Source organism: Streptomyces sp. TRM64462, from assembly GCF_013362995.1.
In the GTDB taxonomy this organism is placed as follows: domain Bacteria; phylum Actinomycetota; class Actinomycetes; order Streptomycetales; family Streptomycetaceae; genus Streptomyces.
Window position 1 is genome coordinate 1 of the sequence record NZ_JABWDV010000459.1, and the last position, 57,671, is coordinate 57,671.

At 68.8% G+C, this 57,671-nt stretch carries 47 protein-coding genes and 1 pseudogene (1 of these 48 running past the window's edge); 30 read left to right on the forward strand and 18 right to left on the reverse strand.

Annotated elements, in window-relative coordinates:
• From HTZ82_RS30100 to HTZ82_RS30120, 5 genes are all read right to left on the reverse strand, one after another.
• On the reverse strand, positions 1–776 hold a 776-nt coding region (locus tag HTZ82_RS30100; protein WP_175412565.1), incomplete at its 3' end, for an aromatic ring-hydroxylating dioxygenase subunit alpha.
• A 130-nt stretch (positions 777–906) separates the two neighbouring features.
• Positions 907–2,070, reverse strand: a complete 1,164-nt coding sequence (locus HTZ82_RS30105; RefSeq protein ID WP_175412566.1) for an NAD(P)/FAD-dependent oxidoreductase — start codon at positions 2,068–2,070, stop codon at positions 907–909.
• A complete protein-coding gene (locus tag HTZ82_RS30110) occupies positions 2,067–2,429 on the reverse strand; it encodes a bifunctional 3-phenylpropionate/cinnamic acid dioxygenase ferredoxin subunit (protein ID WP_175412628.1) in 363 nt (120 codons plus the stop codon). Before HTZ82_RS30110 ends, HTZ82_RS30105 begins: the two co-directional genes overlap by 4 nt.
• 224 nt (positions 2,430–2,653) lie before the next feature.
• Positions 2,654–3,283 carry an MBL fold metallo-hydrolase gene (locus tag HTZ82_RS30115; protein WP_175412567.1) on the reverse strand — a complete coding sequence of 210 codons (630 nt, stop codon included), beginning with the start codon at positions 3,281–3,283 and terminating at the stop codon, positions 2,654–2,656.
• Entirely contained in the window at positions 3,283–4,368 is a 1,086-nt protein-coding gene (locus HTZ82_RS30120) for an S-(hydroxymethyl)mycothiol dehydrogenase (RefSeq protein ID WP_175412568.1), read from the reverse strand. Before HTZ82_RS30120 ends, HTZ82_RS30115 begins: the two co-directional genes overlap by 1 nt.
• Before the next feature lie 354 nt (positions 4,369–4,722).
• On the opposite strand from HTZ82_RS30120, the gene HTZ82_RS30125 reads away from it, so the two are divergent.
• A complete protein-coding gene (locus tag HTZ82_RS30125; protein ID WP_175412629.1) occupies positions 4,723–6,426 on the forward strand; it encodes a BCCT family transporter in 1,704 nt (567 codons plus the stop codon).
• 190 nt (positions 6,427–6,616) lie between these two features.
• Positions 6,617–7,681, forward strand: coding sequence for a chorismate-binding protein (locus HTZ82_RS30130; RefSeq protein ID WP_175412630.1), 1,065 nt, complete (start codon positions 6,617–6,619; stop codon positions 7,679–7,681).
• Between the two features lie 150 nt (positions 7,682–7,831).
• Here the strand turns inward: HTZ82_RS30130 and HTZ82_RS30135 are convergent, their stop codons facing one another.
• Complete coding sequence (locus tag HTZ82_RS30135) at positions 7,832–10,132, reverse strand: FdhF/YdeP family oxidoreductase (protein ID WP_175412569.1); 2,301 nt, start codon at positions 10,130–10,132, stop codon at positions 7,832–7,834.
• 312 nt (positions 10,133–10,444) lie between these two features.
• On the opposite strand from HTZ82_RS30135, the gene HTZ82_RS30140 reads away from it, so the two are divergent.
• The 12 genes from HTZ82_RS30140 (at position 10,445) to HTZ82_RS30185 (ending at position 20,591) form a co-directional block, all read left to right on the forward strand.
• Positions 10,445–12,007 (forward strand): ABC transporter substrate-binding protein, encoded by a 1,563-nt coding sequence (locus HTZ82_RS30140; protein WP_175412570.1) that lies wholly within the window; start codon positions 10,445–10,447, stop codon positions 12,005–12,007.
• Positions 12,008–12,009: 2 nt separating this feature from the next.
• Entirely contained in the window at positions 12,010–12,957 is a 948-nt protein-coding gene (locus HTZ82_RS30145; RefSeq protein ID WP_175412571.1) for an ABC transporter permease, read from the forward strand.
• Positions 12,958–12,968: 11 nt separating this feature from the next.
• Entirely contained in the window at positions 12,969–13,772 is an 804-nt protein-coding gene (locus tag HTZ82_RS30150) for an ABC transporter permease (RefSeq protein ID WP_175412572.1), read from the forward strand.
• Positions 13,769–14,530 carry an ATP-binding cassette domain-containing protein gene (locus HTZ82_RS32640; RefSeq protein WP_254712217.1) on the forward strand — a complete coding sequence of 254 codons (762 nt, stop codon included), beginning with the start codon at positions 13,769–13,771 and terminating at the stop codon, positions 14,528–14,530. Before HTZ82_RS30150 ends, HTZ82_RS32640 begins: the two co-directional genes overlap by 4 nt.
• A gap of 64 nt (positions 14,531–14,594) precedes the next feature.
• Positions 14,595–15,338: an ATP-binding cassette domain-containing protein gene (locus HTZ82_RS32645; protein WP_309235782.1), complete on the forward strand. Its 744-nt coding sequence runs from the start codon at positions 14,595–14,597 to the stop codon at positions 15,336–15,338.
• A 40-nt stretch (positions 15,339–15,378) separates the two neighbouring features.
• Positions 15,379–16,146 (forward strand): methyltransferase, encoded by a 768-nt coding sequence (locus HTZ82_RS30160; protein WP_175412573.1) that lies wholly within the window; start codon positions 15,379–15,381, stop codon positions 16,144–16,146.
• Between the two features lie 16 nt (positions 16,147–16,162).
• Positions 16,163–17,197, forward strand: coding sequence for a pyridoxal-phosphate dependent enzyme (locus HTZ82_RS30165; RefSeq protein WP_175412574.1), 1,035 nt, complete (start codon positions 16,163–16,165; stop codon positions 17,195–17,197).
• A 54-nt stretch (positions 17,198–17,251) separates the two neighbouring features.
• Positions 17,252–17,611, forward strand: coding sequence for a hypothetical protein (locus HTZ82_RS31870; RefSeq protein WP_217624772.1), 360 nt, complete (start codon positions 17,252–17,254; stop codon positions 17,609–17,611).
• Positions 17,502–17,921, forward strand: a complete 420-nt coding sequence (locus HTZ82_RS31875) for a phytanoyl-CoA dioxygenase family protein (RefSeq protein ID WP_217624754.1) — start codon at positions 17,502–17,504, stop codon at positions 17,919–17,921. Before HTZ82_RS31870 ends, HTZ82_RS31875 begins: the two co-directional genes overlap by 110 nt.
• A gap of 48 nt (positions 17,922–17,969) precedes the next feature.
• Positions 17,970–18,791: a Rossmann-like domain-containing protein gene (locus HTZ82_RS30175; protein WP_175412575.1), complete on the forward strand. Its 822-nt coding sequence runs from the start codon at positions 17,970–17,972 to the stop codon at positions 18,789–18,791.
• Positions 18,788–20,101: an MFS transporter gene (locus HTZ82_RS30180; RefSeq protein ID WP_309235783.1), complete on the forward strand. Its 1,314-nt coding sequence runs from the start codon at positions 18,788–18,790 to the stop codon at positions 20,099–20,101. Before HTZ82_RS30175 ends, HTZ82_RS30180 begins: the two co-directional genes overlap by 4 nt.
• A 118-nt stretch (positions 20,102–20,219) precedes the next feature.
• Positions 20,220–20,591, forward strand: a complete 372-nt coding sequence (locus HTZ82_RS30185) for a Fur family transcriptional regulator (RefSeq protein ID WP_175412576.1) — start codon at positions 20,220–20,222, stop codon at positions 20,589–20,591.
• A gap of 14 nt (positions 20,592–20,605) precedes the next feature.
• On the opposite strand, the gene HTZ82_RS30190 is transcribed toward HTZ82_RS30185, so the two are convergent.
• Both HTZ82_RS30190 and HTZ82_RS30195 read right to left on the reverse strand, forming a co-directional pair.
• Positions 20,606–21,295, reverse strand: coding sequence for a response regulator transcription factor (locus HTZ82_RS30190; RefSeq protein WP_175412577.1), 690 nt, complete (start codon positions 21,293–21,295; stop codon positions 20,606–20,608).
• Positions 21,292–22,590: a sensor histidine kinase gene (locus HTZ82_RS30195; protein ID WP_175412578.1), complete on the reverse strand. Its 1,299-nt coding sequence runs from the start codon at positions 22,588–22,590 to the stop codon at positions 21,292–21,294. Before HTZ82_RS30195 ends, HTZ82_RS30190 begins: the two co-directional genes overlap by 4 nt.
• Before the next feature lie 220 nt (positions 22,591–22,810).
• Between HTZ82_RS30195 and HTZ82_RS30200 the strand changes: the two genes are divergently transcribed.
• The 5 genes and pseudogenes from HTZ82_RS30200 to HTZ82_RS33150 form a co-directional block, all read left to right on the forward strand.
• Positions 22,811–23,503: an ABC transporter ATP-binding protein gene (locus tag HTZ82_RS30200; protein ID WP_175412579.1), complete on the forward strand. Its 693-nt coding sequence runs from the start codon at positions 22,811–22,813 to the stop codon at positions 23,501–23,503.
• Between the two features lie 69 nt (positions 23,504–23,572).
• Positions 23,573–25,261 (forward strand): FtsX-like permease family protein, encoded by a 1,689-nt coding sequence (locus HTZ82_RS32990; RefSeq protein WP_309235784.1) that lies wholly within the window; start codon positions 23,573–23,575, stop codon positions 25,259–25,261.
• A complete protein-coding gene (locus HTZ82_RS32995; RefSeq protein WP_309235785.1) occupies positions 25,201–25,920 on the forward strand; it encodes an FtsX-like permease family protein in 720 nt (239 codons plus the stop codon). The genes HTZ82_RS32990 and HTZ82_RS32995 overlap by 61 nt, the downstream gene beginning before the upstream one ends.
• Before the next feature lie 375 nt (positions 25,921–26,295).
• Entirely contained in the window at positions 26,296–26,688 is a 393-nt protein-coding gene (locus tag HTZ82_RS30210) for a hypothetical protein (RefSeq protein ID WP_175412580.1), read from the forward strand.
• A 5-nt stretch (positions 26,689–26,693) separates the two neighbouring features.
• Positions 26,694–26,878 (forward strand): annotated as a pseudogene (locus tag HTZ82_RS33150) (hypothetical protein); the annotation flags it as partial.
• Between the two features lie 336 nt (positions 26,879–27,214).
• On the opposite strand, the gene HTZ82_RS30215 reads toward HTZ82_RS33150, so the two are convergent.
• On the reverse strand, positions 27,215–27,853 hold the full coding sequence (locus HTZ82_RS30215) for a hypothetical protein (RefSeq protein WP_175412581.1): 639 nt from the start codon (positions 27,851–27,853) through the stop codon (positions 27,215–27,217).
• Positions 27,850–29,265 carry an AAA family ATPase gene (locus tag HTZ82_RS30220; RefSeq protein ID WP_175412582.1) on the reverse strand — a complete coding sequence of 472 codons (1,416 nt, stop codon included), beginning with the start codon at positions 29,263–29,265 and terminating at the stop codon, positions 27,850–27,852. Before HTZ82_RS30220 ends, HTZ82_RS30215 begins: the two co-directional genes overlap by 4 nt.
• A gap of 655 nt (positions 29,266–29,920) precedes the next feature.
• On the opposite strand from HTZ82_RS30220, the gene HTZ82_RS30225 reads away from it, so the two are divergent.
• Both HTZ82_RS30225 and pglX read left to right on the forward strand, forming a co-directional pair.
• Positions 29,921–30,700: an ISAs1 family transposase gene (locus tag HTZ82_RS30225; RefSeq protein WP_254712218.1), complete on the forward strand. Its 780-nt coding sequence runs from the start codon at positions 29,921–29,923 to the stop codon at positions 30,698–30,700.
• Between the two features lie 184 nt (positions 30,701–30,884).
• Complete coding sequence (pglX, locus tag HTZ82_RS30230) at positions 30,885–34,475, forward strand: BREX-2 system adenine-specific DNA-methyltransferase PglX (protein ID WP_175412583.1); 3,591 nt, start codon at positions 30,885–30,887, stop codon at positions 34,473–34,475.
• 231 nt (positions 34,476–34,706) lie between these two features.
• Here the strand turns inward: pglX and HTZ82_RS30235 are convergent, their stop codons facing one another.
• Complete coding sequence (locus HTZ82_RS30235) at positions 34,707–35,072, reverse strand: hypothetical protein (RefSeq protein ID WP_175412584.1); 366 nt, start codon at positions 35,070–35,072, stop codon at positions 34,707–34,709.
• 615 nt (positions 35,073–35,687) lie between these two features.
• On the opposite strand from HTZ82_RS30235, the gene HTZ82_RS30240 reads away from it, so the two are divergent.
• Positions 35,688–37,136, forward strand: coding sequence for a hypothetical protein (locus HTZ82_RS30240; protein WP_309235786.1), 1,449 nt, complete (start codon positions 35,688–35,690; stop codon positions 37,134–37,136).
• A gap of 49 nt (positions 37,137–37,185) precedes the next feature.
• Here HTZ82_RS30240 and HTZ82_RS30245 read toward each other — a convergent pair whose 3' ends face one another.
• From HTZ82_RS30245 to HTZ82_RS30255, 3 genes are all read right to left on the reverse strand, one after another.
• On the reverse strand, positions 37,186–38,274 hold the full coding sequence (locus HTZ82_RS30245; protein ID WP_175412586.1) for a site-specific integrase: 1,089 nt from the start codon (positions 38,272–38,274) through the stop codon (positions 37,186–37,188).
• A gap of 54 nt (positions 38,275–38,328) precedes the next feature.
• Positions 38,329–38,535, reverse strand: a complete 207-nt coding sequence (locus tag HTZ82_RS30250; protein WP_175412587.1) for a helix-turn-helix domain-containing protein — start codon at positions 38,533–38,535, stop codon at positions 38,329–38,331.
• Positions 38,536–38,753: 218 nt separating this feature from the next.
• Positions 38,754–39,383, reverse strand: a complete 630-nt coding sequence (locus tag HTZ82_RS30255) for a site-specific integrase (RefSeq protein WP_175412588.1) — start codon at positions 39,381–39,383, stop codon at positions 38,754–38,756.
• 815 nt (positions 39,384–40,198) lie between these two features.
• On the opposite strand from HTZ82_RS30255, the gene HTZ82_RS30260 reads away from it, so the two are divergent.
• From HTZ82_RS30260 to HTZ82_RS30280, 5 genes are all read left to right on the forward strand, one after another.
• Positions 40,199–40,657, forward strand: coding sequence for a helix-turn-helix domain-containing protein (locus HTZ82_RS30260; protein ID WP_175412589.1), 459 nt, complete (start codon positions 40,199–40,201; stop codon positions 40,655–40,657).
• Positions 40,654–41,448 (forward strand): hypothetical protein, encoded by a 795-nt coding sequence (locus tag HTZ82_RS30265; RefSeq protein WP_175412590.1) that lies wholly within the window; start codon positions 40,654–40,656, stop codon positions 41,446–41,448. The genes HTZ82_RS30260 and HTZ82_RS30265 overlap by 4 nt, the downstream gene beginning before the upstream one ends.
• Positions 41,449–41,594: 146 nt before the next feature.
• Complete coding sequence (locus HTZ82_RS30270) at positions 41,595–42,800, forward strand: hypothetical protein (protein ID WP_175412591.1); 1,206 nt, start codon at positions 41,595–41,597, stop codon at positions 42,798–42,800.
• Positions 42,791–46,084 carry a hypothetical protein gene (locus HTZ82_RS30275; RefSeq protein WP_175412592.1) on the forward strand — a complete coding sequence of 1,098 codons (3,294 nt, stop codon included), beginning with the start codon at positions 42,791–42,793 and terminating at the stop codon, positions 46,082–46,084. Before HTZ82_RS30270 ends, HTZ82_RS30275 begins: the two co-directional genes overlap by 10 nt.
• 201 nt (positions 46,085–46,285) lie before the next feature.
• On the forward strand, positions 46,286–49,468 hold the full coding sequence (locus HTZ82_RS30280) for an RNaseH domain-containing protein (RefSeq protein WP_175412593.1): 3,183 nt from the start codon (positions 46,286–46,288) through the stop codon (positions 49,466–49,468).
• Between the two features lie 289 nt (positions 49,469–49,757).
• Here HTZ82_RS30280 and HTZ82_RS30285 read toward each other — a convergent pair whose 3' ends face one another.
• Both HTZ82_RS30285 and HTZ82_RS30290 read right to left on the reverse strand, forming a co-directional pair.
• The gene (locus HTZ82_RS30285; RefSeq protein WP_175412594.1) at positions 49,758–50,648 is read right to left on the reverse strand and encodes a DUF5655 domain-containing protein; all 891 of its coding nucleotides are present in this window, start codon (positions 50,646–50,648) and stop codon (positions 49,758–49,760) included.
• A 237-nt stretch (positions 50,649–50,885) separates the two neighbouring features.
• A complete protein-coding gene (locus HTZ82_RS30290; RefSeq protein WP_175412595.1) occupies positions 50,886–51,059 on the reverse strand; it encodes a hypothetical protein in 174 nt (57 codons plus the stop codon).
• A gap of 158 nt (positions 51,060–51,217) precedes the next feature.
• Between HTZ82_RS30290 and HTZ82_RS30295 the strand changes: the two genes are divergently transcribed.
• Positions 51,218–52,771 carry a helix-turn-helix domain-containing protein gene (locus HTZ82_RS30295; protein ID WP_175412596.1) on the forward strand — a complete coding sequence of 518 codons (1,554 nt, stop codon included), beginning with the start codon at positions 51,218–51,220 and terminating at the stop codon, positions 52,769–52,771.
• 371 nt (positions 52,772–53,142) lie between these two features.
• Complete coding sequence (locus tag HTZ82_RS30300; protein ID WP_175412597.1) at positions 53,143–53,403, forward strand: hypothetical protein; 261 nt, start codon at positions 53,143–53,145, stop codon at positions 53,401–53,403.
• Between the two features lie 325 nt (positions 53,404–53,728).
• On the opposite strand, the gene HTZ82_RS30305 is transcribed toward HTZ82_RS30300, so the two are convergent.
• On the reverse strand, positions 53,729–55,060 hold the full coding sequence (locus HTZ82_RS30305) for a class I SAM-dependent RNA methyltransferase (protein ID WP_175412598.1): 1,332 nt from the start codon (positions 55,058–55,060) through the stop codon (positions 53,729–53,731).
• A gap of 77 nt (positions 55,061–55,137) precedes the next feature.
• Positions 55,138–57,192, reverse strand: a complete 2,055-nt coding sequence (locus HTZ82_RS30310; RefSeq protein ID WP_175412599.1) for an APC family permease — start codon at positions 57,190–57,192, stop codon at positions 55,138–55,140.
• Between the two features lie 204 nt (positions 57,193–57,396).
• Between HTZ82_RS30310 and HTZ82_RS30315 the strand changes: the two genes are divergently transcribed.
• On the forward strand, positions 57,397–57,671 hold the 5' end (the start) of the coding sequence (locus HTZ82_RS30315; RefSeq protein WP_175412600.1) for a TrkA family potassium uptake protein. The gene runs 394 nt beyond the window's last position; the window shows 275 of its 669 coding nt (coding positions 1–275); it begins with the start codon at positions 57,397–57,399; its stop codon lies beyond the right edge, outside the window.

Below are 57,671 nucleotides of genomic sequence, written 5' to 3' on the forward strand. Positions count from 1 at the left end.
ACGCCCGGGATGCGGTCCAGGCCCTCGGAGCCGTCGACGGTGAAGCCCTGGACGTCCTCACCGAACTCCGCGCCGTGACCCACGTAGTACTGGGCGGCGTATCCGTCCGCGAACTCAGGGAGCACCTCGGTGAGTTCGGGGTGAATCGTGGCGCAGTGGTAGCACTCCATGAAGTTCTCGATGATGAGCTTCCAGTTCGCCTTCACGTCGTAGGTGATCCGCTTGCCGACGGAGAGGTTCTCGATGCCGTAGCGCTCGATCGACTCGACGTCACCGAGGCGGGCGACGATCTCGCCGATGACGTCCTCCTCGAAGGAGGACGGGTTCTCCGCGAGACAGACCCAGACATAGCCGAGCCACTCGCGCACGGCCACGCTCACCAGGCCGTACTCGCTGCGGCCCACGTCGGGCATCTTGGTGAGGTTGGGCGCCGCGACGAGCTTGCCGTTCAGGTCGTACGTCCAGGCGTGGTACGGGCACTGGAAGGCCCGTTTCACCTCGCCGGTCTCCTCGGTGCGGAGCTTGGCACCGCGGTGCCGGCACACATTGAAGTACGCACGGATGCCGTTGTCCCTCGTCCGGGTGACGAGGATGTTCTCACGGCCCACGTCGACGGTGCGGAAGGCACCGGGTTTCGCCAGCTCGGAGGCGCGCGCCACGCAGAACCACATGGTCTCGAATATGCGCTCCTGCTCCTGGGCGAAGATCCCCGGGTCCGTGTAGGAAGAGCCGGGGAGAGTGGCGATCAGGCTGTCCGGCAGGCTGGTCGAGGTCACGGTGCACTCCTCGGAGAACGTCGTGGAGGGGTCATTCACGCGCCGGGAGGAGCGACTCCGGACGGCGTCGTACAGGGAGCAACGTTGCGTGCGATGTGCGGCCGCGGCATGGGACGCCACGGGGACGGCATCAAGACGCGGTGCCGGCGAGTTGCTTGCGCCGGCGCATGAACAACCGCGGCTGGTTCATCCCGAGCACGGCGACCGGATTCCCGGCCCGCCGGTAGACGGCGAGGATGTCGCGGTCGTCCGCGGCGCCCGCCTCGATGGTGACGCTGTCCGCGCCGGCCGCGTGACCGGCGAACTGGATCTTCACTCCGTACTGGTCGGACCAGAAGTACGGCGGCCGGGGCACACCCGGCTCGATCGCGCCGCCCGCCAGCAGCGTGGCGATCGCGGCGTCGGGCCGCTCGCGCGCGCCGGTCCAGTGCTCGACGCGGAGATGACGGCCCGCGCGCGGGTCGTACCAGTTGGCGCAGTCGCCGACCGCGACCACGCCGGCCAGGCTGGTGCGGCCGTCGGCGCCGCACTTGACGCCGTTGTCGAGGGCGATGCGGGAGCCCTCCAGCCACTCGACGCACGGGCGTGCGCCCACACCGACGACGACGATGTCGGCGGGGAGGGTGCGCCCGTCCTCCAGCAGGACGGCGTCGACGCGGGTCTCCCCGCTCAGGCCCTTGACACCCACGCCGCACTCGAGCCGTACGCCGTGGTCGGCGTGGAGGCCGGAGACGACGGCGCCCATGGTCTCGCCGAGCGGCCCGGCGAGCGGCGTGCGGGCGGCCTCCACGACGGTGACGTCGAGTCCGAGGGCGTACGCGGTGGAGGCGACCTCGGCTCCGATGAAGCCTCCGCCGATCACCACCAGCCGTCCTCCACGGGCCAGTCCGTCGCGCAGCGCGCGGGCGTCGTCCAGGGTGCGCAGGGTGTGCACTCCGGCCAGGCCTTCGGCGCCGGGGAGAGTGCGCGCCGCGGCGCCGGTCGCGATGACGACGCCGTCCGCCGGTACCTCCCGTCCGTCGGCGAGCCGGATGACACGCCGTGCGTGGTCGAGTCCGGCGGCCCGGACGCCGAGCAGCCACTGGGCCCCGAGGTCCTCGTCGTCCGTCTCCAGGGCCAGGTCGGCCTCGCCGAGCGTGCCGGCCAGGAACTCCTTGGACAACGGGGGCCTGTCGTAAGGGCGGTGGGGCTCGTCCCCGATGACGACCAGCCGGCCGTCGTAGCCCTGCTTGCGCAGTGAGCGCGCCGCCGACAGTCCGGCCAGCGAGGCGCCGACCACGGCGACGGTCCTCACGCGGGACCTCCGGCGAGCCGGGCTGCGACGCAGGGCGGCAGGTTGGGCGCGTCCGTGGACAGCCGGACGTGGATCACGCCGTCCTCGACGACGACCTCGTGCGTCCGGACCGGGAGCTTGGCCGGCGGGGCGTCGACCGCGCCGGTCCTCAGGTCGAACTTGGAAGCATGCAGCGGGCATTCCACCTCGCAGCCCTCCAGCCAGCCGTCGGCGAGCGACGCGTCCTGGTGGGTGCACGTGTCGTCGATGGCGAAGAGCTCGCCGTCGTCGGTGTGGAACACCGAGACCGGCGGATCGATGTCGAGCCGGTAGGCCTCGCCTCGGGGGAGATCCTCGAGACGGCACGCGGGAATCATCATCACACCTCGGTGCGTATAACGAAACGGATTGCAGTGAGCGCAACATCAGTCTGAGGTCGCCCCGGAACCCCTGTCAAGGCGTTCAGGGGCCGCGCCGAGCCCGGTTTTCCCGTCGCGCGCCGTTGCGCAGTAGAGAACGCAATTCACATGGAACAACAACGGCCCGCCGCTCGGCTCACCGTGGAAGCGAGCCGAGGGCGGGCGTGCGAGGGGCGCCGGGGGCGTCAGAAGCCGCGGTCGAGCCACTCCTGAAGGTGCGGGGCCTCGGCGGCGACGGTGGTCGTGTCCCCGTGTCCGGTGTGCACGACGGTTTCTCCCGGCAGCGTCAGCAGCCGGTCCCGGATGGACTCGATGATGGTGGGGAAGTGGCTGTACGACCGCCCTGTCGCCCCAGGTCCGCCGGCGAACAGCGTGTCACCGCTGAAGAGCGCCGCCAGGGCCGGGGCGTACAGGCAGACCGCGCCGGGGGCGTGGCCGGGGGTGTGCAGTACGGTCAGCTCGATGCCGGCCACCGCGACGACCTGACCGTCGGTCAGTTCGGCGTCCGGCGCCCTGCCGGGGTGGGTCTGCTTCCACAACGGCAGGTCGTCCGGGTGGAGGAGGACCGGGGCACCCGTGCGCTCGGCGAGTTCGGGCGCGGCGTCGATGTGGTCGTTGTGCGCGTGCGTGCACACGATGGCGCGCAGGGTGCGCCCGCCGACGGCCGCGGCGATGGCGCCGGCGTCGTGCGCCGCGTCGATGACGATCGCCTCGGTGTCGTCGCCGACGATCCACACGTTGTTGTCGACGTCCCAGGTGCCGCCGTCCAGCGAGAACTGCCCCGAGGTGACGAGGTGGTCGATGCGGGCGGCCATCACAGGACCACCACCGAGCGCAGCACGTCGCCGTGATGCATCCGCTCGAAGGCCTTCTCGACCTCATCGAGCGCGATGGTCTCCGTGACGAAGGCGTCCAGGTCCAGCCGGCCCTGGAGATAGAGGTCGACGAGCATCGGGAAGTCCCTGCTCGGCAGGCAGTCGCCGTACCAGGAGGACTTGAGCGCGCCGCCGCGCCCGAAGACGTCCAGCAGGGGCAGTTCGAGCTTCATCTCCGGGGTGGGCACGCCGACCAGGACGACCGTGCCGGCGAGGTCGCGGGCATAGAAGGCCTGCTTGTACGTCTCCGGGCGACCGACCGCCTCGATGACGACGTCGGCGCCGAAGCCGCCGGTCAGCTCGCGGATCGCCTCGACGGCGTCGGCGTCCTTGGAGTTGACGGTGTGGGTCGCGCCCAGCTTCCTGGCGGTCGCCAGCTTACGGTCGTCGATGTCCACGGCGATGATCTTCGCCGCGCCCGCGAGGTGCGACCCGGCGATCGCCGCGGCCCCGACACCACCACAGCCGATGACGGCGACCGAGTCGCCCCGGCCGACGTTCCCGGTGTTGATGGCCGCGCCGATGCCCGCCATCACGCCGCAGCCGAGCAGCCCGGCGGCGGCGGCCGACGCGGTCTGGTCGACCTTCGTGCACTGCCCGGCCGCGACCAGCGTCTTCTCCGCGAACGCGCCGATGCCCAGCGCCGGCGAGAGCTCGGTGCCGTCCAGCAAGGTCATCTTCTGCTTGGCGTTGTGGGTGTCGAAGCAGTACCACGGCCGCCCGCGCAGACAGGCCCTGCACTGACCGCACACCGCACGCCAGTTGAGGACGACGAAGTCGCCAGGGGCGACATCGGTGACCCCCTCCCCCACCGACTCCACCACGCCCGCGGCCTCGTGGCCCAACAGGAACGGGAAGTCGTCGTTGATCCCGCCCTCGCGATAGTGCAGATCGGTGTGGCAGACCCCGCAGGCCTCGATCTTCACCAGCGCCTCACCCGGACCCGGGTCGGGCACGATGATCGTCTCCAGGCTGACGGGGGCGCCCTTGCCCCGCGCGACGACAGCACGGACCTGGTGCGTCATGGCCACTCCTCGGCTGATACGAGTCTGATCAGATGTTGCTCATTACGGCACGCATCTCATGCTCCGCAACGCACTACAGCATCCTGGAGTGCCGACCAGGGGTCAAGGACTCAACCGCGACAGCAGCCGCCACCCCATATGTCACAGATCGATTCCGATGCCGATCGAGAGCCCGACGGCCGGTACGGGAGGGCTTGACGGCGGGACACAAGGGGTGTTCGCTGTTGCGCCAACAGCGAACAATTGCCTATTACGCAACACGCCTCCGATCCTGCACCGCCACAGCACCAGGCGGTCCGACCGACCATGCCCCAGCCCGACGAACGAAGGAAAGAGAGCATGGCAGCTCCCCAGATGGCGAAATCGCCAGGTGACACCTCGGATCAAGAGAAATCGGGGACCCGCTTCCCCTCGACGTCGATCGCACCGCGTGTCTTCTGGCCGTCCGCGATCATCATCGTTGCCTTCGTGCTCTACGCCACGCTCTTCAAGAACTCCGCACAGGACGTCATCAGTACGGTGCAGGAGGAGATCATCAGTGGCCTCGGGTGGTACTACACCGCCCTTGTCTCGCTCTTTGTGATCTTCGCCCTCTGGGCCGGGATCGGCCGCTTCGGTGACATCAGGCTCGGCAAGGACGACGAGCGGCCCGAGTTCAGCATGGCCTCGTGGCTGGCGATGCTGTTCGCCGCGGGTATGGGTATCGGGCTCGTCTTCTGGGGTGTCGCCGAGCCGTTGAACCACTTCGTCTCCCCGAGGCCGGGCGTCGGCGAGGGCGAGGCCGCGCGGAGCGAGTTCGCCATGGTGCAGACGTTCCTGCACTGGGGAATCCACCCCTGGGCCATCTACGTCGTGGTCGGCCTCGCCGTCGCCTATGCCGTGCACCGCAAGAACCGTCCCATCTCGATCCGCTGGGCTCTGGAGCCACTCTTCGGCGACAGGGTCAAGGGCGCCTGGGGCGACGCCATCGACACCGTCGCCATCGTCGGCACGGTCTTCGGCGTGGCCACCTCGCTCGGCTTCGGCGTCCTGCAGATCTCGTCGGGGCTCGGCTTCCAGGGGTGGGTGACCGCCACCGGCACACCCCTGCGCATCGTCCTCATCATCGGCATCACCCTGCTCGCCACCATCTCCGTGGTCACGGGCGTCGGCAAGGGCATCAAGTGGCTGTCGAACATCAACATGGGCCTGGCCGGCGCGCTGATGGTGTTCGTCCTCGTCGCGGGCCCGACGCTGTTCATCCTCAACGGCTTCGTCGAGGACATCGGCGCGTATCTGCAGAACCTCCTCGCGCTGAGCTTCGAGACCGGCGCCAGTCAGGGTGCGGAAGGCACCGCGTGGGTCAACGGCTGGACGGTCTTCTACTGGGGCTGGTGGATCTCCTGGGCTCCGTTCGTCGGCGTCTTCATCGCCCGTATCTCCCGCGGCCGGACCGTTCGTGAGTTCGTGACGGGCGTGCTGCTGGTACCGACTCTGCTGACCTTCTTCTGGTTCGCCGTCTTCGGCGGCTCGGCGATCCACCGCGAGACAGTCGGTGGCGGCGGCCTGGTGGGCGCGGACGGCGCGGTCGGTACGGACAGCGCGCTCTTCCAACTGCTCGACACCCTGCCGGGCGGCGCGTTCGTCGCCGGGGCGGCGATCCTGCTCATCGTGCTGTTCTTCGTCACCTCCTCCGACTCCGGCAGCTATGTGGTCGACGTGCTGGCCTCCGGTGGCAACCCGGACCCGCCGAAATGGAGCCGCGTGTTCTGGTGCGCCGCCGAGGGAGCCGTGGCCATCGCACTCCTCGTCGCCAGCGGCACGGGAACGTCGTCGCTGTCCACGCTGCAGACGGCGGCGATCATCACGGCGCTGCCCTTCAGCCTGGTGATGATCGGGATGTGTCTCGCCACGGCCAAGTCCTTCCGCCGCGAACACCACGCCTATCTGGCCGCTCAGCGGAAGAAGCAGGAGGAACGGCTCGTCGACCGGGCCGTCACGGCGATCGAGGAGGGCCTGGAGAACGGGGCTCCGTCGAACGGCGCCAAGAGCGGCCCGGTGGACGCGCCCATCCCGTAGCGGCAGACGCCGCATACGCGCAGTCGTCAGCCCCGGTAGGCCTCCTGGAGCGGTGCTCCAGGAGGCCTACGCTCCTCAGCTCCTCAGCTCCTCAGCTCCTGCGTTCCCTCCGATCCCTCCGATCCCTCCGATCCGAAGGAGGAAGTGCGTGCTCGGTTCCCGCTCCGCACGACACGCGGACCACGCCGGTGTGCGCGGCGGCGCACAGCAGCTGTCTCCCCTCGCCCGCTTCGGCGACCTCGTCGCCACTGATCTGCGGGATGTCACCAGCGACCCCGCGGCCCTGGATTCGACCGGCTTCTGGGCGGTGGTCGCGGGCTTCGAGGGCCGACTGGTCTGCGCCCGCTTCGGGGATGTACGGCGCGAGCCCGTCCCCGCCCCACGGACCGGCGCCTGGCGCGGGCCCGCCGCCGGTGACTGGACCTCCTCGCTCGACCGCGCCGCGTACACCGCGGGCGTACGGCGCATCCGCGAGCGCATCGCGGCCGGCGAGGTCTACCAGGCCAACCTCTGCCGGGTGTTGACCGCGCCGCTGCCCGAGCCTGAGGGACTGCCCGCCGACGTGGACGCGCTGACCGCGTTGCTGGCCCGGGGCAACCCGGCCCCGTACGCGGGTACGGTGCGGCTGCCCGCCCACGGCGTGGAGGTGGCCACCGCCTCGCCCGAGCTGTTCCTGCGCCGCGCCGGGCGGCTCGTGGAGTCCGGGCCGATCAAGGGCACCGGACGGACGGCGGCCGACCTGTCGGAGAAGGACCGCGCCGAGAACGTGATGATCGTGGACCTGGTCCGCAACGACCTGGGCCGTGTCTGTGCCGCGGGCTCGGTGACGGTCCCCGCGCTGTGCGCGGTCGAACAGCATCCCGGCCTGGTGCACCTGGTCTCCGCTGTGCGCGGCGAGCTCGCCGAGGGCGCGGGCTGGCCAGAGCTGTTGGCGGCCACCTTCCCGCCCGGCTCCGTCAGCGGTGCCCCCAAGCCGAGCGCGCTCCGCGTCATCGCGGCCCTCGAAACCGCACCCCGCGGCCCGTACTGCGGCGGCATCGGCTGGGTCGACGCCGACCGTGGCACCGGCGAGCTGGCCGTCGGCATCCGCACCTTCTGGATCGACCGGCCGGCGATCGCCGGCCCCGTGCTGCGCTTCGGCACCGGCGCGGGCATCACCTGGGGCTCGGACCCCGAGCGCGAGTGGGACGAGACCGAACTCAAGGCGTCCCGGCTGCTCACGGTGGCGTGCGGGGCCGACGTCAGCGGCAGCTGAATCCCTCGTCGACGCGTCCACCAATGGGGCCGGGTGCCTCGTCGTGACGACAGGGCCCACGGTGGCCCTTGTGGAAGACGGCGATCTCGGCGCCGCCGTCGGGGCCGTCGCGACCACCCGGGCTTGGTGGGCACGGCCCCGGGTGGCGGGTCACACTCCGGCAGCCGGTTCCAGCCGGACCACGATCGACTTGGACGTGGGGGTGTTGCTGATCGCCGCCGTCGAGTCCAGCGGCACCAGGACGTTGGTCTCCGGGAAGTACGCCGCGCAGCAGCCACGGGGCGTCGGGTATGCGACGGTGCGGAAGCCGGGTGCCCTCCGCTCCACCCCGTCCTCGTACTCACTGACGATGTCGACGAGGTCTCCGTCGGCCAGACCACGCGCGGCGAGGTCGCCCTGGTGCACGAACAGCACCCGGCGCCCCTGATGGATCCCGCGATAGCGGTCGTCCAGTCCGTAGATGGTGGTGTTGTACTGGTCGTGCGAGCGCAGCGTCTGCAGCAGCAGGCGGCCCTCCGGGACGCGCGGGAACTCCAGTGGGTTCACGGTGAAGTTGGCCAGGCCCGTCGCGGTCGTGAACCGGCGCTCGTCGCGGGGCGGGTGGGGCAGGGCGAAACCGCCCGGCAGCCGTACCCGGGCGTTGAAGTCCTCGAAGCCGGGGATCACGCGCTCGATGCGGTCACGGATGCGGTCGTAGTCCGCCTCGAAGTCCTCCCACGGCACCTGTGGGCCTGCCTCCCCGAGGGCGGCCCGCGCCATACGGCAGATGATCGCGACCTCGCTCAGCAGATGCTCGGACGCGGGGGCGAGCCGCCCCTGCGAAAGGTGCACCATGCCCATGGAGTCCTCCACCGTCACCTGCTGAGGCCCGCTCGGCCGCAGGTCGGCCTCAGTCCGGCCGAGGCACGGGAGGATGAGGGCCTGCTCCCCGGCGATGACGTGCGAGCGGTTGAGCTTGGTCGAGATCTGGACGGTGAGGCGGCAGTTGCGGAGCGCCTGCTCGGTCAGCTCGGTGTCGGGGGCCGCGGCGACGAAGTTGCCGCCGAGCGCGACGAAGATCCGTACGTCTCCGTCGCGCATGGCGCGGATGGTCTCCACCGCGTCGTGACCGTGGTGCCGCGGCGGCGTGAACGCGAACTGGGCGCCGAGCGCGTCCAGGAACGCGTCGTCGGGCTTCTCGTAGATGCCCATCGTGCGGTCGCCCTGCACGTTGGAATGGCCGCGCACCGGGCACAGGCCGGCGCCCGGGCGGCCGATGTTGCCGCGGAGCAGAAGGAAGTTGACGACGTCCCGGATGGTGGGCACGGAGTGCTTGTGCTGGGTGAGTCCCATCGCCCAGCAGACGACGATCTTCTCGGCGGCCAGCACCTGGCGGAAGGCGGCCCGGATCTCCTCCTCGGGCAGACCGGTGGCCTCCAGGATCTCCTCCCAGGAGGCCTTGCGGGCCTGCTCGGCGAAGTCCTCGAAGCCGTGGGTGTACCGCTCGATGAAGGAGGCGTCCAGGCAGGTGCCGGGTGCCGCGTCCTCCGCCTCCAGCAGCATGCGGTTGAAGGCCTGGAACAGCGCCTGGTCCCCACCCAGCCTGATCTGCAGGAACTGATCCGCGAGCCGGGTACCGCCTCCGATGATGCCGGAAGCCCGCTGGGGGTTCTTGAACCGCAGCAGGCCGGCCTCGGGCAGCGGGTTGACCGCGATGACGCGGGCGCCCCTCCGCTTGGCCTTCTCCAGCGCGGAGAGCATGCGGGGGTGGTTGGTGCCGGGGTTCTGGCCGACCACGAGGATGAGATCGGCCTCGTACAGGTCCTCCAGACGCACACTCCCCTTACCGATGCCGATGGTCTCCGTCAGCGCCGAACCGCTCGACTCGTGGCACATGTTGGAGCAGTCCGGCAGGTTGTTGGTGCCGAAGCCCCGGACGAAGAGCTGATAGAGGAACGCGGCCTCGTTGCTCGCCCGTCCGGAGGTGTAGAAGGCGGCCTGGCCGGGGTGGTCGAGCGCGGCGAGTTCGCGGGCGATCACGGCGAACGCGTCGTCCCAGGAGATGGGCTCGTAGCGGTCGGCGCCGGCCGGGCGGTACATGGGGCGGGTGAGGCGGCCTTGCTGCCCGAGCCAGTAGTCGGTACGGGGCAGCAGATCCTCCAGGGAGTTCTCGGCGAAGAAGTCCGGGGTGACCCGGCGAACGGTGGCCTCCTCGGCCACGGCCTTGGCGCCGTTCTCACAGAACTCCGCCTTGTGCCGGTGCTCCGGCTCGGGCCAGGCGCAGCCGGGGCAGTCGAAGCCCTCCTTCTGATTGACCCGGAGCAGAGTGAGCAGGCTGCGGCGGGCCCCCATCTGCTCGCCAGCGTGCTTCAGCGAGGACGTCACGGCGGGGATGCCCGCGGCGTACTCCTTCGGGGGCTCGACCCTCAGACGGCTGTCGCCGGGGTCCTCGACAGGTGGCTTGCGAGTCATCTGTAGCACTACTCCGCGGTGTAGGGACATCAGAGCCATACCGTGACCAATAGTTGCGCATCACACAACGGTAGCGTGATACGCAACATGAAAAGGGAAGCTCCAGAGCAGCCCCCTGTCAAGACCGAGCCTGCACCAGGCTCCGACGAAGGACCGGCCTGCGCGGTGAGCCCCCATCGGGACCCCGGACGGCGCGCGTCAAACAATATTGACAATCATTTTCATTTACAGGATGCTGACGAAGCCCCGCACCCGCCGCCCCGTCCTGCGGCCTGGGTGCGGGGACCACGCCACGTGATTCCTGGGAGCAGCATGTCGACATTCCGTAACCGCCGAGAATTTCTCGCCCTGGCCGGCACGGCCGGCACAGCCGGGGCCCTGGTCCTCACCGGCTGCGGGGCCGGCTCCGGCACCAGCAGCGGCTCGGCGGACGGCAAGGCGGAACCCAAGCGCGGCGGGCAGCTTCGGGCGCTGTTCACCGGGGGCGGCGAGGCGGAGACGATCGACCCGCACGCCGAGGCCCTGGCCATCGACATGGCGCGTACGAAGGCGCTGTTCGACCGGCTCGTGGAGCTGGACGGGAACATGGCGCCGGTGCCGAGGCTGGCCGACAGGTGGGAGGCCAACGCCGACGCGACGGTGTGGCGCTTCACCCTGCGGGACGCCACGTTCCACGACGGGAAGAACCTCACTCCCGAGGACGTCCTGTTCAGCTTCGGCCGCATCCTCGACCCGAAGGCGACCAACCACTTCGCGCAGGGCCTGCTGTCGGTCATCGACCTGAAGAAGAGCCGGGGTGTCGGCAAGAACACCGTCGAGCTCCAGCTGAGCCGACCGAGCGCCGAACTTCCGGCCCTGCTCGGCACCTTGGGCACGGCGATCGTCAGCGCCCGCTACTCCGACCCCGCCAAGCCGATCGGCACCGGAGCCTTCCGGCTGAAGTCCTTCCAGGCCGGCCGCTCCTTCGTCGCCGAGCGCTTCGACGACCACTGGGACGGCGGCGCGTACGTGGACGAGCTGCGGATCCTGTCCGCCGACGCCGACGCGCGCGGCAACGCGCTGCGCGCCGGTGAGGCGGAGTACGGCTACGAGATGACGCCGACCTTCGCCCGTACCGCACAGGCCGACAAGTCGGTCCGGATCATCGCCGCCAAGGGCAGCACCGCCCACGCCATCGTCATGAAGTGCGACCAGGAGCCCTTCAGCAACCCCGACGTGACGCTGGCCTTCAAGCTGCTCGCCGACCGGGAGAAGCTGGTCGAGGTCGTCCTGGCGGGCCAGGGCGTGGTCGGCAACGACATGTTCGGCAAGGGCTACCAGTACTACCCGCAGGACATCCCGCAGCGGAAGCGCGATGTCGAGGAAGCCCGCGCCCTGTTGAAGAAGGCCGGCGTGCTCAACAAGCCGCTGTCCATCTACACCTCCTCCGTCGCCAACGGCTTCGTGGAGGCGGCCACCCTCTTCGCCGAGCAGGCCGCCGACGCCGGGCTGCGCGTGAAGGTCACCACCGGCTCATCGGAGACCTACTTCAAGGACCAGCTGACCAAGGGCGTCATGGGCAGCCACCGCTCGGGCGCCATGACCGTCCCCACCTACATCAACGACCGTCTGCTGACGAAGTCCGCCTTCAACGCCTCCGGCTGGCGCCGCGAGGACTTCGACGCGACCTTCGCCAAGGCCCAGTCCACGACGGACGAGGCCGAGCGCACCAAGCTGTACGGGCAGCTCCAGCGGACCATCCACGAGGAGGGCGGTCTGCTGATCTGGGGTCACCCGGACTGGCTGAACGCCGTCTCCTCCCGCGTGCGCGGCGTCAAGGAGGCCCCGCCCAACACCCTGGACTCCGCCCGCTTCGACAAGGTGTGGCTGGCCTGATCATGCGCGGGTACGCCCTGCAACGGCTCGCTGTCGGAAGCCTGCAACTGGCCCTGCTCGCGGTGCTGGTGTTCGCTTTGACGTCGCTGCTGCCCGGTGACGCGGCCGATGTCCGCAACAACGAGGACGCCACGCCCGAGCAGGTCGCGGCGCTGCGCGAGCAGCTCCAGCTGGACCGGCCGGCCCTGGAACGCTTCACGGACTGGGCGCAGGGCGTGCTCACCGGCGACCTGGGCACCTCGCTCGTCAGCGGCGGCCCGGTGCTGGACATCCTGACCGATTCGGCCGGCCCCACCCTGGTGCTGGCCGCGGTGACCCTCGTGGTCGTCGTGCCGCTCGCGGTGCTGCTCGGCATCGCCTCCGGGCTGCGCGAGGGCGGGCGCCTGGACCGGGCGGTCACGTCCGTGACGCTCGCGCTCAACGCCGTACCGGACTTCCTGCTGGCGCTGCTGCTCGTGGCCGGCCTGTCGCTGAAGCTCGGCTGGCTGCCCGCGACCTGGGTCGGCGTCGGCGCGGCGGACCTCCTCGTCACGCCCGCGCTGCTGGTCCTGCCGGTCACGGTGGTCGCGGCCCGCATGATCTGCCTGCTGTCGCGGCAGGTGCGGGCCGGCATGGTGACGGTCCTCAGGGCGGACTACGTCGTCCAGGCGCGGCGCCTCGGCGTGCCGCGCCGGACGCTGCTGCTGCGCCACGTCCTGCCCAACGCCGCCGTGCCCGGGGTCCAGGAACTGGCCCGGGTGGGCGACAACCTGGTCGGCGGGGTGCTGATCGTCGAGGCGGTCTTCGCGATCCCCGGTGTGGCGACCGCCCTCGTCCGTGCCGTGGAGGCCCGCGACGTGCCCACCGTGCAGGGCCTGGCCCTGGTGGTGGCGGTGGCGGCCCTGCTCTTCAGCCTGGTGGCGGATCTGGTCTGCCATCGACTCGTCCCACGAACGGAGGTCCTTCGGTGAAGGCCGCGGCCATGCCCAGAGTGTCGGTCGGCGCGCTGCTGCTGGCGCTGCCGCTGGGTGCCGCCCTCTTCGGGCCGCTCGTCGCCGGTCCCGCCGCGCCGGGCGCGTACGCCCCGTACGCCCCCGGCGGGGGCGAGAACCCGCTGGGGACGGACGGGTTGGGGCGTGACGTGCTCGCCCTGCTCCTGCACGGCGGGCGCACCGCGCTCGGCATGGCGCTCGGCGCGGTCGCCGTCGCGTACCTGGCCGGCGGACTCATCGGTCTGCTGGCCGCCACGGCCCGCCGCCGCTGGGTCGACGAACTGCTGATCCGCCCCCTCGATGTGCTGCTGCCGCTGCCCACGCTGCTCGTGATCAGCGTGATCGCGGTGGGCTGGCGCGGCTCACCCGTCGCCATCACCCTCGCGATCGCGGCCGTCAACGTCCCGCCGGTGGCACGGGTGGTGCGGGCCGCGGCCCTGGACGCGGCGAGCAGTCCCGTGGCCGAGGCACTGCGGGTGCAGGGCGAGTCCCGGCTCCGTATCCAACTGGACTACGTGGCACGCTCGGTGCTCTCCCCGGTCGCCGCCGACATCGGCACCCGCGTCACCCTCGCCGTCTTCCTCGTCGGCTCGGCCAACTTCCTGGGCCTGGGCCTGAATCCGACGGCTCCCGACTGGGCGGTGAGCATCTCGCGCAGCCGCGAGGGCCTCCTCCTCCAGCCGTGGGCCGTACTGGCGCCCGCCCTGATGCTCGTCATGTTCACCGTGGGGCTCAATCTGCTCGCCGACCGCCGGCTCGCCCGCTCCCGCCGTACGCAGGAGGCCGTCCGATGACCCCGATCGTCTCCGTGCGCGGACTGACCGCGCGGGCCGGGGACACCGTGCTCCTCGACGCGGTCGACCTCGACCTGCACGAGGGCCGGGTCACCGCGCTCGTCGGCCCGTCCGGCAGCGGCAAGACCACGGCCGCCCTCGCCCTGCTCGGTGAGGCCGGTCCCGGGGTGCGCCTGACCGGCCGTGTGTCGGCCGACGGCGTCACCGTCGTGGACGAGGACGGCATCACGCGGGCCGCCGCCGGGCTGCGCGGGCGGGTGGTCGCGTACATGCCCCAGCACCCGGGCAGCGCCCTCAACCCGGCCCGCCGCACGGGAGCCGTCCTCACCGAGCTCGCCCGCCTGCACCACTCCGCCTCCGCCGGTACGGCAGCCGTCGCGGAGGCGCTGAACGGCGCCCAGTTGCCGCCGGGCCGGGACACCGAGCGGCGCTTCCCGCACCAGTTCTCGGGCGGGCAGCGCCAGCGCGTGGCACTCGCCCAGACGCTGGTGTGCCGCCCCCGGGTGCTCGTACTCGACGAGCCGAGCACCGGCCTGGACACGGTGACCCGGATGCGGCTGGCCGGAGAGCTGGCGGAGCTCGCCCGCACGGGACTGGCGATCCTGCTCCTCAGCCACGACCACGACCTGGTCCGGGCCCTGGCCGACCACGTGGTCGTCCTGCACCACGGACGCGTGACCGCGTCGGGCAGCCCCGTAGACGCCCTGCCCGCCCGGCGCGAGGTGGCCACCGCGCGACACACACCCCCGCGCCGGTGACGGGCCGCCGGTCCTCGACGTACGGAACCTCTCCGCGCACCTGCACAGCCGCCGGCGGGGCCCCGTGCTGCACGGGGTCGACGTCCAACTGCCGGCCGGGGCCTGCGTGGGCGTGGCCGGGCTGTCCGGCAGCGGCAAGACCACCCTGGCCCGCTGCGTCGCCGGACTCCACGAACGCCACCGCGGCGACGTGCTGCTGGACGGCGCCCGGCTGCCGGTGCTGCGCCGCCGCACGGCCGAGCAGAAGCGGCGGGTGCAGTACGTCTGGCAGGAGGTGCGCTCCTCCTTCGACGAGCGGCGCCCGGTCGCCGAACAGGTCGCCCGGACCGCCGTACGGCTGCGGGGACTCGCACCCGACGAGGCGAGGCACGCGGCCCTCCGGATGCTGGACCGTCTCGGGCTCGCCGCCGACACCGTCGCACGCCGACCGGGCGGCCTGTCGGGAGGCGAACTGCAACGTGCGGCGCTCGCCCGCGCCGTACTCGCCGAACCCGACGTCCTGATCAGCGACGAGATCACCACCGCCCTGGACGCCGACGCGACCGACGCGGTCCTCGCCGAGCTCGCCGCCCTGCGCGAACGGCACGGCACCGCGCTGCTCTGGGTCAGCCACGACCTGGAACTCCTCGCCGCCGTCGCCCATCACATCGTCGTCATCGACAGCGGACACGTCGTCGAGACCGGCACGCCGCAGCAGGTGCTGCGTGCCCCCCGGGCCACCCTCACCCGGCAGCTCGTACGCGCCATGGATCTCGGTACGGCACTCAAGGCCACCGATCTGGCCGCCCCGTCCGTCTCCGGCGCCTGAACGACTCACGACCCACCACATCCCCGACTACGGAGGACACATGACCGACCGGACCGCAGCAGGCGACACGGCCGCGCAGGCCGACGCCCGGGCGCTGCTCGACGCGCTGCCCGAGACACTGCCCCGGGACGAGATCCTCGCCATCAACAGCTCCAAGTCCGACATCCATACCCACCGCGGCTACGCGTACAACGGCTGGACGTTCGACCTGCCGCCCGGCGTCTTCACGCCCGGCGACACGAGCCGTATCGTCCACGACCGGCTGCTGGACGGCACCATCCCGCTCAAAGGCCGGTCGTACGCGGCCATGGGCGTCGGCCTCGGCGTCGAGGCCGTGATCGCGGGCACGGCCGGCGCCCGCGAGATCTACGCCGCCGACGTCCACCCGGACAGCGTCGCCACGGCCACCGCCCACTACGAGCGCATCGTCGGACACCGCCCGGACACCGCCTTCCACCCGCTGGTCTCCAACCTGTTCGAGGAGTTCCCCTCCTCCGCCCGCCTCGACGTGATCACCTTCAACCCGCCCGCGGTGAGCGTGCAGACCAGCGAGGACCCGACGGTGGTCCGCAACGTCTGCGTGGGCGCCGAGATCGTCGTCCGCTTCTTCGACCAGATCGTCGACCGGGACCTGCTCGCACCCGACGGCGAGATCTACCTGATCGTGTCCAACACCTCGGAGCTCAGGCGCATCGTCGCGTACGCCGTCGACGCCGGGTTCCAGCCGGAGATCCTGCACCGCCAGACCTGGGAGGGCGACAACTGCCAGGCGTACTTCTTCAAGCTGTACCGCCGTCCTGCCGCCTGACCAGGAGGAGAGAGACATGCACGAGCACATAGCGGAGGCCGTCAAGGAACCCGATGTGGTGACCGTCCCGCCGGGAGCGATCTGTCTGCGCTTCGAGACCATGAAGCTCTACTCGGCGCTCGGCGCCGTACGCCACCTGCTGGAGACCGGGCAGGTGAAGCCCGGGGACACGCTCGTCGACAGCTCCAGCGGCATCTACGCCCACGCGCTGGCCCTCGCCTGCCACCGCTACGGACTGAACTGCCACATCGTCGGCTCCACGACGGTGGACCGCACGCTCCGCGTCCAGCTGGAGATCCTCGGCGCCACACTCGAACAGGTCCGGCCGTCCAAGAACCTGCGCCTGGACCAGAACCTGCGCGTGGAGCGCATCGGCGAACTGCTGCGCGAGAACCCCGGCTACCACTGGATGCGGCAGTACCACGACTCGATCCACTACCTCGGCTACCGCGACGTCGCCGACCTGATCGGCAAGGAGGTCCCCGAGGGCCCCCTGTCCATCGTCGGAGGGGTCGGGACCGGAGCCTCCACCGGCGCCATCGCCACGTACCTGCGCGAGGCGGGCCGGGACGTCACGCTCGTCGGCGTGCAGCCCTTCGGCAGCGTCACCTTCGGCGCCGAACACGTCTCCGACCCCGACATGATCATCGCGGGGATCGGCAGCTCGATCCCCTTCCAGAACGTCCGCCACGACCTGTACGACCGCATCCACTGGGTCAACTTCGACTACGCCATGTCCGGCGCCGTCGAACTCCTGCGGGCCAGCGGCATCTTCGCCGGCCTCTCCGCCGGCGCCGCCTACCTGGCCACGCTCTGGGAGCGCGAGCGCGACGACTCCCGGACCTACGTCTTCCTCGCCGCCGACACCGGGCACCGCTACGTCGACAGCGCCTACGCCAACCACCCCAAGGCCATCGGACTCGGCTCCATGCGGCCCCACGAGGTCACGACGCAGGACGAGCTGCGGCACCCCTGGTCGGCGATGGACTGGCCACCGAACGACAGCGCGCTGCTGCGCGGCGAACCGCTGCTGGTACCGGGCGCGGTCTAGCCTGCCCCTCCTTCGCTTCGTACCACCGTCTCCGTCCTGAAAGGTGCCCGTGCCGTGACCCTCGGCGACCTGCGCACGCGTGGCTTCGTCCTGCTTCCCCGGCTCTTCAGCCCCGCCGAGACCGCGGTGCTGGGTGAGGTCGCGGAGTCCGGATTCGCGCAGGTGACGGAGCAGGCACGCGCGGGGAGATCGCAGGTGACCACGTGGCCGGACGGGCACCGGCTGGAGACGGTGGACGGCGCGACCGTCCACTGGGAGCCGGACGCCCGGCCGCCCGTGGTGCGCAGCCTGTCGCCGGTCACGCATGCGGGCCGGGGGCGGCTCCGGGTTCCGCCGGCACCAGGACTACCCGTACTGGTACTGCTGCGCGGGTCCCGCCGCGAAGGACATCGCCACCGCGATGATCTTCCTTGACGAGGTGACGGTGGAGAACGGCGCCCTGACGATCGTCCCGGGCAGCCACCTGGCCGGGCCCGTGCCGCGTGACCGGGCCGAGCCCACGGGGCTGCTGGTCGACGCCGCGCGGACCGACGTCGGCGGCGCGGTGCGCGTCGAGGCCCCGGCCGGCTCCGTACTGCTGTTCCCCGGCCTCATCGTGCACCGCTCCGGCCCCAACACGACGTCGCGGGACCGCCGTTCCCTGCTGCTGTGCTTCCAGCCCGACGGGCGTCCGCCCCTCGCGGAGCTGCCGTACCGCTCGGAGCGGCTGGCCGACCTCCCCTGATCCCCCCCTCACTCCTCATCCATCAACCCCCGGACGAAAGAACTCGACATGTCCACCTCGCAGCCGCACTCCGTGGCAGACCTCCAGCAAGCGGTTCTCGACGGCATCTACGGGCCGCCACCCCAGGAACTCGCCGTCACCAGCGCCTTCTGGCTCCACCACACCACCCGGCTCGCCGGCAGCCAGGTCACCTACCGCAACCACTACCTGCTCCTGAGGTCCGGGGACGCCTTCGGAGCCTCTTCCTTCGAGGCCGGAGCCCTCGCCCCCGACTTCTGCGCGGACGCCTCCGGCCACACCCTCGACACCCTCATCCGGCGCGAGTCGGCGCCCGTGCGCATCGCCGCCCTCGACGCCTACCTCGGTCGCGTCCAGCCGCATCGCAGCGCGCCCGCCGCCGAAGCCGTCATCCTGCCGACCGGCACGCCCGAGACCCGGGCCGAGGCCAGGGACGCGGCCGTCGCAGGTCTGCTGGACACCGCCCCCGGCGCCAAGGTCGCGCTCATCGGCGTCGTCAACCCGCTCGTCGCCGCGATACGCGAGCGGGGCGGCACCCCGCTGCCCTGCGACTTCAACCTGCGCACCACCAACTGGGGCGACCCCGTCACCGACGACATGAACCAGGTCCTCGCCGAGGCGGACGCCGTGGTCGCCACCGGCATGACGCTCAGCAACGGCAGCTTCGACGTCATCCTGGAGCACTGCCGCAAGCAGGAGATCCCACTGGTGGTGTACGCGCAGACCGGCAGCGCCGTCGCGCGTGCCTTCCTCGGCGCGGGCGTCACCGCGCTCTCCGCCGAGCCCTTCCCGTTCTCGCAGTTCAGCGCTGACGAGACCGCGCTGTACCGGTACCGGGCGGCAGGCGCGTGAGCAGCGAGACCAAGGGCCCCGGCCCGGTGGACATGGACAAGGCGGCCGACGAGGCCACGCCGGAGCCGGCCGCGGGCACGGAGGCCGTACCGAGCGACTGGAAGATGACCCGCCTGCTGTGGCCGCTCATGCTCGCCTCAGCCGTCGGACTGGTGCCCTTCACGATCTACGGCACCTTCCTCGTCCCCATCGCCGACGCGGCGGACGGCGGTGTCGCCGCGCTCGGCCAGCTGCGCGGTCTGGGCGGCCTGGCCGCGCTCGCGGTGGGAACCGCCCTCGCGCCCCTGATCGACCGCGTACGCAAGGAATGGGCGGCTGCCGGCGGGCTCGCCGTGCTCGCCCTCTCGGCGGCACTCGGCGCCACCGGCGAGTTCCTGTTGCTGGCGGCGTTCTGCCTGCTCGTCGGCGCCGGTACGGCCGTGCTCAACCCGGCGCTCACGGCGGCGGCGGCCGACCGCTTCGACAGCGACGCGGCCTCGGGCCGGGCGGCGACCCTCATCACCGCCACCCAGTCCCTCACAGCACTGCTCGCCGCTCCCCTGGTCGCGCTGCCCGCCGTGCTCTGGGGCTGGCAGGGCGACCTGTGGGCGATCGCCGCCATCGCGGCCGTACTCGCCGCGTACTTCTTCCTCCGAGGCCGCCGTTCCCACGAGGCCGGACGGGAGAGCTCGAACGCCGCCGGCAAGGCGGACCGGCCGGGCTACCTGGCGTCGTTCAGACTGCTGGGCACGCTTCCGGGCGTGGTGCCGCTGCTCTTCGTCGCCATGCTGCGGACGGCGGCGTTCATGGGGTACCTCGCCTACCTGGCGGCCTTCTACGACGAGCGCTTCGCGCTGTCACCCGGGCCGTTCGCCATCGTCTGGACGCTGAGCGGTACCGCGTTCTTCCTCGGGAACCTCTTCGCCGGGCGTCTGTTGAGCGCCGACCGGCCGAAGGTCCCCACCGAGCGGCTGATGACGCTCGCCCTGCTGGTGGCACTGGCAGCACTCGCGGGCGTGTTCCTCTCCCACTCCCTGTTCCTCGCCCTCCCGCTGACCGCCCTCGTCGGCGCCGGCCACGCCACGGTGGCCGCCTGCGTCACCACGCTCCTCGTACGCCGCTGCGGCTCCCTGCGCGGCACCGCGCTGAGCATCAATTCCGCCGGCATGAGCCTCGGCGTGTTCGTCGGAGCCGGTCTCGGCGGCGTGGGACTGGCGCTGGGCGGCTTTCCGGGCACGGCCGCCGCGCTGGGCGCCCTGACGCTGGCGGCTGTCGTCTTCGCACGTGGCGCCGCCCGCCAGGGATACAAGAGCAAAGCCCAGGCCGCGTAACCGTAACCGGAGCGGAAGCGCGNGTCGACGCGCGCAGCCACACCGCCCACCTCGAAGAAGCAACGCATTGACCAGCAGGGGGTCCGTTGTGACCGCACAGGCGGCATCGGGCAGCCGCATGACGCGACAGCGCGCCGCGGTCGTGCAGGCGCTTGCCGACTCCGTCGACTTCGTGTCCGCCCAAGAACTCCACGCCTTGATGGCCGAATCGGGTATACGCGTCGGCCTCACCACCGTCTACCGCGCCCTGCAGGACCTGGAACGCACCGGAGGGGCCGACGTCGTACGCGACGAGGTGGGCGAACGGCTCTACCGGCGCCGGCTCGACCCCGAGCACCGCCACTACCTCATCTGCCGCTGCTGCCGCCGCAACGAGCCCCTCGACACCGAGGCCGTCGAGCGCTGGGTCGCTCTTGTCGCACAGACGACCGGCTTCGCCGCGGTCGAGCACACCCTGGAACTGACGGGTGTATGCGGCAGGTGCCAATGAACGCGGTCGGTCCATCACCGGGGCGCGCCGCCCGGGGCGATCAACCCCGTCTCGTAGGCGAAGACGACGGCCTGGACGCGGTCGCGCAGGTCCAGCTTCGAGAGGATGCGGCCGACATGGCTCTTGACCGTGGTCGGGCTGAGGAACAGCCGGGAGGCGAGTTCCGCATTACTGAGGGCCGTCGCGAGCAGGCGGAGCACCTCGAGCTCGCGCGGTGTCAGGCCGGACAGATCGCGGTGCGGGGCGATGGTCTGCGGTTCGTCGTGCTGGGCGAAGCGCTCGATCAGCCGACGAGTGATCGTGGGCGCGAGGAGAGCGTCGCCGGTCTGCACCAGGCGTAGGGCGGCGACCAGATGTTCGGGGGTGACGTCCTTGAGCAGGAAGCCGCTGGCGCCGGCTGTGAGCGCGGCGTAGACGTTGTGGTCGAGGTCGTAGGTGGTGAGGATGATGACCCGCGTTCCGTCCGGGCCGGCGTCGCCGATGATGCGCCTGGTGGCCTCGATGCCGTCCATCTCCGGCATCCGGATGTCCATGAGGACGACGTCGGGCCGCGTACGGCGGACCGCTGCGACAGCCTCGGCCCCGTCGGCCGCCTCGGCCGTCACTTCGATGCCGTCCGCGGCCAGGATCATCTTGAAACCGGTGCGTACAAGAGCTTGGTCGTCGGCGATGACGGCACGCAGCGGTGGCTGGTCCTTGTTCATGCGGTGCTCCGCGGGATGCGGGCCGTGACCCGGTAGCCGCCGGCGTTTGTCGGCCCGGCCGTCAGCTCGCCCTTGTAGACGGCCAGCCGCTCGCGCAGCCCCATGTGGCCACGGCCGTTGCTCTGCACCGGCGGGGACTCCTCGGCGCCGCCGGTGTCCGTGATCTCGATCTCCAGACAGGCGTCGGTGTAACCGATGGCGACGGACGCCTGCGCGCCGCGCGCATGTTTGATCGTGTTGGTCAGCGCCTCCTGTACGACGCGGTAGGCCGCGAGGTCCAGCCCCGGTGGCAGCGGATCCGGCGGCAGCGACACCCCGACGCTCACGGGCGTACCGGCGGCGCGTACGCGTGCGACGAGCGCGTCGAGCTGTGCGAGCCCGGGCTGGGGCTCCAGGCTGTCGGGCCTCTCGTGGTCCGGAGCGGCCAGCAGGCCCATCACGTGGCGGAGTTCGGCCATGGCGGCCCGACCGCCCGCCTCGACGGCCAGCAGTGCCTCCTTCGACTGCTCGGGCGCCATGTCCATCACTTTGCGCGCCGCGCCGGCCTGGATCACCATCACGCTCACATTGTGGGTCACCACGTCGTGCAGTTCGGCGGCAATGCGGGCACGCTCCTCCTCGACGGCGCGGCGCGTGGCCTCCGCCTGAGCGGCCTGCAGTTCTGTCACCTGGTCCCGGCTGGACGCCAGCCGCAGTTGCAGGAAACGGACGAGGCTGGCCAGCATCCCGGCCACCAGGAGCACGAATCCTGGGCTGGACCATCCGGGGAGCACGGGGTCCGCGTGACGGAAAGCGAAACCGGACAGCGCGGCGGCGATCACCAGAACGGCCATCGCCGCTGTCCGGTAACGGCTGTATACGACGGCGCTGTAGGCGCCGATGACACAGGCCAGGACGGTGATCCAGGAGGCGGAGCTGCCGATGGCCAGTGCCGCGCCCAGCACCACCGCGAACAAGGTCAGCGGATACCGGCGCCGGGCTGCCAGCGGCAGCGTCGACAGGACGACCAGGCCCCAGGGCACGGAGGAGGGTTCTTCCTCCTCGGGCACCTGACCAGGGTCGGGCGGCGAGGGCGGGGCCGGGACCCCGGTCCCGACGTCCACCGCAGGGGGGCTGCTGTTCACCGGCCCGTCGCCGGGATAGCGCACCGCCACGAACAGGGCGATGACGGTCAGTACGACCGCCAGCACCACATCGGCGCGCACCGCTCGCCGGGACAGCGGAGCGGCCTTCGCCTCCGGGCGTAGCGCGTCGATGAGCTGCTGATGCCGACTGCGCCGGTCTTCCGTCTCCATCCGTGCGTTGTGCTGCGCTCTCCGCCCGGCCCGCGTCCGCCTGTCCGGCCGGGGCGTTGTCCCGGAGGCCTCCTTCTCAGGTAGGACTCCGCAGCCGAATCCTCCGCGGGAAGGGCCTGATGTCAATTCCGCGGCCGACGCGCCCCCTACGCGGCACCCCTAGGTTCGCAGGACCGACAACGGCAAATGCCTCTCGTGACCGCAAGGATGGACAACTCGTATGCATCAAGTGATCGAACTGGAGGGTGTGGCGAAGCGCTACGACAGCGCCGGGGCGCCGGCGCTCGGACCGCTCACGCTCAGTGTCGCCAAGGGTGAGGCCCTTGCCGTGACGGGCCCTTCCGGCAGCGGCAAGTCCACGCTGCTGAACCTCGTCGCCGGCCTGGACAAACCGACCGACGGCGCCGTGATCGTGGCCGGGCGACGGATCGACCAGTTGAGCGAGCACGCCCTCGCCACGTTCCGTCGCGAGCACATCGGCATGGCATTCCAGTTCTTCAATCTCCTCGACGACCTCACCGTCACCGACAACATCCAGCTCCCGGCCCAGCTGACCGGGAGCAGCCGGCGCGCGGCCGCGGCCCGCGCGGGCGAGCTCATGGAGACGCTGGGCATCCAGCAGCACACCCGTGCCTACCCGGGCCGGCTGTCCGGAGGTGAACGACAACCAGTCGCGGTCGCACGGGCGTTGGTCAACCGGCCCGCGCTGCTGCTCGCCGACGAGCCCACCGGTGCGCTCGACACCGCCTCGGGCCACGACGTCCGCAACCTGCTGATGGATCTGCACCGCGCCGGACAGACCATCGTGCTGGTGACGCACGACCTGTCCCTCGCGGAGGCATGCGCGAGCCGCACGATCCACCTGGTCGACGGTCACGTCGCCCTCGACTCCTGCGCGCAGGCCGTCCGATGAGCCTGTTCGGTACCGGCGCGATGGGCCCGGGTCGTAGGTTCCGGGGTGGGCCGGCGGCGGGTGCAGACCGTGGTGATCGCCGTGGCCACGATGATGGCCGTGGCGTCGGCCGTGGTCGCCGGGTCGCTGATGGTCGCCGCGACCGCGCCCTTCGACAACGCCTTCAAGAAGCAGCGAGGTGCGCACATCACCGCGCAGTTCGATCCTGCCAAGGCGAGTGCGGCGGAGCTGGCGAAGACCGGGAAGCTGCCCGGCGTCGCCGCGAGCGCGGGACCGTACCCGTCCACGGCGGTCCGTCTGCTGGACCGTTCGGGCTTCCAGCTGCCGACGCTGACCCTGGTAGGGCGGTCCGGCCCTGACGGCGCCGTGGACCGGGTGGATCTGAAGTCGGGCCGGTGGGCGCAGAAGCCGAGCGAGATCGTTCTCGACGCGTCGTACGAGGGGCCCGCCATCGGGCTCGGCACCACCGTGAAGATGTCGGACGCCAAGGACACACCGCCCCTTCTGATCGTCGGCTTCGCCGTCTCCGCCAGTGAGACCGCCGACGCCTGGGCGCTGCCCTCGCAGGTCGACGCGCTGGCATCGAAGAGCAACCCCGTCGCGAGTCAGATGCTCTACCGCTTCGACTCCGCGAGCACGAAACAGCAGATCATCGCCGACCGGAAGAAGCTCGCCGCCTCCGTGGGACCTGGGGCGCTCCTTGGGACCCAGTCCTGGCTGGACACCAAGCGCGCCGCTGATCAGGGTGCGGCGGCGACCGTCCCGTTCGTGACGGCTTTCGGCGCGCTCGGCATCGTGATGTCGGTGATCATCGTCAGCAGTGTGATCAGTGGCGCGGTCGGCACCAGCCTGCGCAGGATCGGCATCCTCAAGGCCATCGGCTTCACTCCGCGCGAGGTCGTACGCGCCTACGTGGCCCAGGCGCTGATCCCGGCCGTCGTCGGCATCGCCCTGGGTGTCGTCCTGGGGAATGTCCTGGCCGTGCCACTGCTGTCCGACACCGAGTCGCTGTACGGCGGCGTCTCACTCTCGGTGGCCTGGTGGGTGGATGTCTCCGTGCCGGCCGCCGCCCTGGTCGTCGTGGGGCTCGCGGCGCTGATTCCCGCGCTGCGGGCCGGAAGGCTACGTACGGTGGAGGCCATCGCGGTCGGCCGGTCGCCGCGCACAGGACGCGGCCGGTGGGCGCATCGGGCGATGGGGATGCTTCCACTGCCGCGACAGGTGACGTACGGTCTCGCCACCCCCTTCACTCATCCGGTACGTACCCTCGCGATGCTGCTCGCGGTGGCGTTCGGCACGGTCGCGGCGACGTTCGCGGTGGGGCTGACCTCGTCCCTGAACGCGATCGGCACCTCCCAGGACCCCGAGAGCCGTGCCGCGGTCACGGTCACGACGACCAAGGCAATCGACGTCGCTCCTCCCCCGCCGCCTCCTGTAGGGGGCAAGGCGGAAGACCCGCCTCCCGTGGAAGACAGCGCGGCAAGCACGCCCGAAAAGCCCAAGGTCGCCGATCCGGCGAAGGTGCGGTCCGCCGTCACGTCACAGCCGGGCACGGAGTCGTACTACGGCAAGGCCCAGACCGAGGTCGCCGTGGCCGGGGTCACCGGCTCGATTCGGGCCGGCCTCTACGAGGGCGATTCGCGCTCCGGCAGCTACGAGATGCCTCCGGGCACTGGATCACCGGTAAGGGCCAGGTCGTGGTGCCCTCCCGCTTCCTGGAGAGGACCAGCACCAAGATCGGTGACACGGTGCGGGTGACCTACGAGAAGGAGACCGCGAACCTGCGGATCGTGGGCGAGTCCTTCGACACGTCGGGCAACCGCCTGGAAATCCACGCGGACATGGCCAACTTCGCGTCGGCCGAGCCCAGTACCTTCCTCGTCGAGACCAAGTCCGGCGTCTCCGCCGACGAATACGCCCAGCGGGTCGCCTCAGTCGTACAGCCACTGGGGGGCGACGCAACGACCGGCTCCGCTTCGGGGCAGGACGGTATCATCCTCATCATGTCCGCGATGGCGGTGCTGCTCACCCTCATACTGATCACCGTGGCCGGTCTCGGCGTACTCAACTCCGTGGTCCTGGACACCCGGGAACGCATCCACGACCTGGGCGTCTGCAAGGCGATCGGCATGACGCCGCGGCAGACCGTGGGCCTCGTGCTCGCCTCGGTGGCCGTGATCGGCGTGATCGGCGGGCTGATCGGCGTCCCTGCGGGGTACGCGCTGCACCACGTCGTCATGCCGGTGATGGGGCGTGCCGTAGGCACCAGCCTGCCGTCGCCCGTCCTCGATGTGTACGGGCCTTTCCAGCTCCTCCTGCTGGGGCTCGGCGGGGTCGTGATCGCGGTGCTGGGCGCGCTGATCCCGGCCGGCTGGGCGGCCAGGGCCCGTACGGCCACGGCGCTGCGCACCGAGTAGCGTCCGCCGGAGCGCGAGCCGCTGGGGGCCTGCCCGACGCTCCGTCGGGACCAGCGTCAAACGACGAAGCCGCAGGTCAGAGCCTCTTCGCAGCGGGCTCCAAAATCGCGACGCACTCCACGTGGTGCGTCATCGGAAAGATGTCGGCCTGAGCAAGCCGCGGAAAAGCCCAGGTCAGGGCCGCTTTCGCGGCTCGCCGCGCAGCGTGCGGGCGCCCAGAGCGTCAAACGAGCGTCACGGCCAACAGCCCGTCCCGCCTACCCGGGGCAGACCGAGCCGCCACAACCAGCTCCCCGGCCAGCTCCGCCCCACTCACCCAGACGCCGACTCCCTCATCTTGACCCGCGCCACTTCTCCGGCCGCCACAATGGACGCATGCCCTCCAGCTCACAGCACCCCGCACCCGCCCCGAGGGACCTCTCAAGCGCCGTCACCGAGGACCTCGCGATGTACCGGGAGAAGTTCCGGCGGCGTCTGCCGGAGTCGCTGGACGAGCTGCACGGGCCGACCCACGGGGTCGTGGAGCTGCCACTGCACATGGCCTGGTCGGGGATGACCTCGTACGACCTGGGCAAGCCTCGCCAGCGCATTGGCCTGTACCGCACCGTCCTGCACGAGGGCATGCACGACGACCTGCCCCGCTACCTCAACCAGGACCTGCTCCTCCATCTGTGGCCGGTCCTGCACACCCTCGTCGGTCGTACCGTGCGCGCCGTCTGGGAAGAGGCATTCCCCCAGCTCGCCTCCCGCACACGGGCAGCCGCGTGACGCATATGCCGGAGCTGCATACGCGGCTCCTGGCGGATGTGATCGCGCTCGGCTCCCCGTATCTTCTGGTCCTCTCTTCACCGGTGGATACGCCGTACCGGCACACCACCTCGTGAACCGCCCCAGCCAGGACCTCGACGTCGCCACCGAGAACCCGGCACCCATGGCCGACATCGCGGCCACGGCTCGTGACTCACGACCTGTCCCCGCTGCCAGCCATTAGGCTCTCGACTTCCTCGGCGCATCCCCATGACAGTGTGACGCCAGCGCCTCCGTGCCCATGGTTGTGCACAACCACGGTGCGGCTCCTGGGATGTGCCGGTGGCTGACACGGGCGGGGACCAGCGGCTGGGGACACTGTGACAGCCTCGCTTGGCTGGAAGCCGTCGAGAGTGCTCCGTCATGTCGTCGGAGTGATCGCAGCTGGCGATGACGTGACAGCTCGGGAGTGCAGGAGCGCGTCGAGTTGCTGGCAAGCGCTGCAGGCACGCATTAGGGAGATCGAGCATTCCTTGACGTCAGGCAGTCAGCGGCCGTTACCCAGCGCGTCACGCAGATCGTCCGTGAACGATTGCCAGGATGCGAGCTGTTTAACGGGTCCTTCACGGTCCAGCATCTGAAGGAGACGTGCACGGTTCGCGGAGAAGCGAGTTTGGAGTTTCTGCAGACCGCGTCCTCTTTCCTCGCTGGCCGTGGCGATCGCCTGCTTGAGCACGGCTTTGGGGTCTGAAACCGACTCTACTCGTGCCGGTTTCGGAAGGTTGAGTGCCACCTTGCCGTTTGGGTTGCCTGCGACTTCACGGATCGCAGACTGATCGAGCAGCAGCCATGCCTCCAGCATCCGCACAGGGATCACGGGCACATGCGCCACGCCGGGACTCACTGCGGCCACAGCTTCCGCGATTTCCGTACGCCGACGGTCCGGGGGCTCGCGGTCAGAGTCGCGGTGGATGACCACGAGGTCGTACACGTGGCCACTGTCACTAAGCTGCTGTGCGGCTCGTAGCTTGTCCTCGACCGAGCGACCAGGCTTGTTCGGCAGGCGGTCCAGCTCGGGAACCGTTACCAGGATCTCCCTGCCCATATCCGCCGCAATTGCCTCAATGTGAAACCGCAGGCCCGTGTCACTGGATCCCTCACAGAGGTAGAGGGCACGCACGGTCATGAGGTGCTCTCCTCAAGGGTCAGGCGGTCCTCCGGCGAGGACGTGAGGTACGACAGGATGTCGGCCTTGGTGCCGTAGCCCTTTTCGGCGCCGGCGGCGCGCCAGGTATCGGCCAAGGGGCGCAGCCGCAAGCCGCGCGCGACCTTGCCACTAACCCCCGGAACGGTGGTGGTATCGGCGATCAGCAGGTCCGGCGCGCCGACGAGTCGTACAACGCCTGGCGAGTGCGTGTTGATCAGAACTTGCCGGAAGGGGTTGTCCTCGTCCACCGGTAGCGACGGATCGACCGCCAGATCGCGTACAAGGTCGACCATCGCGGAGAGGTTGGCCGGGTGGATGCCGTTCTCCGGCTCTTCCATGCAGAGCAGGCCATGCGTCTGAGGGTCTTCCAGCAGGACGCACAGGGCAAGGAAACGCAGGGTCCCCTCTGACAGGCTGCGGGCTGGCAGTACCATGCCGCCGATCTCGTGGAGTTTGATCGTCAGGAGTTCCCGTGTGTCGTCAGCATCGACGTGCAGCGTCTTGACGTGCAGTCCCGATAGGTCCGACAGGCGCCCTGCGACCCGTGAATAGACCCGTGCGGGATCGTTCGGAGACTTCTCCCGGGCCACCCGGTCCAGGCTCCGCGGTAGGTGCAGGCCGTCGGGCTGCATCTCGCTGGGATCCGAATAGCGGTCGGAGGTGCGCAGTGCGGAGGGTTCGAGGGCCAGTCGGCGCCAAGACTGCATTTCCCGCCGGGCAGCCAGGATGGTCGGGTCGTCGTTCCTGTTGATCGTGGAGAGCATGGTCTGGGGCGCCCGGCTAGCCGGTGCCGGGCGCGGCTGGCCTCTACGGCCGGCGTCGGCGTGGATGCTGATGACGGCGTCGCCCGTCTCGAGAGACGTAGAGATGTAGGGGGCGGTCGAGCGGCGTGCGCGCACCACGGCCTTGCGAAAGTCCGCGGCCCGGTGTGGGAAGCGTAGATGTGCCGGAGCCTCACCAGGGCTGATCCGGCTGAGGTTCTCGTACCGCAGGGTCAGCCTGCCGCCCCGCTCACCCCGCTGCGGCGGCTGGTAGCCGAGGTGGAGCTCGTAGCGGAGGAACGTGGACGTCGGTTCGGCCAGTCGGCCGAAGTCGTCCTCCACCTCACCGGGGACGATCATCTCCGCAGCGAACGTCATCAGGTGCTCGCCGTCCGCGTAACCGTTCCAGAACAGGTCTCGCGCGTCGCCGTGCAGCGTGCCGTGGGTTCCGCGGACTGTTTGGGCAGCCTCGATCATGGAGAGGTCTGCAAGCAGACTCAGGAAGTGGATGGCGTCGAAGACGTTCGACTTCCCCGTGCCGTTCTCTCCCGCGATGCAGGTGAAGGGACCGAACTCGACTCTGAGATCCAGAAGGTTCTTGAAGCCACTGACTTCGAGCCGTGTCAGCATGTGTCCCCTCGTTGGTCCGATCTCAGCGTGCCTCCGAATCGCGGCCCCTGGCTGTGATACGGCCGGTGCGCATAGGAATGATAGAGCGTCAGGCAGCCATAGGGGGCATGCATCTGATGGTGCCCCAGGGCTCCGGTGTAGTCGAATGACGTCCGGTTCGTGGCGATCTGCCGGTTCAGTGGCCATCTGGGAGCGAGACAGGCACGGGCTCCCAAGATCATAGAGTTCTCTACACCCCGTGATCCGACCGGAAGACCCTGCCTGTCGACGCATCATCGCCGATCCCACCCGCCCTTGACCAACTCCGCGATCATCCACGGGTCGCACCCGCAGAGGTACCGGGCCTGCTGAAGCGCTTGGCCGAGGCCAGACCCGCGCGATCCGCGCGGCGTACGACACGCCTTGGTCGTCGTGCGGGCGCTCACCGCGTGCGCCGTACTGGCCGGGCGAGGTCGCTGCTGGCGGTCGGCGAATGGATCGCCGACGCCCAACCACAGGTGCTGCGGGCCGTCGGCGCGCGGTGCGATCCGCTGCTTCCGAAGCGTGCCCTGCCCGCGGAATCGCCCGTTCGCCGACTGCAGGCCCGGATCGATGGCGATGCCCTGGATGAGGCCGGGGGCACTGGCTCGCCGACCGCTCCCATACTGCAGGCGGATTGCGCGCACTGGCGGTCGCCGGCAAGAGCCTGCGTGGTGCGGCCAGGGCCGACGTCAGGAAGATCCACCTGCTCGCCGCCTTGGACCACACCACCGGCCTGGTCCTGGCCCAGCTGGACGTGCGAGAGAAAACGAACGAGATCACATGCTTCCAGCCACCGCTGGAGCGCGTCGCCGACCTGACCGGCACAGTGGTCACCAGCGACCCGATGCACACCCAGCGCGAGCACGCCGAGTACCTGCTGAACCGCGAAGCCCACTACATCGTGATTGTCAAAGGCAACCAGAAGAAGCTGCACAAGCAGCTCAAATCGCCGCCCTGGAAGCAGATCCCGCTCCAGGGGCGCACCTGCGGCACCGGCCACGAACGTTCCAAGATCCGCCGGATCAAGGTGGCCACCGTGAACAACCTGCTCTTACCCGGGGCCCGCCAGGCCATCCAGATCAAGCGCCGCCGCACCGACCTCAAGACCGGAAAGACCACCATCAAGACCGTCTACGCCGTCACCAGCCTCACCGCCGAGCAGGCCACCCCCGCGCAACTGGCCTCACTCGTGCATGACCAATGGACGATGGAGGCCCTACACCATGTCGGGGACACCACCCTCGCCGAGGACGCCTCCCAACTGCGAACAGGCCACGCGCCCCGCGCGATGGCCACCTGGCGCAACCTGGCCGTCGGGGCACTGCGCCTGACAGGCGTCACGAACATCGCGGCCGGACTGCGCCACAACGCCCGCGACGCACGACGCCCGCTCGCCCTCCTGAGGCTCACATGATCACGAACCGGACATCGTGCGACTACGCCGAAGCCCTGGATAGGTGGCCGGCGACGAAACCGCGGCTTCGCCCGGAGAACTGGCAGGATGTATCCGACGAGACAGTGGGTCGAGGACGTCGACGACGTACGGAGGAGAGGTCGCTGTGCCTCGGAGTGGCGGAGCTGATACGGGGACGCCCTCAATGGACAGGGCCGCGTTTGTCGTCGGCGTGCGGAAGCAGGTGCGGGCTCTGGAGGCGGACCTCCGCCAGCGCAGCGAAGATGTCGACCGGTACCGCGGCGGCCTGCGGGCTATGTACGAACGCGCGCGGGCATCCGGTCGCACTGCCGCCACGTATGGCGCCTGGCGCGACGAGCACATCACCCAGGGTGCGGTTGCGTGGGTGATGGGCACGGTGTTCGTGCGCTTCTGCGAAGACAACACACTCATCGACCGGCCCTTCATCGCAGGGCCGGGCCAGCGATTGACGGAGGCGGAGGAACGGCAGCGTGTCTATCTTTCGGACCATCCTGGGACCAACGCCCAGGACTGGCTGGCGGAGGCGTTCACGCACCTGGCGGAGTCTCACGCAGCGATGGCCCGCATTTTCGACAAGGCGCGCAACGCCTTGTGGGCACTGCGGCCGTCGCCGCAGGGTGCTGCCGAATTGGTTGAGTTCTGGAGAAGTCGAGGCGAAGATGGATCCCTTCGGTTTGACTTTACTGATCCGGAACTCGATACCCGTTTCCTCGGCGACCTGTATCAGGACATTAGCGAGACCGCGCGAAAGGCTTTCGCGCTGGTTCAGACGCCTACTTTCATCGTGGACTTCGTCCTGGACCTCACGGTGGATCCAGCCATTGCGGAGTTCGGACCCCAGGGGTTCCGCGGCATCGATCCAGCCTGTGGGTCGGGAGAGTTTCCGCTGGGACTCTTCGAGCGGCTTCTGAATGCCTGGCGCGCGGTAGCTCCCGGAACCCCAGATCCCGAGCTGATCCGCCGGACCCTGGACTCTGTCCATGGCTGCGACATCAACCCGTTCGCCGTGAGTGTCACCCGGTTCAGACTGCTCATGGCGGCCGCGAGGGAAAGCGGTTGCAGGGTGCTGAGCGAGTTGCCGGGACATGTGATCAACGTGGCGGTAGGCGACGCCCTGCTGGACGGGCGCGGCGCGCCGGGGGGCTCTTCGCTGCGCCTCCTCGAAGACTGGGAGGGAGACAGTGCTGGCACGGTAGAAGATGTCGACGAATTCTCGGAGACGTGTGACCTCTTGGGGCGGAATTCCTATCACGTCGTCATTTCAGAGCCTCCCTATATCACGGTGAGGGACAAGGCGAGAAACGCAGCATACCGAGCAGCCTATGACGTGGCCTCAGGCGCGTTCCCGCTTTCGGTACTCTTCACGAAGTGCATGTTCCAGTTGGCGGCGAGGAAGACCAGTGACACTCCTGGCGGCTATGTCGGTCAGTACACGACCAGTTCGTTCGCCAGTCGTGAGTTCGGGGAGAAGCTGATCGATGAGTTCCTTCCGAGTGTGGCGCTGACGCATGTCATCGACACCTCCGGCGTGTACGTACCTGGCCATGGGACCCCGACCCTGATCCTGGTCGGCCGGAATGCCCCGACCATGGGCGACACCCGTGTGCGGTCGGTCCTCGGCGTGCATAGCGAGCCGACGAAGCCAATGGATCCAGCTGAGGGAATCGTGTGGAAGTCGATTCTCGACCAGATCCACCGCCCCGGCAGCACCTCGGAATGGGTGACTGTCGAGGACGAACCCCGGCAGCGCTTCTCCCGCTTCCCATGGACACTGAGTGGTGGCGGGAGTGCGGACCTCATGGACCTCATCTCACGCGCTCCCCGGCGATTGGCCGATGTCCTCGCCGACGGGGTTCAGGTTGTCGCCGACCTGGGACAGCCGGATGTCTTCTCCCTTGGGCGGCCTTGGTTCCTTCGGCACCTGGACTCGGCCGGGCTGGCTCAAGGCATGGTCACTGCCGAGACGGTAGGGGACTGGCGCGCGGTAGTGTCGACGGACGTTCTGGCCCCCTATGGCGCAGACGGCACACCTCTGCCCCTGGATGTCAGTGCCGCGTGGGGCCGGCACCTCTGGACGATGCGCCAGGTTCTTCGGTCGGCTCTCGGGGCACGTCAGTCTTTGAGAGCCGGTGCCGGACCCTGGTGGGCATGGAGATATCGGTCTCGCGGTGCCGGTCAGGGGCCGTTGATCACATTCGCATCGGTAGCTACGCATAATCGCTTCGCCTTGGAACAGGGCAGACGGGTGTTCAGCAGGACCGCGCCCGCACTTCGACTGGCGCCTGCCGCAGCGCAGGACGAGTACATCGCGCTACTGGGAGTGCTCAATTCGTCGACGGTCTGCTTTTGGCTCAAGCAGACCGGATCTGCCATCGGCTCCGATGGGCCCGGCGCCGCCCAGCCAGGTGAGGAATGGGCCCGGGCCTACCGCTTCGCCACGGCGTCCCTCTCTCGGCTCCCCCTGCCCGCCAGTGCTCCATCCGATCGCGCGCGACAACTGAATGCATTGGCACAGTTGCTGAATGTCCATGCGCCGAGCACCGTCTGCGCGGAGGAACACCCACCCACCCGAAGTGCCTTGGATGCGGCCAGCTCCGCCCACGAAGCGACACAGCGTCAGATGATCGCCCTTCAGGAGGAACTGGACTGGGAGGTCTATGGTTCCTACGGAGTGTTGTCTGCCGATGAGCGTGCACGCCTGACGACCCCCACTGATGTTGCACCGCCTTCGCTGCGGCTGGGTGAGCGTGCCTTCGAAATCGTGCTGGCTCGCAGAGTGCTCGCTGGCGAGGCTTCGGACTCGTGGTTCGTACGGCATGGTGCAACACCCATTACCGAGATCCCTCGGCACTGGCCGACTGCCTACAAGGAAGTCGTACAGGCCAGAATCGACGCCATCGAGACTCACCGGAAGATCGCTGTCATCGAGCGACCGGAGTACAAGCGCCGTTGGCTGCCGGCGTCATGGGAGCAGCAGGAGGAGCGAGCCCTCCGTACCTGGCTGCTCGACCGTTGTGAGGACGAGCAACTCTGGTTCGAGCCGAGGAACGGGGTCAAACACCCGTGTCCCCGTACGATTGACCAACTGGCGCAGCGTCTCGGTGTCGATGCCGCGGTGCGTTCCGTGGCCGCGCTATATGCGACCCATCATCTCGGGACACGGGACTCGAGGCTCCGTGACGTGCTTGCGGCGATCCTGGCTGATGAGCACGTGCCCTATGCATCGGCTCTGAGGTACAAGGAATCCGGGCTGCGTAAACGTGCCGAGTGGGAGCAGGTGTGGCAACTCCAACGCAGCGAGGACAGGACGGGAGAGTCATTGGGCATCCCCGTCCCACCGAAGTTCAGAGCCGCCGACTTCCGCCAAGTCCACTACTGGCCGCTCCGCGGAAGCCTGGACATCCCTCGCGAACGCTTCGTCTCCTATCCCAGCGCCGCTGGCACGCAAGGCAGCCTATTGTTCGGTTGGTCAGGCTGGAGTGATTCTGACCGTGTTCTTGTGCTTCAAGACCTGGTCGGCGCGCTCCAGCAGCAGGGGCGCCCGAGCCTCCATGAAGTTACTCCCCTGCTTGCCGGCATCCGGGAACTGATCCCTTGGGTTCGCCAATGGGAGGCATCGACTGCGTCCGGTTCGGATGCAGGGCAGGCTGAGAGATACCAACGGGAGCTCGACGATCTATGCGCGGCTTACGGGCTCAGTGTCCAGGACTTGACCTCCTGGAGGCCGCCGAAGGCTGCTTCAAGGGGCAAATGAACCGATTATTCGCGCACTGGCGGACATAGGCGTACACGCCGCACTCGGCCTGTGCGCCGATGTCTTCACGTTTTTCGGCCCGGTCGTAGCGGTGTCCCTGCGATCGGATTGCGTGGCCCACGCCGCGCCCCAAGATCGCACGGCAAGTCCCGCCGCGCCGAGGGGGATGTTCGCACTGCGGGGAGCCGGCTTCGTCGTCGAGGAGGCGCAGCGCGTCGTCGAGGTCCACCGTCACGGGAACCGCGCCGTCGTGGTTCTCCCAGTCCGCCAGCACCTCACGCCATCGGCCGTCCTCGTCCCGCGCCGTCCCGGCAGTACGGCGGTCCGCTCCGCGACGCGGGAAACCTCCTCTTCGGTGACCACGCCAACCAGCGTCTCGCCTTCCACCGCGAGAGCATCCAGGCCGAGCGGCCCCTCGACGTCCAGGACGAGACCGTGGGACACGCCCTCCCTGGCACGGTCGAGGAGCAGTCGCTCCAGCGCGGCGACCGGGTCACGGGAATCGCGCATGTCGTCGGCGAGCGGCACGGCGCGCCAGGCCCGTGCCGGATCCCGCCGGAACTGCCACAGGACGGCGCCCGTCCACAGGTCGCCCACTAGTTCATTCAGTGCGCGGTTCCAGGAGGTCGAGCGCCTGACGGCTGGCGATCGGGTCGAACTGGGCGCTGACGCAGACGGCCAGAGTGGTGTCCGCTACCGGAAGACCGGCGTAGATCCGCCCGGCGTCATCGGGTCCGAGAGGAAGAGCCACAGCGATTGCGGTGGTAGGCGCCCCACCGCCTTGTGGGACCGGGTGATCCCGGAGGGGCTGGGAACGGTCGTACGGCACACCAGCCACCGGGACCCGTCGCCGGCGCGCGCCTCGCCGATCTCCACATCGACGCTCCGCCCGCCCACCACGGCCTCGAACGGCTCGCCGACCTCTCGGACGAGGGCCAGCCCGTGCCGGACACCACCCTGCTCGTCCAGGTGCGTGACACTGCCGACACTGCCAACACATGGACCTGCCGCCGTACGATCCGAGCTTAAGGAGCAGCCCCGGCACGCTGCTCGACGCGTTAAGCCCGGCAAGCCACTTACGCCATCGGCTGGCCTCAATGCGCCCAGGTTCGGCTGGCGGAACCCGAACGGGTGACAGGGAGCGCTCTGAGGCTGCTCATCGGCCCTACCGTGGAGGTCTGCCCGCAGCTCGTCGAGGTGGAGCCGAAGCTCGTGAAGTACACACTGACCGAACAGCAGGCTGACATGCTCCGCCAGATCGCCGCGGCATCCAGTGCCGTGCCCATCGCTCCCAAGAGTTCGAACACGGCCTGGGCACTTGAGCAGCGCGGGCTGATCAAGCGGAGCTGGCGCGGTAGCGGGCACGTGGCAGTGGTGACTTCGGACGGCCGCTACTTCCTCAAGCACGGCAAGCACCCCAAGGAGGTCCAAGCCGAGAAGGAGCGCTTGGCCGGTGATGCCGAACAGGCCGAGCGCGCTCCTGCCGACGGAGCCGAGCTGATCGCTCGACTCCAGTCCGCCACTACCGGGAAGCTCACCGTCCCTGATCCGGGACCGCGGACCCGGGGGCGGTGGCGGGCGGCTTACTACGACGCGCTCCATCACGGTCACGTACCGGGAGAGCACAAGCTGCGCTGGACCGGCCGGCAGCGTGGTGACTGCGTCTTCACTTTGGTCGACGAGGAAGCCGAGAAGGCTGCGCAACCGCCGCCGGTGCCGACCATCGACGTCCCCGACGTCCTGGACCGTCCTCATCAGCTCGTCCGGGCCACACGCAAGGTCCTCGGCAGGTCCAAGACCGTAGTCGACACCCGCGGGGCGCCCGAGGTCTTCCCTCTTCATGTGTCACGGGAACAGGCCGACCGCGCCCTGCGGATCATGCACGCACTCCTGACCGAGGCGGAAAGCCGCGGCTACCAGGTGGAGACCCGGACCGATCTCCAGCGCGGCCAGGCCGTACACCAGACGGTCATCGTCATCCGAGGACACGCCTTTCCGCTCGCGGTCACAGAGCAGACGACCAAGGTGCCACACGAGCCGACCGCTCAGGAGATCCGCCAACAGCAGCGCAATCCCTGGACTCGTATCCCCAAGTACGACCACGAGTTCAATAGACGCCTCGAACTCGGTGCGCCCACCGGAAGCTGGTACCAGCACTCGTACACCTACAGGGACAGTGCACGGTGGACACTGGAGTCCCGCCTTGGGCACCTTCTGCACGATCTCGAACAGCGTGCCGCGGCGGCCGAACGCCGACAGCAGGAAGAGGAACTCCGCAAGGCCGAACAGCGACGCCGCTGGTACGCGGCTGTGGCGGAGGCCCGGGAGCGGCAAGTCGAGCAACATCGAGCGAGAGCCCTGGTCGAGCAGGTGGAGGCGCGGCATCGGGCCGACGAGATCCGCGCCTTCTGTCGCGCGGCCCGCACAAGAGCCGACGGTGCGTCCGCTGCGGCGGAAGAGCTGGAGTGGCTGCAGTGGGCTGAGTCGTACGCAGATCAGATTGATCCACTGCGCGCGCCACTGGCGACTCCGCCCAATCCGCCGGCCAGCCGTGAGGCTCTGCGGGAACTCCTGCAGGGTGATCTCCACGCCTATCCCTGGCCGTTCGACAGCAAAGGACGCTGGACGCCATCCGACGAGGAGAGCCCACAGCCTTCCTGATCAGGCAAACGCCTCCGCCCTGTCCGTACGGGACAGGGCGGAGGATCGTTCATGCGGCAATGGTGAGCGGAGCGTCGAGGCGCTCCCAGGCACCAAGCACGGCCTTGTGCGCGTCCGGTTGAAGGTGTGCGTAGCGCTGGGTGGTCTGGAAGCTCTCGTGCCCGAGGAGGTGCTGGACCTCGTAGAGCGAGACTCCTTTCTGGACGAGCCACGAGGCGCAGGTGTGGCGCATGGAGTGCGGCCGATAGTGCGGGACGGGCTGTTGCTCGCCGTCGCTGTCGAAGTAGTAGGCGGCGTCGACGGTGGGCCACCAGGTCTGGCGGCGCCAGTTGCCGTCGTCGAGGCGGCGGCCCGCTCGGCCCTTGGTGATGGTGGTGAAGACCACGGCGTCGCGGTCGAGCCGGTGGATGTGGCGTCCGAGTGCCTCCAGGACGTGGGGCGGGAGCGGGACCTCTCTACGGCTCTTGGAGCTCTTGGGATACTCCTTGATGCCGCTCTTGGTGTTGACCTCCACCACGAACAGGCGCGAGCGGCGCTGGTCGATGCGGTGGCGGTGCAGGCCCGAGAGCTCTCCCCAGCGCAGTCCGGTGTAGAAGCCGAGCAGGCACATCGTCCGCCATGCGGCGGGGAGTTCGTCCAGGATGCTCTGCGCCTGGTCAAGCGTGAACCACTGCGGTGGCTTGACCGCGATCTGGGGCAGGTCGATGCTGCGGCATGGGGTCACCGCCAGGACGTCGTCGTCGACGGCCGCGCGCATGATGGAGGACGTCAGGTTGTAGGCCCGCTTGATCGCGGAGGCTCCCGTGCCCTTCTCGACCAGGGTCCGGATCCAGCTCTGGACGTCCATGCGGGTGATGGCCCGCATCTCCCAGTCCGCCCAGTAGGGCATGACGTGGTTCTTGATGCTGGAGGCGTCGCCGCGCAGCGTATGGGGCTCAACGATGCGAGCGTTCCACCACCGGTCGTGCCACTCGCGGAACGTGATCTCACCGGCACGCGGGTCGCGCATGCCTCCGCGGGCGAACTGGGTCTCCAACTCGATGCCCCAGGCGCGGGCCTGCGCCTTGAGAGGGAACGATTCGCTGAACCGGTCTCCTGCCCGGTTGCGTACGGTCGCCTGCCACTTGCCGGACTTCAACTTGCGGAGGTACGAGGCTCTGCTCCTTGTTCAACGGGGCCGGGATGGCATGAGTCAGCGGCGGCCTGTCGGCGGTACGACGGCGCGGCGGCTGATGAACTCGTCGAGGCCGGCCGCAGGTATCCGCACTCGAGACCGGCCTGGTCCAGTACGGAGGTCGACGACAGGCAGGTCGCCGGCAGCGATGAAGCGGTAGACGGTGCGGCGGTCGACGTCCAGGGCGGCGGCGACAGCGGGGATGGACAACAAGCGTGCAGGCATGGAGGTGACCTTGAGGTGAGGGTGGGCTGGAGCTCGGCGAGTCAGCAGCCGGGCGACCGGGGACCCAAGGCGGTCCCACTGCCCTGGCAGGGCAGACTGCGTCGCCCGACGAGAGCAAGGCGATCAGGGACGGCTTCGTCGGGGGAGGACGACCGGTGAAGGAGAGGATGAGCTGGTGGCGCCCGCGCTCTGGCTGTCAGCCAGAGCGCGGGCGAAGATTACGACTTGAGCGAGTTAGGAAGGGCCATGGCTTCGGCCAGGTGATCCCAGTCGATTCCGACCTTCTCAGTGCGGAAGCAGTGCGGGTAACGCAGCGCTGGCCAACTCGGGGGCACGCCAGCCCACTCGGCAACCGTGACGGGTGAGATGCCCATCTTCAGCCATTTCATCAGGCAGGAATCACGGAGGATGGAGATGGGCTCCCCCAGGCGCCACGAGTACAGCTCGTCCCTCGGCAGGACGGCCTCTTGGGCCTGCTGCCACATCTGCTGATATAGGGCATCCGAGAGCGGCCCACCTCCCGGACCGGGAAACAGCAGATCGTCGCCCTGCAGGCCAGCCTCGCTGATCCACTCACGCAGGAACACGACGACCTGCGGCTGGAGGGGGATTTCCCTCACCATCCCGTTGTGGCGGGCCGCCAACTTACCCAAGTCACGCTCCAGGAGCACCACGTCACTCACTCGCAGCGCGCGAGCCTCGCTCGGACGCAGAGCCTGCTCGGCCACCATGCGCATGAAGGCGTGCACCGAGCGATCAGCACCCACCTGCCCACGCACCCACTCGAGCAGCGATCGAACCTGCTCCTGGGAATACAACCATTCTTCGTCAATGACCTCAACACACACGGATGTGACTCCTCGGGGGAATTTCTGAATGCGCCACACGGGGATCAGCGCGGCAGGTTCAATGGTCTGCGGAATCGCCGGTTTGGCTAACCGGCGATCGTCGGCTATGTTGCACCCGACACGGCGCTCACTACATCCATGCGCATGTAGGAACGACAGGGCGTAGCCACGCCTCTCCAGACCGTTCTAGGTTTGCTTGCTTCCCCGCGCCATTCCAGTCCGTTGCGCCCTCAATGTGTCTGCCGTCGGCGAATCAGCGCGCCCCACCATCACAACGGATCCACTACCAACGCGCTCTCCTGGCTATCCACAACAAGGAACAGAGAAGGCGTCTTCTAAGCACTCGCTCCTGGCTACCGCCGACCACGCCCGCCGCCTCATCGAGGCGTACACCGACGACCCGACGAACACACCGTTGCCACCGCCACCCTCGCCGAACGCCTCGCCGGCTTCCGCGGCGCCTTCGCTGTCGCCCGTGAACCCGTACGGATGGAATATGGAATGGGGGGGAGCTGATCAACTAACCGGGCGGGGCCCTGGAGAACACCACCTTCAACATCGCCGAGAGGCTCAAGACCGGCTCCACGGTCCGTCATCACGAACTTCCCTACCACGACCGCCGGACGCCTTGTCCAGAGAACGGGCCATGTCGGCCACCACTCGGCACACCGGCCACCGAGCCCGAAACCGGCCCATCCTGGGACTGGGCTGTGCCTACGGAGGCGCGGGGCCCTATCCCACGAGTCGGGCACGCGGCGTGCCGATGTGTGTTGAGGACGGTTGCGACGAAGACTTCATCGCGGTTCCCTGGGTGCGTGCCACAGGCGGCATGGAAGAGCGACGCGACGAAACTGGCCAAGGTGCGGAAGGAGCGCGGCTTGTCCCCAGAGGACGTGGCAGACCAGATGGGTGTGTCTGCCCGGATGATCCACTACTACGAGGCAGGCGTGCACTCACCCGCGGTGTCCCGCCTGGGGGATCTGGCCCTGGCCCTGGGGTACGCCCCGGACGACTTGACCGCTGACCCACGCGGAGAAGCGTCCCTGGTTGATCTTCGGTACTCGGCCGGCCTCACAGCAGCGAGCGCGGCAGCTCGTCTACGGGGAGACCAGGCGGGCTACGGACAACTCATCGACCAACGCAAGATCCGGGACCTGGAGGAGGGGAGGAAGGTGGCAGGGAAGATGCTGCAGAGCCCGGAAGCCTCGGGGCTGCTGACCGGCGCCCTGGCCCGGACGTACGGGGTCCCTCCCCGGGTTCTGATGGACGCGTGATGCGGAGCCGACCTGATGTCGTCCCTCCGAAGCCCCCTTCCAAGGGCCGGACACACCCATCCGTACGGGCAGCGGAGACCTGGGAGGGCCTCAATGAGCGGCAGCGCGTCTATCTGACGGCCTGCTACCAGGAGGACCAGGAAGTCGAGCGTCAGGTGACGGCTGCGCGTGCGGCCGGTTCGGGAAAGCGGGTTCCCGCGGCAGAGTGGCGAAAAGTCCCGTTCACGATCAAGGCCGACCCGGAGTTCACGGGGTACACGGCCCTTCAGGACCGCCTACGTGTACTGGGCGAACACGACGCCGGCGCCGGCCAGACGTTCAAGGCTCTCGCCACGCGCGGACTTGTCGTGGTCTCGGAGGACCAGGTCGAAGTGTTCCCCCTGGGCTTCGTTCCACGGGTCCTGGTGGAACTCACCCGCTTGGGCCGAGCCTGCGCGCGAGCTGGCCTCGGTGAAGCACTTCCGCCACGGCGGCCAGCGCACCTGCTTTCAGAGTGGTTGTGGTCCAGCCTGATGAAAGTGGCTTCTGCCGAACCGGATGGCCTATCAGAAGATGATATTTGGGGGAGGTCGAAGTTCTACCTGGGAACGGGATACCGACCGAACGGGCCTCGCGGAGGCAGCAGCCGCGGCCTGATCGACGAGTTTCCGGTGACCGAAGGGGAAGGCGAGGAGGCGTTCGTGAGGGAGTACCGGTGGCGCCTGACTGACGCCGGACGCCAGCACATCACCCAATACCAGGACACCTATCGAGACCTGTACCCAAACGTCCCCATCGTGGAGCTTGCGTAGGAGGCTCCCGCGCACTCCATCACCCGAACTGATGATTTACCACTCAGATCGCTGCGGGGCATCGGTGCACACCTAAGGTCGACCAGGTGAACACACGCTCTACTTCCGCCAGTTCATTGCATGACGCCGAGGTCCGGCATGTCGTCATGACCGCTGCCGCCATGGCCGCGAGGGCACTGACCGGGTCCGACTGCAGCACAGACCCGGAAGTCCGCCTCAAGGAGATGATGGACGCCCACGCGAGGATCCTCTGGGCGTGGGGTCCCGGAAAGCCCCTGACCTTCACCAAGTTCCGGGAGATGTTGACGGAGGACCTGTCGGCGCTCCTGCCCGACGGCGTGGACGCCGGCGAGATGTCGGGCTTCTTCGCCATCACCGAGGACGGGGAGTTCGAGGAGGACTCCTACGATCTGGAGATGGAGCAGCGGACCGTCCTGGAGGCGCTCGACAAGGCGTCGTGGAACGGCCGGTCAGCGATGGGTGATCGGGTCAGCGACGAGCTGCACCAGACACTGGTGCACCGGGAGCTGCTGAAGGGTCGCTCGCAGGAGTCCTACTGCGCATGGCGGTCGGCCCTGATCAGGACTCCGGCGGGGGCCGCCGGGGAACTCCGCCGTCTTGATCTCCCCGCGAAGCTCGACGAGTTCTACGAACCTATCCGGTTCGACGCGCTCTACGACCAGCGGTGGTGGTTCGCGTGCCCGTTCTGCTCGTGGCCCATGAAGATCACGCTGCATGGCGAGAAGCGTGGCGCTGTGGGGAAGGTCCGTTGCTTCCACCGGCCGCACGCCCGGCAGGGGGCGCGGTACGAGTTCACGGTTCCGGAAAGCGGCAAGGCACCGGAGCTTCGGCCCGTCGGCAGGCCGTTGAAGCCCGAAGGGAATGCGAGCGTCCTGTTCAAGGACATCACGGACCGGATCCCCGAGCCGACCCCGGAGAAGGGGCACAGGGCCCTAGTGCGGGGGGTGTGGCGGTGCACGACGATCCCGGGGATTCCCGAGCTGGGCCTGTATGACGCGTTGTCGAGGCCGACCCTGAAGAAGAACGGGGTGGCCGTGGCACTGTGGCCGGATATGGACACCTACGACCTGCTGGTCACGGTGTCACAGAAGCACGGGGCGAGGACTGAGTTCAAGGTCGATGTGAAGGACTACACCCACGCGACGCTCCTGGCGGACAAGATCACCGCCGACCGGGGTGACGGGGGCGGTGCTGACTGGTTGGTCGTTCCGGACTTCCGGTACGACACCGTTCCGATGCTGGAGGACGTCAGCCGGAAGTGGATGCGGGTGGCGACGGCTGGGGACTTCGGCGCACGGGTGTGCCAGGAAGCGGGCGCGACGTGGGCGTGACGAAGAAGCTGTCGAAGGGTGTCGGTTCGGCATCCGCCGCGCTGGCCCTGGCCGCGCACTACTTCCCGGAGAAGGACGATGAAGGCCACTTGGTGGCGTCATTCCGTCACGCGTCGTTCTTCTTCACCGGCCACCTGGACCTGTGGGACCAGTGGCGGGAGATGCCGCTCGCGGACAAACAGCGGATCGCCGGTGTCATCCGATACGGGCGGCAGGACTTCGCCTCATCGGGGGTGTTCACCCGGTTCGTACGTGGCTGCCTTGCGGAGCAGTCTCCGGACGGCGGAATCCCGTTCGAGGCGGTGGGGGATCCCGGCAGCGCGGTGGCCGCGAGGCCGCGGGTCGGCGGCGATCTCCTCGCCCACGTCGACCGCATGCTGGAGAGGCTGTCGAAGTCGTACGGGCGCAGGAGAGCGCATCCCCCGGCCGACCCGGGGACGTGGCTGACGGCCAAGCGGTACGCGTCGGGGAAGGGGGAGATCGTCGGCAGGGCGGTCATCCCGGCAACCGGCACCTTCACCAGCGGGAAGGACCTCGATGACCTCCCCGAGGTGAACACGCTCCCCTACGAGCCGGATCTGAAGATCCACACTCCTGATCTTCTGGAGCACGCGAGGGAGGTCGACCGGGTCCGCTACGCGGAGACCGGCAAGGAGGGGTACCTCTTCGACGTCCTGTCCAAGCTCTTCGACGAGCTGCAGACGACCGACGACATCAGCGTCGGTGACGCCCTGATGCTCCTCGCCGGGCCCATCGAGATCTTCAATGCCCCTACCGGAACCGGGAAGAGTGTCCTGGTGAGGGTCGCGGCGTCCTGGCTCGCGGTCAACGGGTACGCGATCACCCTGGTCCTCCCGACCGTCGAGGCGACCCTGTCCGCCGCGTGGGAGATCAAGGAAGACCTCAGGGCCCTCGGCAGTACGAAGACCTGTGCTCCTCTGATGTCGCCCTCCCGGCTCCACGACCGGGCCATGAAGCTGGTCTCCCGCATCGAAGGCCCTCTCATCGGCCAGGACGAGGAGACCCTGTGGCGTCTCGACACCCTCTCCTACGGGTGCGCTCTCAAGCACGCCACGACCAGCACGCACCCGTACCCTCCGGGCAGCGAGTCGTGCCGGTACCTGGGCCCCATCCCCCCGATGACGGGGAGTCGGTCCTGCTCGTGGATGCAGACGTGCGGAAAGTACGAGCAGCAGCGCCAGGCGTGCGAGGCCGCGGTCGTGGTGACCAACCACCACAACTTCATGGCCGGGCGGTTCCACATCGGCGTCATGCTCGACGGCAAGAAGGCCGGCGACCTGTCCGTGGCCGAGTTCGTGTTCCGCCGCTCACACGCGGTCCTGATCGACGAGGTCGACCAGTTCCAGTCGGTGGCGGTCGACATGTGCTCCAGCGAGCTGATCCTTGACTCCCGGCAGCGCAAGAGCGTTCCTCTTCGCGACCTGGACGACGACCAGCGGATCATGTCGTCCGAGGCGGTCAAGGAGTTGTGCCCCACCATCAGCCACGCCCGCTACCTGGCGGAATTCCTCCTCGCCGCACTGTGTACCGACGAACTTCACCTGCGGTACTACGAGGGGCGGGACGAGGCGAAGGACACTCACGGCTCGAACAGCAGCATGTGGCACCTGTCCGGGTCGCGGGACCGGCGACTGATCACGCTCTTGTTCCCCGAGGAGGACGTCACCGACGCCCAGGAGATCCCGGCCGAGCTGTTCGACAAACTGAACGCCCTGCATCCCGTGCACCCGGAATCGTCCGAGGACGCGCTTCCCCCGGGCCGCATCCACGACATCTCCTTGGAACCGCACCTGAAGGAGGTGCGGGAGGCACTGGGGAACCTGCTCGCGTCACGGGGAGAAGACCTGCTCACCCAGGCCCGATCGGAGATGGACAGGACCCTCAAGGACGCCGTCCCCAACGGCTACGACCGGGGCGAGGCCATCGAGCTTCTGATCGTCCGCGTGTGGTTGGCCGAACTGGACATGACCCTTGAACGCCTCCGAGGGAAGACCGCTCAGTTCAAGGCCGCGGGACTCCCCTCCGCGCAGAAGCTCGGAGAGAAGCTGGAGACCGGCGTGGCGTCCGGCATCCTGCCCTACGGCATGCTCGGCAAGGGCGTCTTCGGCTACCGGGTCACCGGTCTGGACGACCCGGAGAAGTCCGCCGAACTCACCTCGCAGAGCATCTCCGGCGATCCCCACACCTACACCGCGCAGCTCGGCGGCATCGTGTCTCTCGTGCTGGCCGGCGTCGAGCGTCCGGTCATGGGCCTGTCGGCGACCGCGTACTTCCCCCAGGCCGTGCGTGAGCACGTCCACGGACATGTGAAGTGGTGGATGACCGACGCCGACCCGGAGAGCATCAGTGCAATGCAGGCGCCGCTCAAGGACGCACTCAACCACGACATCCAGATCTCCGGACTCCCTCAGCACCTGAAGAGCAAGGCCCTCAATGCGCTCGGGGAGAAGCTCTACACCGACAGGATCCACCCCGAGCTCGCCGGACTTCTCGAAACCGACCCCGACCGGGCGCACGTGGCGGTCGTCGTCAACTCCTACGAGCACTGCCGCCACATCGCCGCCGGCATCTATGCGTCCGGCGACTACCGCGACGGCCTGTGCGTCGCGGTCCCCCCGGACAAGTACCGGCGTGACCGGCTCCGGGAGGCCATCAAGCTCCCTCCTGGCGTCATCGAGCTGACACCAGAGGAATTCACTACGTTCCCCAAGCGCGGGAAGATCCTTGTCGTTCCCATGGCGAGGATCGCGCGCGGCCTGAATATCGTCATCGGCCGCCGGTCGGCGATCACCAGCGTCTACCTGTGCACGCGGCCTCTCGCGCTGCTCACCGACCCGCCGGAGATGTACGCCTCCATCAACGCTGCCGGGATCAACGCCGTCACTCCCGCGAGCGACCCCCTGGAAGTCCTCCAGAAGGCGCGAGAGGCGGCCTGGTCCCGGCTTCGGCTGATCATGCGCTCCGCGCCCGGGTTCGTCAGTGCCCACAAGACTCTCCAGGAGGAGATCGTCGCCGGGATGATCGTCGACATGATCCAACTCGCCGGCCGGGCCCGCCGCGGCGGCACGGACATGACGCTGCACCTGGTGGACTACGCCTTCCACAACGACTCGTGGAAGTCCGACCTGAAGAACATCCTGCGCCGGATGCACGAGAAGTGGACTCCAGACGTCCGGCGGAGAATGGACGCGATCTACCGCGAAGCGCTCGCCGCGTTCCTCGCGTACGCCGGGATCAACTCCGAGGAATCAGAAGGTCATTGATCGCCCGTCCAGCCGTGCTATGGTGACGCACGGCTGGACGCGCACTGCCCAGGCGAATGACGGTAGCTCCCATGCAGCGACCGTTAGCCAAAGGCCCCGTTGGACCCGCGCGATGAAGTCCCGTTTTCGGGCACGCACATCACTGCCAGGCATCGTCATCGTCTCGGCGGGAAGCATGGGATACCGCGCGAGGGAACAGACATGCCCAAGCGGCAAAACCCGTTGCAGAAGGATGCCCGGAAGCTCCAGCGGCGCACGGACTACACCTACACGCAGGCCCTGGACATCATCCGCCTGCTCCAGAAGCCCGCGGCACGATCGCCCCAGGAACTCACCTCGGTAGCCGAAGCTCTCCTCGCCGGCCAGGATCAGGTACACCTCTGCCCTGTCTACGGCGCTCTTCCCCCCGCGATGGTCGGCAAGCTGCGCTTCCACTACTTCATGGGCATCCATCGTCTCGGCAGCTACCTCACCAAAGACGACTGCCTGATCGGCCGTAAATCACGGCCGGCGGGCGACGCGGCGCCCGATGACGAGAGCCTCTCCTCTGCCTCGCACTCCCCCATCCCGGCGTACCGCCGTACGGCCAGAAACGGAGCACGCACCCCGATGACCGCTCAGCCCCTCACGGGCCAACCTCCCAGGGTCAACAAGAAGCAGCGGCTGAACGTCGCCGCGTACCTGTGCACCCCGCGACTCCTCGATGGCGCCACCGTCGTGGTCCGCGAGTTCGACAACGGGTTCAAGAACCTCTGGAGAGGCTTCGACCGCGCGTACAAGGACCTCGCCGGCCGAGAAGAGGTCCAGGCCCCCCACTCCATCGTCACGACCGCGCTGCGCTGCCTGACCGGCGGCTACGTCCACTTCGACCCCTGGGCCGGCGTCCTAGTCACCCGCGTCGAGATCGACGACGACACCCTCCGCGACGCCTTCACCCTCATGGTCGGCATGGCCATGGGCACGCCCATCGACCAGATCAGCCTCAACAATCCCGACCCGCTGGCCCTGAAGGTCGCCAACACCCCGCAGGAACACCGCCTCCTCGCCGACTACCTCATCACCAACGAGAACGGCCAGCCGGACGCCCCGGGCTGGGTGTACCGGACGGTGACGTGGGACCTGTCGATCCGCCTAGCGGCACGTCCATGGAAGGTTGACGGGCAGGAGATCACGCTCCGCCCGGACAGCGAGGGCGGCCTGGTCGCCTGGGGCCACCCCTGGTCGAACAAGAACGGCACCGCGCACGCCGTGGCGCGCGTCCGGCTGTCCATGAAGACCCTCCCCAACCTCTCCCACCCCGTGATCCTGGCCTCCTCCCAGGTGACACGCCTCAAGTCCAACATGGCCTACGCACGGAAGGTGCTGGTCGAGCAGGCCGACCCCGAACTCCCGCTGATCGAGGTCGAGCTGGACGGCCGCGGCAAGATCCGGCGGATCAACCGGATGGCGCTCCAGATCCTCGCCAAGCTCGGCATGGACTACACCACCCTGAGCCTCATCCAGAACCGGGCCCAGGCCGAGGCCGACCACGACGCCGCCACGCAAGACACCGAAAGCGGCGAGGGCGAGATCCGGGAAGCACTCCCCCCGATCGGCCCGGACAGCAAGATCCGCCCCATTCAGGCCAAGAGCTACAAGTTCCCCATCGGACGCGGCGTCGGCATGCACCACATGCGCGAACTGGACCGGCACATCCGCGACGTCTTCGGCGACGCCGCGACCAGCCCCGACATTCACCTGAACACCCGCGGGTTCCCCCGGAACGACCCGAAGAACCCTCTCCCCGCCCCGACCGAGGTGACCCGCTCCCTCACGTCCATGGGATACAAGCACCTGCGGATCGTGTGCCTGTGGAGCAAGGACGAGAACCGCACCCGCATGATCAACGGGCTCTGTGACGCCTACAACCTGCCCGCCACCAGCATCGACCCCATCGACGGCGTCCCCGTCCCGCTGCACGACGACACCGTCAGCGTCGTGTTCCACCACGCCCCCGCCTTCCTCGCACACGGCCCCGCCAAGGGCCGCGCCGGGCTGGTCGACGAACTCCCCTTCCTTCGCCGAGAACCGGGAACGCTCGTAGCGGTCTGGGCGGAGACCGAGTACACGGCCCAGTCCATCGAGGACACCACCGAGGAGGAGGCTGCCGAGAACCGGCGAGACCGGCGCCAGCGGGCGAAGAACGACGAGACCGACGCCAAGTACCAGGGACGCCGGATCATCGCCCAGAGGGGCATCGTGTCGCAGTACATCGCCGACATGAAGCAGACCAAGCGCAAGCGAGACCAGGGCAAGGACCACCAGGCGCTCTATTCCCTCGTCGACCTGCACCGCAACATCGGAATCCTCGACGAGCGCATCGACACGGCCCTGATCGACCCCATCGGCGCCCACGCCCCTCATGGCGTCGCACACGTCGGGATCCACGTACGCCGGCAGAGCAAGCAGCACCCCAAGGAGAAGGCGAAGATCTGCATCACCGCAGTCGCCCTGGTACCTCCTTCCGTAGAGGGAGACTCCTGGACCCTCCACGGCTGGAGCTACACCAGCCCGAAGTGGCAGCACTACAACGATGCCATCGCCGCCTTCCACGCCCTCGACTACCCGACCGGCAAGATGACCGAGCTGGTCGACGACAACCGGGGCTACAAGAAGGTCGCCGAGCAGATCGACCAGGCCCTCTCCGACCTGACCGTCCACATCGGCCGCCTCCCCTACACCGTCACCGTGGACGGAGTCGGAACCCGCAGGCTGTGGGGCGGCCTCCACAACAACAAGCAGGGCCTGGCCGGAGAAGCCGGAGACACCTGGCTCCCCGGCAGCACGCTGCGCCACCAGGACCGGCCCATCGCCGTGATCCGGATCAATAAGAGCGCGGGCGAGGTGCCGCAGCCGATCAGCGTCAGCCGGTTCGACGCGGACGGGAACTTGATCGGCGCAAACAGCACCACGACGTCGCTGTACCGGCTCGACACCGACCTCGGCCCCGCCACCTGGATCCTGTCGAACGTCCCTCACCAGTACGACGGGAACGGGGCGGGCCGCCTCGGCGGAGACAAGACCCGGTGGACCGCCGGCCACGGCTCCAATGAAAAGGGCAACATCTCGAAGAACGAGGTCGCCGCCAACTGGTACACGATGAACGGCACCGAGATCTACCCCGTGCCGCTGACGCCGGGGGTGGACCAGGAGGTGCTCGCGACCATCACCGCGCGCCTGTGCAACCGCCCCCTGGCATGGAGTAACCGAACGCGCTATCCCGTCCATCTCCACGCGGCCCAGCAGATGGACCTGGACCACCCGCAGTACCGCCGCACCGCTCCGCAGGAGGACAACGAGGCGGAAGCGACCGGCGACACGCAGCAGACCGCTGACCAGGAATAGCCCAGCCATCCCGGCAGAGACCGCGACGTAGAACCGCTGGGATGCCAACGTAGTGAACCGCGCAACCACGGGCGTCCCGCCATGCGGGGGCGACGATCGCTCAGAGCGGCTCGACCGAGGATGCCGAGGCAGCGGCACAACATAGCGGGGGATCGCCGGTCAGCCAACCGGCGATCCCCCACATCATTGATGCTCCACCGCCACTACCTGCCCGTACGTCGAGAGGCATCACCGAGACGATCATCGAATCAACGCGTGGAGTGCGACTGCCGAGACAGCCGCTGTAGTCTCACGCCGCCGCGTGGCTCGCGCGGAACAGCTCCTGGGCGCGCTCCAGGTCCCGCTCCGTGCGGAGCTGCACCTCCAGGTCGCCCGTGCCGTGGTGGCCGAGCCCCGTCACGTCCCGGGTGAACCCGGGAACCAGGTCGACCTTCTTAGGGTCGGCCTTGAGGTAGACGAGCAGCTTGGTCTGCTGCGGCGGGCAGACGCAGGCGAAGTTCCGCAGACGCTGGTACGCAACGTACTGCTTGCGCCGGACTCGGGTGACGCCGTCCCCGAGACCGAGCAGCGCCTCGTCGACCGCCACGGCCAGTTCCGCCATCGCTCCGCCCTGCCTTCGAGCCGTGGGCAGCCCCGCCGCGTGCCAGCGGGCCCGCCTGGTAGCGGGCGAGTGCCCGGCGACCGATGCCACGGTCTCAAGGCCGATGTGATCGTTGCCGAAGTACCGGTAGCGGACCAGGTCAATGCTGCACCGGTGCTCGCGTACGGCGTACGCGTCGTAGCGGGTGAAGTCACCGGCGACGCAAATCAGCCGGGGTGCGCTCCACAGGACCTGGGCCGCGGCCGAAGCCCCGAGCCGGTCGCTGACCAGGTTCCGGAAGGCGTCCTTGTGCGCCGTCGGCCACGCCATGTAGTAGAGGCCCTGATTGATCACGCCGGCCGCGGTGCCGCGCTTGTACTCCACGACCACGGGCGCCCCGTTCTCGTCGAGCCCTAGGAAATCGATCCGCCCTCCGTCGCCGCAGTCGATGACGTACTCGCTCGCGGGGAACGTGACGCCCAGTAACGTCTCCATATGCGCCTCGATGAGGCTCTGCACATCGACCTCGACCTGAGCAAGACGCGGCGTGACCTCGATCACGCCGCTCTTCGTCGTGTGGAACAGCTTCAGGCCCGACACCTTCCCCTCCTCGGCTAGGAGATCGACAACGTCGGGCATATGCAGGTTTGTTTCCACGAGAGGCTTCAACCTCGTGAAGAACGTGTGAGGGCGCGAAACTCGACAGGATCCGCTTGGCGTCACGGCCGCCGACCTGCCCCTAGCATGGTCGCGCAGGGCCCGCAACCCTACCAACTCGTCCTTGACGGGGCTGAAGGCGAAACGGCCGAACGCGCCGCGGCGACAGGTTCGCCGAACTCACCGAGCGGTGATGCCGGCGACGCAGGTGGCCAACAAGGTCATGCCGGCCATAGCAACCGTGAGGGGTACCGCGAGATGTGGGCGCGCGTGGACGACGTAGAACAACGCCCCGCCCAGCAGCAGGGTGAGCAGCAAGAGCAGGAAAACGATCAGCGCGACAGTGGTGGTCATGGGGTCCCTCGGTCGGTCCAGTGCAGGTGACCGATCATGGAAGACAGACGCGTGTTTCGGCACGCGCACACTGTTGCGAGTTTACGCAACGGCAGAGTGGGGTCGACGGAGGAGAGCGGATGTCGCAGGGGGAGCTGGCTCCGAAGGGACCGCGTACGATGGTCTTCCAGAAGGACGTCGACAGAGCCAAGGTCGGCCAAGAGCGTTATGAACTAGCTGTCGCTTTGCGTGATTTGGCTCAGCGACTTGGCGTGTCCCTGAGTCGCTACGCGGTGCGCGTCTCGTGGGACCGCTCCACCCTCTCCCGATTCTTCAGCGGAGCCTTGGTGCCTCCCGCCGAATTCGTCGAACAACTCCTCGAGAACGGCGACCGGGAGACCGGGACCGAGTTGACGCCGGCTGCCAAAGACTTGGTGCGCAAACTGCACCGGACCGCCCTGCGCGCTACGAGTCCGGCAAGTGGTGCCCTGCAGGACCTGCGGGACCAACTGGCAGAGGCCGACCGGGAGAGCCGCCATTTCCAGCAGGAGGCCCGACTCCTACGGGAGGTGATCCGCCGCGCGCAAGAGCAGCTCGACGAGCAACAGTTCCAGCTACGGCGGTTGGAGAACGCAGGGGCCGCCGAGCGCCTGGCGCACCGCATCGCACTTGAGCAACGGTCAGAGGACTTCGAGGCCATGCGCACCGAGCGGGATTCCCTGCGGGAGTCACTCGCTCGGCATAAGGCGGAGCTGGAGGAAGCCCAGCGCCGCGCCCGCGAAGCCGAGCTGCGGTGCGCCGTGCTGGAACGGCAACTGGAGACCGCCGAGACCGAAGCCGAGGAGGACGCGGCTCGGGGTGAGGCTGCAAGCGCCCTGTCGCTCAGGACCCTCCGCGCAGCTACTCCGACCAGACAGTCCGCGGCCGGTGACAGTGTCAGCTTTCATCTCGGCTTCGATGCGGCGCTGGGCGCCCGGCTCTGGCGGGCTTTTGACGAGCAGGCACCTGTACCGCTGGCCGAGGAGGAGCTGCGCAAGATGGTTCCGCGCCCCGGAATCTTCCAGCTGATCCGCAAGGTGCCGTACCTGTCACCAGAGCTTGTCTACGCGGGCAAGTCCGAGCGGCCCCTGCCGGACCACCTCGACACCCTCCGCCGGAAGATCCTGGGCCGAAGAGGGATCCTCCCGGAGGAGATGTACTTCACTTCCATGTACATCGAGGACGACATGTCGGCAGTCGCCCCCGAGCGGCTCGTCATCAGGTATCTCAAGGAGGAGCACGGCGCCCGGCTCCCTTGGAACCTCAACGGGTTCGGCAACAAGGACGCGGGCCGGGAACGGGACCAATCGGAACTCAGCCCCCAGCATTTCAACATGGTCCACCCGATCGACCTGGACTGGGCCCTCCGCGACGACGGAACGCGTCGAACGTGGCCTCCAAAGGACTTCGCCGATTTCATCAAGGCGGAGCTCCCCTATCGCTTCAGGCACAAGCTGGGACCCGAATACCTGGAAGCCGCTCCGCTGGTGGTCCCGCAGGGTCCGTTGTCCGCAGACACGGCATTCCGGCTCCTCGCTCGGAGCCTCGGCGATACATGGCAAATCAGCGCGCTCAAGGGGCACGTACTCCTGTACCAGGAGCACACGCAGTACCCCAATGCCGTCCGCTACTACCGGGGCGAAAGCGTACGGAACGCTGAGAGCCATCCCGAAAAAGCCGGTTCAGTCCGTTAGGTCCGGATCTCACAACTCGCCCGAGGTGCGACATCTAGACCAAGCACCTATGTCCAGCACAGAGGCCGTGCCGTCATTGCGTCGCTGTTCCCGAATCGACCGCGCAAGTTCTCGGCCCAGCCCTTCAGGGGCGTATCGCGGGCTCGGTTCGTGCCGCGTCCAGCCGAGCGGCGAGGGCGTCGGGGATCCCGGAGCGCCGAGGGCCTGTGAGCGGAAAGCATCGTGCGATTCCATGCGCGGCAGTGTGGCCTCGCTGATGGGGACCGGGCTCCAGGTGGTCACCACGGTCTGTACTCCCCAGCTGTCGGTACGGCTCGCCAGGCGCTTCTATCCTTTGAAGCGGTAACCCCAGCCGAATTGCAGGAGGAGCCATGATCGTTCACGAGCGCGGGTGCCCTCTGTACTCGGTGCACTGGCTTCGTCACGCCGTAGCCGCCGCCGGGATGCTGACGCACGAGAATCCCGACCCTGCTGCGGATCGGGGCAACGCTGAGGCCCTAACCGATGCCATCGCTCGATTCGCAGAACAGGACGACTGGGAAACAGTCACGCTCAAGGACATCGCTGACCACGCCACGCTCATGAACCAGGGGAAGTTCAGAAACGAGTGCACGTGCGGAGCGTTCAACTAGCGCGCCGATTAGGGGGGCCGTGCGCCCCGCCGGTGCGACCACCTGCTGCACGTCGGCACACCTTCGGGCGCACGGGGCGTCGAAAGTCATCACAGGCGCAGCAATCAGCAGATACTGCACGAACCCGATCGCCCGGCACACCGACGCCCTGCACCGCCAAGGCCACGCTCGGAGTGCGCCCGGCGAGCCACGAAGATCCCGGTGACATCCCATCAGAACGAGCGTCAAACGAGCGTCAAGATACGTCGGAGAGCGTCATTTCAGCGTCAAGATATCGCCCTTAACGCCCACACCGCACATAACGCACACCAGCTAAACCTGCAGGTCAGGCGCCCTTTCCGGCGGGTTCAAGGATCGCCACGCACTCCACATGATGCGTCATCGGGAACAGGTCGAACGCCCGCAGCGTCCGGGGCTTGTAGCCCGCCTCGCGGAAGTAGGCGAGGTCGCGGGCGAGGGCTGCCGGGTCGCAGGCCACGTAGGCGATGCGGCGGGGGGTCAAGGCGGCCAGGTGGTGGACCGTCTGCTTGCCGGCGCCGGCGCGGGGCGGGTCCAGGACGACGAGGTCGGCCTCCGTGATGCCCGTGCGGGGCAGGACCTGTTCGACCTTGCCCTGTTCGATGCGCACGCGGTCGAAGCCGGCCAGGTTGTGGCGGGCGTCCTCCACCGCGCGCTTGCCCGACTCGATGCCCAGGACCGCGCCCTTCTCGCCGACCCGGTCGGCCAGGGCGCCCGCGAACAGGCCCGCGCCGCAGTAGAGGTCCAGGGCCGTGTCGCCCTTGCGCGGGAGGAGGCCCTGCATGACCGCGCGGACCAGGGTGTCGGCGGCCTTCGGGTGGACCTGCCAGAAGCCGCCGTTGCCCACGCGGTACGTGCGGTCGTCGGCGCGCTCGCGGACGAACGGACGGCCGTGGACGCGGTGGACGCCGCCGTCCTTCTCCTCGACGCGGAGCACCGAGACCGGCTTGTCCAGTTCGACGAGGGGCAGGCGCGCGCCCGGGCGGGGCGTCAGGATGACCTGGCGGTCCTGGGAGCCTGTCGCCGCGATGGCCTCGATCGATGCCATGCCGGGCCAGGTGCGCTTCTCCACGCCCAGTTCCGTCACGCCCTCCGCCGCGATCATGCAGTGGTCGATGGGCTCCACCTCGTGCGAGCGGTGGCGGCGCAGGCCGGCGCGGCCCGACGCGTCGACCGCGTACTGGACCCGGGTGCGCCACTGCGGGACCTCGCCCGCCGGGAGCTTGTCGCCCTCCGCCGGGACGACCGTGCCGTCCCAGCCGGCCTCCTCGGGCGTCAGGCCCGCCAGGCGGTGCAGCTGCTCCGCGATGACCTCGCCCTTCAGGCGGCGCTGGGCGCCCGGCTTCGCGTGCTGCCAGTCGCAGCCGCCGCAGCGGCCCGGGCCCGCGTACGGGCAGGGTGCCTCGATCCGGTCCTTGGACGCGTCCAGGATCTTCACCGCGTCCGCGCGGAGGTAGCGGGACGTCTCCTCGCCCTCCGTGACCCGGGCGATCACCCGCTCGCCCGGCAGTGCGTGGCGGACGAACAGCACGCGGCCCGCCTCCGTGCGTGCGATGCAGTGGCCGCCGTGTGCGACGGGGCCGACCTCGACCTCGTACTCCTGCCCGGCCAGCGAGGACTCGGGGGCGTTCTTCGGCATGGCGGGACAGCTCCAGAGGGGGAAGGGGTTCTCGCGCCGGTTGGGCGACCAGCCCACCAGTGTACGTCGCGGCCGCGTCACTCCTCGCCGCTCGGCCCCGGCGCCTTCGGGCCCTGCTCCACCAGGCCGCGGCGCACCGCGCCGGGGGCGTTCCAGTCCTGGTGCTTCTTCGCGCGCTGCCTGGCCAGTTCGGAGGAGCGGAGCTGGTACGGGACGGAGGTGACCATGACGCCGGGGGTGAACAGCAGGCGGCCCTTGAGGCGCAGGGCGCTCTGGTTGTGCAGCAGGTGCTCGTACCAGTGGCCCACCACGTACTCGGGGATGATCACGCTCACCACGTCGCGCGGGCTCTCGCGGCGCAGGTTCTTGACGTACTCGACGACGGGGCGGGTGATCTCCCGGTACGGCGAGTCGAGGATCTTCAGCGGGACGTTGATGCCGCGGCGGTCCCACTCGGCCTGCAGGGCCTTGGTCTCGTCGGGGTCGACGTTGATGCTGAGGGCCTCCAGCCGGTCGGAGCGCATCAGCTTGGCGTACGCGACCGCGCGCAGCGTCGGGCGGTGGATCTTCGACACCAGGACGATGGAGTGGACGCGGGACGGGCGGAGGCTGTCGTCGCTCGGGCCCTCGGGCGCGGCCAGCTCGTCCGAGACCCGGTCGTAGTGCTTACGGATCGCGGTCATCGTCACGTAGAAGATCGCCATGCCGACCAGCGACACCCACGCGCCGTGCTCGAACTTGGTCACGAGGACCACGATCAGCACGAGGCCGGTGAAGAAGGCGCCGAAGGTGTTGATCGCGCGGGAGCGGATCATGCGGCGGCGCGCCGCCGGGTTGGTCTCGGTGCGCAGATGGCGGTTCCAGTGCCGGACCATGCCGGTCTGGCTGAGCGTGAACGAGACGAAGACGCCGACGATGTAGAGCTGGATGAGGCGGGACGAGTCGGCGCCGTACACGTAGACGAGCACCGCGGCGGCGCCGGCGAGGAGCACGATGCCGTTGGAGAAGGCGAGCCGGTCGCCGCGCGTGTGCAGCTGGCGGGGCAGGTAGCGGTCCTGGGCGAGGATCGAGCCGAGCAGCGGGAAGCCGTTGTACGCCGTGTTGGCGGCGAGGAACAGGACGAGCGCGGTCGCGGCGGCGAGCAGGATGAACGGGATGCTGCCGTGGCCGAAGACGGCGGCCGCGACCTGCGAGATGACCGGCTCCTGCGTGTACTCCGGGCCGACCGGGGTGCCGTCGCGGAGCAGGTCGGTGGCCGGGTGCTCGGCCATCTTGACGTCCGTCGCCAGGGCGAGGCCGATGATGCCGCAGAACATGGTGACGGCGAAGCCGCCCATGAGTGCGAGGGTCGTCGCGGCGTTGCGGCTCTTCGGCTTGCGGAAGGCGGGGACGCCGTTGCTGATGGCCTCGACGCCGGTGAGCGCGGCGCAGCCGGACGAGAAGGCCCGCAGCAGGAGGAAGAACAACGCGAAGCCCGCCAGGCCCTGGTGTTCCGCCTTGATCTCCAGGTCGGCCGTCGGGGCCTGCATGGTGTCGCCCAGCACGAGGCCGCGGAAGGCGCCCCAGGCGATGAGGGCGAAGACGCCGGAGACGAAGACGTACGTCGGGATGGCGAAGAGCCGGCCGGACTCCTTCACCCCGCGCAGGTTCATCAGGGTCAGCAGCACGATGATGACGACGGCGGACGCCGTCTTGTGCTCGACGACGAACGGGATGGCGGAGCCCAGGTTCTCGACGCCGGACGAGATGGACACGGCGACGGTCAGGACGTAGTCGACGAGGAGCGCGCTCGCGACGCCGAGGCCGGCCTTCGGTCCGAGGTTGGTGTTGGCCACCTCGTAGTCGCCGCCGCCGCTGGGGTAGGCGTGCACGTTCTGCCGGTACGAGGCGACGACCGTGAACATGAGGATCACGACGGCCGCCGCGATCCAGGGGCTGAACGCGTAGGCCGACGCGCCCGCGATGGAGAGGACCAGCAGGACTTCGCCCGGGGCGTACGCGACCGACGACAGCGGGTCGGAGGCGAAGACGGGGAGCGCGATGCGTTTCGGCAGCAGCGTCTCGCCCAGCCTGTCGCTCCGGAGGGCCCGGCCGATCAGGATGCGTTTGGGCACGTCGGTCAGTTTGGACACGCAGGGGATCGTAAGCGTTCGAATCGCGCCACGCCCACTCGCGGGCCGTCCTGACGCCGGTGAGGGCAACCGGAAGATCGGGGCATAAGCTCGACACGAGACCGTGCGGCATGCGGGCAGTGACCGCCCGCAGGGTGAGAGAGAAGAGTGAGCAGGGTGTTTTCGCACGTCAGCAGGGTGACCAGGAGTGCGGGGTAGGCGAACGTGCATATTGTGATCATGGGCTGCGGGCGTGTCGGCGCGGCGCTGGCCCAGACCCTGGAGCAGCAGGGACACACAGTCGCCGTCGTCGACCAGGACCCGACGGCCTTCCGCCGCCTGGGCTCCGGGTTCGGCGGTCGCCGGGTGACCGGTGTGGGCTTCGACCAGGACACCCTGCGCGAGGCGGGCATCGAGGAGGCAGGGGCGTTCGCCGCGGTCAGCAGCGGTGACAATTCCAACATCATCGCGGCGCGTGTGGCGCGCGAGATGTTCGGCAT

Excerpts from the sequence above, each read along its gene's own strand:
- HTZ82_RS30110 (WP_175412628.1), bottom strand. The coding sequence starts at position 2,429 with ATGATGATTCCCGCGTGCCGTCTCGAGGATCTCCCCCGAGGCGAGGCC.
- HTZ82_RS30115 (WP_175412567.1), bottom strand. The coding sequence starts at position 3,283 with ATGGCCGCCCGCATCGACCACCTCGTCACCTCGGGGCAGTTCTCGCTG.
- HTZ82_RS30120 (WP_175412568.1), bottom strand. The coding sequence starts at position 4,368 with ATGACGCACCAGGTCCGTGCTGTCGTCGCGCGGGGCAAGGGCGCCCCC.
- HTZ82_RS30125 (WP_175412629.1), top strand. The coding sequence starts at position 4,723 with ATGGCGAAATCGCCAGGTGACACCTCGGATCAAGAGAAATCGGGGACC.
- HTZ82_RS30135 (WP_175412569.1), bottom strand. The coding sequence starts at position 10,132 with ATGACTCGCAAGCCACCTGTCGAGGACCCCGGCGACAGCCGTCTGAGG.
- HTZ82_RS30140 (WP_175412570.1), top strand. The coding sequence starts at position 10,445 with ATGTCGACATTCCGTAACCGCCGAGAATTTCTCGCCCTGGCCGGCACG.
- HTZ82_RS30145 (WP_175412571.1), top strand. The coding sequence starts at position 12,010 with ATGCGCGGGTACGCCCTGCAACGGCTCGCTGTCGGAAGCCTGCAACTG.
- HTZ82_RS30150 (WP_175412572.1), top strand. The coding sequence starts at position 12,969 with ATGCCCAGAGTGTCGGTCGGCGCGCTGCTGCTGGCGCTGCCGCTGGGT.
- HTZ82_RS32640 (WP_254712217.1), top strand. The coding sequence starts at position 13,769 with ATGACCCCGATCGTCTCCGTGCGCGGACTGACCGCGCGGGCCGGGGAC.
- HTZ82_RS30160 (WP_175412573.1), top strand. The coding sequence starts at position 15,379 with ATGACCGACCGGACCGCAGCAGGCGACACGGCCGCGCAGGCCGACGCC.
- HTZ82_RS30165 (WP_175412574.1), top strand. The coding sequence starts at position 16,163 with ATGCACGAGCACATAGCGGAGGCCGTCAAGGAACCCGATGTGGTGACC.
- HTZ82_RS31875 (WP_217624754.1), top strand. The coding sequence starts at position 17,502 with ATGCGGGCCGGGGGCGGCTCCGGGTTCCGCCGGCACCAGGACTACCCG.
- HTZ82_RS30175 (WP_175412575.1), top strand. The coding sequence starts at position 17,970 with ATGTCCACCTCGCAGCCGCACTCCGTGGCAGACCTCCAGCAAGCGGTT.
- HTZ82_RS30185 (WP_175412576.1), top strand. The coding sequence starts at position 20,220 with ATGACGCGACAGCGCGCCGCGGTCGTGCAGGCGCTTGCCGACTCCGTC.
- HTZ82_RS30190 (WP_175412577.1), bottom strand. The coding sequence starts at position 21,295 with ATGAACAAGGACCAGCCACCGCTGCGTGCCGTCATCGCCGACGACCAA.
- HTZ82_RS30195 (WP_175412578.1), bottom strand. The coding sequence starts at position 22,590 with ATGGAGACGGAAGACCGGCGCAGTCGGCATCAGCAGCTCATCGACGCG.
- HTZ82_RS30200 (WP_175412579.1), top strand. The coding sequence starts at position 22,811 with ATGCATCAAGTGATCGAACTGGAGGGTGTGGCGAAGCGCTACGACAGC.
- HTZ82_RS30210 (WP_175412580.1), top strand. The coding sequence starts at position 26,296 with ATGCCCTCCAGCTCACAGCACCCCGCACCCGCCCCGAGGGACCTCTCA.
- HTZ82_RS30215 (WP_175412581.1), bottom strand. The coding sequence starts at position 27,853 with ATGACCGTGCGTGCCCTCTACCTCTGTGAGGGATCCAGTGACACGGGC.
- HTZ82_RS30220 (WP_175412582.1), bottom strand. The coding sequence starts at position 29,265 with ATGCTGACACGGCTCGAAGTCAGTGGCTTCAAGAACCTTCTGGATCTC.
- pglX (WP_175412583.1), top strand. The coding sequence starts at position 30,885 with ATGGACAGGGCCGCGTTTGTCGTCGGCGTGCGGAAGCAGGTGCGGGCT.
- HTZ82_RS30250 (WP_175412587.1), bottom strand. The coding sequence starts at position 38,535 with ATGCCTGCACGCTTGTTGTCCATCCCCGCTGTCGCCGCCGCCCTGGAC.
- HTZ82_RS30270 (WP_175412591.1), top strand. The coding sequence starts at position 41,595 with ATGACCGCTGCCGCCATGGCCGCGAGGGCACTGACCGGGTCCGACTGC.
- HTZ82_RS30280 (WP_175412593.1), top strand. The coding sequence starts at position 46,286 with ATGCCCAAGCGGCAAAACCCGTTGCAGAAGGATGCCCGGAAGCTCCAG.
- HTZ82_RS30290 (WP_175412595.1), bottom strand. The coding sequence starts at position 51,059 with ATGACCACCACTGTCGCGCTGATCGTTTTCCTGCTCTTGCTGCTCACC.
- HTZ82_RS30295 (WP_175412596.1), top strand. The coding sequence starts at position 51,218 with ATGGTCTTCCAGAAGGACGTCGACAGAGCCAAGGTCGGCCAAGAGCGT.
- HTZ82_RS30300 (WP_175412597.1), top strand. The coding sequence starts at position 53,143 with ATGATCGTTCACGAGCGCGGGTGCCCTCTGTACTCGGTGCACTGGCTT.
- HTZ82_RS30305 (WP_175412598.1), bottom strand. The coding sequence starts at position 55,060 with ATGCCGAAGAACGCCCCCGAGTCCTCGCTGGCCGGGCAGGAGTACGAG.